The organism is uncultured Brevundimonas sp. (genome assembly GCF_947305955.1).
Lineage (GTDB): Bacteria > Pseudomonadota > Alphaproteobacteria > Caulobacterales > Caulobacteraceae > Brevundimonas.
Map to the genome: position 1 here is coordinate 1 of NZ_CAMZFB010000019.1, position 46,378 is coordinate 46,378.

Annotated in this window: 48 protein-coding genes; 32 read left to right on the forward strand and 16 right to left on the reverse strand. The window is 63.9% G+C overall.

Annotated elements, in window-relative coordinates:
• The 7 genes from Q0Y42_RS06595 to Q0Y42_RS06625 all read left to right on the forward strand — a co-directional run.
• Positions 1-847 (forward strand): DUF3829 domain-containing protein (locus Q0Y42_RS06595; RefSeq protein WP_297801509.1); only part of this gene is annotated, 847 nt, incomplete at its 5' end.
• Positions 848-1,016: 169 nt separating this feature from the next.
• Positions 1,017-2,789 carry a M14 family metallopeptidase gene (locus Q0Y42_RS06600; protein WP_297801627.1) on the forward strand — a complete coding sequence of 591 codons (1,773 nt, stop codon included), beginning with the start codon at positions 1,017-1,019 and terminating at the stop codon, positions 2,787-2,789.
• On the forward strand, positions 2,789-3,187 hold the full coding sequence (locus Q0Y42_RS06605; RefSeq protein WP_297801511.1) for an MAPEG family protein: 399 nt from the start codon (positions 2,789-2,791) through the stop codon (positions 3,185-3,187). The genes Q0Y42_RS06600 and Q0Y42_RS06605 overlap by 1 nt, the downstream gene beginning before the upstream one ends.
• Positions 3,188-3,258: 71 nt before the next feature.
• The gene (locus Q0Y42_RS06610) at positions 3,259-4,617 is read left to right on the forward strand and encodes a metallopeptidase TldD-related protein (RefSeq protein ID WP_297801514.1); all 1,359 of its coding nucleotides are present in this window, start codon (positions 3,259-3,261) and stop codon (positions 4,615-4,617) included.
• Complete coding sequence (locus Q0Y42_RS06615) at positions 4,614-5,408, forward strand: 3'(2'),5'-bisphosphate nucleotidase CysQ (RefSeq protein ID WP_297801516.1); 795 nt, start codon at positions 4,614-4,616, stop codon at positions 5,406-5,408. The genes Q0Y42_RS06610 and Q0Y42_RS06615 overlap by 4 nt, the downstream gene beginning before the upstream one ends.
• A gap of 29 nt (positions 5,409-5,437) precedes the next feature.
• A complete protein-coding gene (locus Q0Y42_RS06620) occupies positions 5,438-5,674 on the forward strand; it encodes a DUF4170 domain-containing protein (RefSeq protein WP_297801519.1) in 237 nt (78 codons plus the stop codon).
• Between the two features lie 96 nt (positions 5,675-5,770).
• Positions 5,771-5,989: a hypothetical protein gene (locus Q0Y42_RS06625; protein WP_297801521.1), complete on the forward strand. Its 219-nt coding sequence runs from the start codon at positions 5,771-5,773 to the stop codon at positions 5,987-5,989.
• 3 nt (positions 5,990-5,992) lie between these two features.
• Here the strand turns inward: Q0Y42_RS06625 and Q0Y42_RS06630 are convergent, their stop codons facing one another.
• Positions 5,993-6,658 carry a sulfur transferase domain-containing protein gene (locus Q0Y42_RS06630; RefSeq protein WP_297801523.1) on the reverse strand — a complete coding sequence of 222 codons (666 nt, stop codon included), beginning with the start codon at positions 6,656-6,658 and terminating at the stop codon, positions 5,993-5,995.
• Between the two features lie 104 nt (positions 6,659-6,762).
• Here Q0Y42_RS06630 and Q0Y42_RS06635 point away from each other — a divergent pair, with 104 nt between their 5' ends.
• The 7 genes from Q0Y42_RS06635 (at position 6,763) to Q0Y42_RS06665 (ending at position 16,225) form a co-directional block, all read left to right on the forward strand.
• Complete coding sequence (locus Q0Y42_RS06635; protein ID WP_297801525.1) at positions 6,763-8,625, forward strand: ABC transporter ATP-binding protein; 1,863 nt, start codon at positions 6,763-6,765, stop codon at positions 8,623-8,625.
• Positions 8,622-9,311 carry a lysophospholipid acyltransferase family protein gene (locus Q0Y42_RS06640; RefSeq protein ID WP_297801527.1) on the forward strand — a complete coding sequence of 230 codons (690 nt, stop codon included), beginning with the start codon at positions 8,622-8,624 and terminating at the stop codon, positions 9,309-9,311. Before Q0Y42_RS06635 ends, Q0Y42_RS06640 begins: the two co-directional genes overlap by 4 nt.
• Positions 9,312-10,622, forward strand: coding sequence for a 3-deoxy-D-manno-octulosonic acid transferase (locus tag Q0Y42_RS06645; RefSeq protein ID WP_297801529.1), 1,311 nt, complete (start codon positions 9,312-9,314; stop codon positions 10,620-10,622).
• Positions 10,619-11,638 (forward strand): tetraacyldisaccharide 4'-kinase, encoded by a 1,020-nt coding sequence (lpxK, locus tag Q0Y42_RS06650; RefSeq protein ID WP_297801531.1) that lies wholly within the window; start codon positions 10,619-10,621, stop codon positions 11,636-11,638. The genes Q0Y42_RS06645 and lpxK overlap by 4 nt, the downstream gene beginning before the upstream one ends.
• Positions 11,639-11,726: 88 nt before the next feature.
• Positions 11,727-12,482: a response regulator transcription factor gene (locus Q0Y42_RS06655; protein ID WP_297801533.1), complete on the forward strand. Its 756-nt coding sequence runs from the start codon at positions 11,727-11,729 to the stop codon at positions 12,480-12,482.
• 11 nt (positions 12,483-12,493) lie between these two features.
• Entirely contained in the window at positions 12,494-13,903 is a 1,410-nt protein-coding gene (locus tag Q0Y42_RS06660; RefSeq protein ID WP_297801536.1) for a FecR domain-containing protein, read from the forward strand.
• Between the two features lie 12 nt (positions 13,904-13,915).
• Positions 13,916-16,225 (forward strand): CHASE2 and HATPase_c domain-containing protein, encoded by a 2,310-nt coding sequence (locus tag Q0Y42_RS06665; protein WP_297801539.1) that lies wholly within the window; start codon positions 13,916-13,918, stop codon positions 16,223-16,225.
• Here Q0Y42_RS06665 and Q0Y42_RS06670 read toward each other — a convergent pair whose 3' ends face one another.
• A complete protein-coding gene (locus Q0Y42_RS06670) occupies positions 16,226-16,600 on the reverse strand; it encodes a hypothetical protein (protein WP_297801542.1) in 375 nt (124 codons plus the stop codon).
• A 476-nt stretch (positions 16,601-17,076) separates the two neighbouring features.
• Here Q0Y42_RS06670 and Q0Y42_RS06675 point away from each other — a divergent pair, with 476 nt between their 5' ends.
• Entirely contained in the window at positions 17,077-17,775 is a 699-nt protein-coding gene (locus Q0Y42_RS06675; protein WP_297801545.1) for a murein L,D-transpeptidase catalytic domain-containing protein, read from the forward strand.
• Positions 17,776-17,811: 36 nt separating this feature from the next.
• On the opposite strand, the gene purD is transcribed toward Q0Y42_RS06675, so the two are convergent.
• The gene (purD, locus tag Q0Y42_RS06680; protein WP_297801548.1) at positions 17,812-19,089 is read right to left on the reverse strand and encodes a phosphoribosylamine--glycine ligase; all 1,278 of its coding nucleotides are present in this window, start codon (positions 19,087-19,089) and stop codon (positions 17,812-17,814) included.
• A gap of 37 nt (positions 19,090-19,126) precedes the next feature.
• The gene (locus Q0Y42_RS06685; RefSeq protein WP_297801549.1) at positions 19,127-19,552 is read right to left on the reverse strand and encodes a hypothetical protein; all 426 of its coding nucleotides are present in this window, start codon (positions 19,550-19,552) and stop codon (positions 19,127-19,129) included.
• 97 nt (positions 19,553-19,649) lie between these two features.
• Between Q0Y42_RS06685 and xseA the strand changes: the two genes are divergently transcribed.
• Entirely contained in the window at positions 19,650-21,146 is a 1,497-nt protein-coding gene (gene xseA / locus Q0Y42_RS06690; protein WP_297801553.1) for an exodeoxyribonuclease VII large subunit, read from the forward strand.
• Between the two features lie 28 nt (positions 21,147-21,174).
• Here xseA and Q0Y42_RS06695 read toward each other — a convergent pair whose 3' ends face one another.
• Entirely contained in the window at positions 21,175-22,317 is a 1,143-nt protein-coding gene (locus Q0Y42_RS06695) for a P1 family peptidase (RefSeq protein WP_297801556.1), read from the reverse strand.
• A gap of 100 nt (positions 22,318-22,417) precedes the next feature.
• Between Q0Y42_RS06695 and Q0Y42_RS06700 the strand changes: the two genes are divergently transcribed.
• Together Q0Y42_RS06700 and Q0Y42_RS06705 are read left to right on the forward strand one after the other, a co-directional pair.
• Entirely contained in the window at positions 22,418-22,627 is a 210-nt protein-coding gene (locus tag Q0Y42_RS06700; RefSeq protein ID WP_297801559.1) for a DUF2093 domain-containing protein, read from the forward strand.
• A complete protein-coding gene (locus Q0Y42_RS06705; RefSeq protein WP_297801562.1) occupies positions 22,627-23,127 on the forward strand; it encodes a response regulator in 501 nt (166 codons plus the stop codon). The genes Q0Y42_RS06700 and Q0Y42_RS06705 overlap by 1 nt, the downstream gene beginning before the upstream one ends.
• Here Q0Y42_RS06705 and Q0Y42_RS06710 read toward each other — a convergent pair.
• The gene (locus Q0Y42_RS06710) at positions 23,124-24,026 is read right to left on the reverse strand and encodes a lipid A biosynthesis acyltransferase (RefSeq protein WP_366108135.1); all 903 of its coding nucleotides are present in this window, start codon (positions 24,024-24,026) and stop codon (positions 23,124-23,126) included. The two genes, Q0Y42_RS06705 and Q0Y42_RS06710, sit on opposite strands and share 4 nt — an antisense overlap.
• Positions 24,027-24,039: 13 nt before the next feature.
• Entirely contained in the window at positions 24,040-24,810 is a 771-nt protein-coding gene (locus Q0Y42_RS06715) for an SDR family oxidoreductase (RefSeq protein ID WP_297801568.1), read from the reverse strand.
• A 117-nt stretch (positions 24,811-24,927) separates the two neighbouring features.
• Between Q0Y42_RS06715 and Q0Y42_RS06720 the strand changes: the two genes are divergently transcribed.
• From Q0Y42_RS06720 to Q0Y42_RS06735, 4 genes are read left to right on the forward strand one after another with little or no spacing between them, the layout of a single operon-like run.
• Positions 24,928-26,214, forward strand: coding sequence for an EAL domain-containing protein (locus Q0Y42_RS06720; RefSeq protein WP_297801571.1), 1,287 nt, complete (start codon positions 24,928-24,930; stop codon positions 26,212-26,214).
• Between the two features lie 54 nt (positions 26,215-26,268).
• Positions 26,269-27,138, forward strand: coding sequence for a TIGR01459 family HAD-type hydrolase (locus tag Q0Y42_RS06725; protein ID WP_297801628.1), 870 nt, complete (start codon positions 26,269-26,271; stop codon positions 27,136-27,138).
• Between the two features lie 51 nt (positions 27,139-27,189).
• Complete coding sequence (locus Q0Y42_RS06730) at positions 27,190-27,651, forward strand: MaoC family dehydratase (protein ID WP_297801573.1); 462 nt, start codon at positions 27,190-27,192, stop codon at positions 27,649-27,651.
• Between the two features lie 20 nt (positions 27,652-27,671).
• Positions 27,672-28,604 (forward strand): bifunctional riboflavin kinase/FAD synthetase, encoded by a 933-nt coding sequence (locus Q0Y42_RS06735; RefSeq protein WP_297801576.1) that lies wholly within the window; start codon positions 27,672-27,674, stop codon positions 28,602-28,604.
• 7 nt (positions 28,605-28,611) lie between these two features.
• Here Q0Y42_RS06735 and Q0Y42_RS06740 read toward each other — a convergent pair whose 3' ends face one another.
• Positions 28,612-29,046: a SufE family protein gene (locus Q0Y42_RS06740; RefSeq protein ID WP_297801579.1), complete on the reverse strand. Its 435-nt coding sequence runs from the start codon at positions 29,044-29,046 to the stop codon at positions 28,612-28,614.
• 171 nt (positions 29,047-29,217) lie between these two features.
• Here Q0Y42_RS06740 and Q0Y42_RS06745 point away from each other — a divergent pair, with 171 nt between their 5' ends.
• Positions 29,218-30,870: a HAMP domain-containing sensor histidine kinase gene (locus Q0Y42_RS06745; RefSeq protein ID WP_297801581.1), complete on the forward strand. Its 1,653-nt coding sequence runs from the start codon at positions 29,218-29,220 to the stop codon at positions 30,868-30,870.
• A gap of 3 nt (positions 30,871-30,873) precedes the next feature.
• On the opposite strand, the gene Q0Y42_RS06750 is transcribed toward Q0Y42_RS06745, so the two are convergent.
• Together Q0Y42_RS06750 and Q0Y42_RS06755 are read right to left on the reverse strand one after the other, a co-directional pair.
• Positions 30,874-31,623, reverse strand: coding sequence for an SDR family NAD(P)-dependent oxidoreductase (locus tag Q0Y42_RS06750; RefSeq protein WP_297801584.1), 750 nt, complete (start codon positions 31,621-31,623; stop codon positions 30,874-30,876).
• A complete protein-coding gene (locus Q0Y42_RS06755; protein ID WP_297801587.1) occupies positions 31,620-32,660 on the reverse strand; it encodes a rhodanese-related sulfurtransferase in 1,041 nt (346 codons plus the stop codon). Before Q0Y42_RS06755 ends, Q0Y42_RS06750 begins: the two co-directional genes overlap by 4 nt.
• 146 nt (positions 32,661-32,806) lie before the next feature.
• On the opposite strand from Q0Y42_RS06755, the gene Q0Y42_RS06760 reads away from it, so the two are divergent.
• Positions 32,807-34,453, forward strand: a complete 1,647-nt coding sequence (locus Q0Y42_RS06760) for an MFS transporter (protein WP_297801590.1) — start codon at positions 32,807-32,809, stop codon at positions 34,451-34,453.
• A gap of 81 nt (positions 34,454-34,534) precedes the next feature.
• On the opposite strand, the gene Q0Y42_RS06765 is transcribed toward Q0Y42_RS06760, so the two are convergent.
• A complete protein-coding gene (locus tag Q0Y42_RS06765; RefSeq protein ID WP_297801592.1) occupies positions 34,535-34,690 on the reverse strand; it encodes a hypothetical protein in 156 nt (51 codons plus the stop codon).
• Between the two features lie 158 nt (positions 34,691-34,848).
• Here Q0Y42_RS06765 and Q0Y42_RS06770 point away from each other — a divergent pair, with 158 nt between their 5' ends.
• From Q0Y42_RS06770 to Q0Y42_RS06780, 3 genes are all read left to right on the forward strand, one after another.
• Positions 34,849-36,480, forward strand: coding sequence for a peptide chain release factor 3 (locus Q0Y42_RS06770; RefSeq protein ID WP_297801595.1), 1,632 nt, complete (start codon positions 34,849-34,851; stop codon positions 36,478-36,480).
• A 111-nt stretch (positions 36,481-36,591) separates the two neighbouring features.
• Complete coding sequence (locus tag Q0Y42_RS06775) at positions 36,592-38,040, forward strand: hypothetical protein (RefSeq protein WP_297801598.1); 1,449 nt, start codon at positions 36,592-36,594, stop codon at positions 38,038-38,040.
• A gap of 49 nt (positions 38,041-38,089) precedes the next feature.
• The gene (locus Q0Y42_RS06780) at positions 38,090-39,151 is read left to right on the forward strand and encodes a trifunctional transcriptional activator/DNA repair protein Ada/methylated-DNA--[protein]-cysteine S-methyltransferase (RefSeq protein ID WP_297801601.1); all 1,062 of its coding nucleotides are present in this window, start codon (positions 38,090-38,092) and stop codon (positions 39,149-39,151) included.
• Here Q0Y42_RS06780 and Q0Y42_RS06785 read toward each other — a convergent pair.
• On the reverse strand, positions 39,148-39,705 hold the full coding sequence (locus Q0Y42_RS06785; RefSeq protein ID WP_297801603.1) for a hypothetical protein: 558 nt from the start codon (positions 39,703-39,705) through the stop codon (positions 39,148-39,150). The genes Q0Y42_RS06780 and Q0Y42_RS06785 overlap by 4 nt on opposite strands.
• A gap of 37 nt (positions 39,706-39,742) precedes the next feature.
• Positions 39,743-40,921 (reverse strand): MFS transporter, encoded by a 1,179-nt coding sequence (locus Q0Y42_RS06790; RefSeq protein ID WP_297801605.1) that lies wholly within the window; start codon positions 40,919-40,921, stop codon positions 39,743-39,745.
• A 57-nt stretch (positions 40,922-40,978) separates the two neighbouring features.
• Between Q0Y42_RS06790 and Q0Y42_RS06795 the strand changes: the two genes are divergently transcribed.
• The 5 genes from Q0Y42_RS06795 (at position 40,979) to Q0Y42_RS06815 (ending at position 44,562) form a co-directional block, all read left to right on the forward strand.
• Positions 40,979-41,896, forward strand: coding sequence for a LysR family transcriptional regulator (locus tag Q0Y42_RS06795; protein ID WP_297801607.1), 918 nt, complete (start codon positions 40,979-40,981; stop codon positions 41,894-41,896).
• Positions 41,897-41,972: 76 nt separating this feature from the next.
• A complete protein-coding gene (locus Q0Y42_RS06800) occupies positions 41,973-42,329 on the forward strand; it encodes a hypothetical protein (RefSeq protein ID WP_297801610.1) in 357 nt (118 codons plus the stop codon).
• Positions 42,330-42,516: 187 nt separating this feature from the next.
• Positions 42,517-43,683 (forward strand): hypothetical protein, encoded by a 1,167-nt coding sequence (locus tag Q0Y42_RS06805; protein ID WP_297801613.1) that lies wholly within the window; start codon positions 42,517-42,519, stop codon positions 43,681-43,683.
• Positions 43,684-43,767: 84 nt separating this feature from the next.
• Entirely contained in the window at positions 43,768-44,115 is a 348-nt protein-coding gene (grxD, locus tag Q0Y42_RS06810; protein WP_297801615.1) for a Grx4 family monothiol glutaredoxin, read from the forward strand.
• A gap of 21 nt (positions 44,116-44,136) precedes the next feature.
• Positions 44,137-44,562: an acyl-CoA thioesterase gene (locus Q0Y42_RS06815; RefSeq protein ID WP_297801618.1), complete on the forward strand. Its 426-nt coding sequence runs from the start codon at positions 44,137-44,139 to the stop codon at positions 44,560-44,562.
• Positions 44,563-44,576: 14 nt separating this feature from the next.
• Here Q0Y42_RS06815 and Q0Y42_RS06820 read toward each other — a convergent pair whose 3' ends face one another.
• The 3 genes from Q0Y42_RS06820 to Q0Y42_RS06830 form a co-directional block, all read right to left on the reverse strand.
• A complete protein-coding gene (locus tag Q0Y42_RS06820; protein ID WP_297801620.1) occupies positions 44,577-44,978 on the reverse strand; it encodes a hypothetical protein in 402 nt (133 codons plus the stop codon).
• Positions 44,979-45,140: 162 nt separating this feature from the next.
• Positions 45,141-45,758: a 30S ribosomal protein S4 gene (gene rpsD / locus Q0Y42_RS06825; protein WP_297801623.1), complete on the reverse strand. Its 618-nt coding sequence runs from the start codon at positions 45,756-45,758 to the stop codon at positions 45,141-45,143.
• Between the two features lie 193 nt (positions 45,759-45,951).
• The coding region (locus tag Q0Y42_RS06830) for a DUF2239 family protein (RefSeq protein WP_297801625.1) at positions 45,952-46,378 on the reverse strand (427 nt) is incomplete at its 5' end.

Consider the following 46,378-nt stretch of genomic DNA (forward strand, 5'->3'; position numbering starts at 1 on the left):
CAAGGCCAAGGGCAACCCGCTGGAAAACATCGCTGATGCTGCCAAGGGCGCTGATCCTGCGGTGAAGTTCAACGGTTACATCGACGGCTACAACAAGCTGATCGAAGAAAACTGGGGCGTTTACAAGAATTTCGAACGTTACAAAGAACTGCACATCCCGTCGGCAAATATTTCCGAGACCATCAGTTTTCCGGAGAACATCTCTACGCTCGAACAGGCGCTGACCAAGATCAAGGAAGCCCGCGCCTTGGGTGGCAACAGCACCACCGCCGCAGCTGACGCGGCCGCCGACAAGGTGATCGCTTCGGCCGAAGCCCTACTGGCGCAGTGGAAGGAACTGGCCCCCTATTATTCGTCGCGCGCCTACCGTGACGACAGTCTGGCCAAGGGCAAGGCCGCCCATGACAGCCTGATGGCGAACTACACGGCCACCCTCGCCGCGATCGACGAGCTTGACGCCGCCATCGCCCAATTCCAGCGGGACGTCGCACAAAAGCGCATCGCCGATTACCGCAAGTCTGGCCACAACACCGAAGCCGACGTCGTTGAAGCTATGCACCTGGCCGATCTGTTCACTACGGCGGTGATTGATGAAAAGACTGCCGATGCCGATGCCCAGCTGCCGAAATTCCAGGCCGCTGTGACCAAGCTTCGCCAGACCGAAGCCGCAATGGCCGCAGATGCTGCCAACAAGGCGCGCATCGGCAGGCTGGTTGATAAGCTAGAGCAGTTGATCGGCAACTGGCGCGACTACAAGCAGAGCGGCAGTGACTTCAACCGTGAGCGGGTGGTCGCCTACTACAACTACGCGATCCGCGAGATGAACGACATCGAACTGCCGGACTGATAAAGCTCCGCTTCATCAAACCCCCGATGCCGCTCGCATCGGGGGTTTTTTGATGGGCTACTGGCATCATCGGCAAACAGGCCTAAAAGAGGTGGTCGCTTGTTGGAGGGGTCCTATGCGACGGGTAACCCTTGCGGCCGTGCTGGCCGCCCTGATGTCGAGTCCTGCCATGTCCGATACGCCGATCACCAATCACGCCCCTTGGGATCAGGATTTCCTGCCGCCCGCGCCGCAGTGGAACGGTGCCTCGCGCGCCCTGCTGCGTCCGGCCAGCGATCCGTGGGCCTCGGGCTTTGAACAGGACGCCGAGCTGAACTTCAGCCCGAACTACGTCGACACCCGCGCATGGTTCGACCGTCTGGACGCCGCCTCCGACCTGATCCGCATCGAGAGCTTCGGCACCTCGCCGGAAGGCCGCGATATCTACGCCGTCATCGCCTCCAAGGACGGCGCGCCGTTCGATCCGGCCAAGCCCACCGTCCTCATTCAGGCGGGCATCCACCCCGGCGAGATCGACGGCAAGGACGCGGGCATGATGCTGCTGCGCGACATCGCCTTCTACGGCAAGGACCACCTGCTGGACGGTGCCAACCTGATCCTGGTCCCGATCCTCAGCGTGGACGGCCACGAGCGCGCCTCGGCCTATTCGCGCCCGAACCAGCGCGGCCCGCGCATTCAGGGCTGGCGCAACACCGGCACCAACCAGAACCTGAACCGTGACTATCTCAAGCTGGACCAGCCCGAGATGCGCGCCGCCCGCGGCCTGATCCTCAAATACAACCCCGACATCTACGTCGACGTCCACGTCACCGACGGCATGGACTATCAGTACGATGTCACCTTCGGCTTCACCGGCGAGGACGACACCTTCACCCGCTCGCCCGCCATTGCGAAATGGCTGAACGACAGCTTCAAGCCGCCGCTTTACAAGGCGCTGGAAGACAACGGCCACATCCCCGGCGAGCTGGTCTTCGGCATCGACGACGATGACCCCCGCGCAGGTCTGAACGATGGCGGTCTGGGCGAGCGTTTCTCCAACGGCTGGGGCGACGCCGCCCACATCCCGACCATCCTGATCGAGAACCACAGCCTGAAGCCGCACGACCAGCGCGTGCTGGGCACCTATGTGTTCATCGAGGAAACCCTGAAGGTCATGGCCGAAAAGGTCGCCGAGGTGCGCGCCGCCATCGCCGCCGACCGCGCCCTGCGCCCCGAGGTCGTGCCCGCCAATTTCGTACAGGTCGAAGAGCCGACCGAATATGTCCCGTTCAAGGGCATCAAATACGAGATGTATGAAAGCGCCGCCTCGGGCCGCAAGGAAATCCGCTGGCTGGGCGAGCCCGATCCGGAACTGTGGTCGATGCCGTGGTACGGCTCGCGCCCGACGCTGCAACTGAAGCGCCCGAAAGCCTACTGGGTGCCTGCCTATCGCACCGACATCATCGAGCGCCTACAAGCCTCGGGTGTCGAGATGACCCGCGTGGATGAAACGACCGCCGTCGATGTCACCATGCTGCGCGTCCAGAACCCGCGCCTAACCACCCATCCGAACGAAGGCCACGTCGAGGTCGCCATCGACAGCGTCACCGAGGAAGCCACCCGCTGGACCTTCGCACCCGGTTCGGTCCGCGTCTCTACCGACCAGCCGCTGGGCGATCTGGTCATGCTGGCGCTCGAGCCCCAGTCCCGCGAAAGCTATTTCGCATGGGGCATGTTCCTCGAGGTCCTCAGTCGCGTTGAATATATCGAACCCTATGCCATCGCGCCTCTGGCCGACCGCATGCTGGCTGCCGATCCGGCCCTGAAGGCCGCGTTCGAGGCCAAGCTGGCCGCCGAGCCGGACTTTGCCGCCGATGCGCACGCACGACTGGCGTGGTTCTATGAACGCACGCCCTTCTACGACCAGCGCTACCTGCTCTACCCCGTGGCCCGCGAGAACTGATGATCGGATCGACCATTCAGGCTGCGGCCCTTTGGGGCGGAATACTGATCCTGCTGCTGTTTGTCCTGTCGGGCATGGCAGCGGGACGGCGCCGCCAACTGCGTATCCCCTATGGCGACGGCGGACAGAGCGATCTGTCCGTCGCCGTCCGCGCCTTCGGCAATGCGACCGAATATATTCCGGCGGGCCTGTGCGGCCTGATCCTTCTGGCCTTCCTCGACACCCCGCCCGCCCTGATCCATCTGGTCGGTGCCCTGATGTTCGCAGGCCGCGTCATCCACGCGCTGGCCGTCCTCTACCTGCCGGGCCTGTCCCTCGCCCGCGCCGCCGGCATGACCCTGACATGGCTCTCCATGCTCATCGCCGGCATCAGCCTGATCGCGTGGTCGGTGCTCTGACAACCCACGCTCCTCACCGCTAACCCTCTTGCACTGTTGCGGAGAACGGGCGTGTCGGCCATATCCGGTGCATGTCCGCATCGACGCCCTCCGCCTCGCCCGATCCTTCCATGCTGCATGATCTGGTCACCGCCGCCCTCAAGGCCGGTGCCGACGCAGCCGAAGCCGCCACCGCCCGCCGCGCCTCTCTGGCCGTCGGCGTCCGCAATGGCGCGCTGGAAGATGTCGAGCGCGAGGAATCCACCGACTTGGGTCTGCGCGTTTTCGTGGGCAAGCGTCAGGCGACGGTGTCGTCCTCCGACCTGTCCGAGCCGACCCGTGGCCGCCTTGTCGAGCGGGCCATCGCCATGGCCCGTCTGGCCCCCGAAGACCCCTATGCTTCGCTGGCTCCGGAAGAGCTTCTGGCACGCGGCCCGCATCCCGAACTGGACCTGTTCGACGCCAGCGAACGCTCCGCCGAACAGCTTGAAGCCGCCGCCGTCGCCGCCGAACAGGCCGCCATGGCCGTTGAAGGCGTATCGCGTTCCGAAGGCGGCGATTCCTCGTGGTCTTCGACCGAATGGCACCTCGTCACCTCGCACGGCTTTGTCGGCCAGTATCGCGGCAGCATGTTCTCGCTGGGTGCGGGCGTGATCGCTGAAAAGGACGGCGCGATGGAACGCGGCGGTGAAAGCCGATCCCTGCGCCACTTCGCCGACCTGCCCTCCGCCGAAGAGATCGGCCAAAAGGCGGGCGAGCGCGCCGTCGCCCGCGTCGGGGCCCGAAAGATCGCCTCGACCACCGCCCCCGTCATTTTCGAGAACCGCATCGCCACCCAGGTCCTGTCGCCCCTGCTGGGTGCCATTGCCGGTACCGCCATCGCCCGTGGCTCGTCCTTCCTGAAGGACAAGCTGGGCGAGATGGTCCTGCCGTCGGGCGTCGATCTGGTGGATGACCCACACATCGTGCGCGGCCTCGGCTCCACCCCGTTCGATGACGAAGGCGTGCGCGTTGAAAAGCGCAATCTGGTCGAGGATGGCCGCCTGACGACGTGGCTGCTGAACACGGCATCGGCGGCGCAACTGGGCCTGACGTCTACAGGTCACGCCTCGCGCGGTCTGGTCGGCCCGTCGGGCGTGTCGGCCCACAACGTCCACCTGACGCCGGGCGAAGGCTCGCTGGACGACCTGATGGCATCGGCAGGCACCGGCTTGCTGATCACCTCCATGTTCGGCCCGTCCCTGAACGGCAACACGGGCGACTGGTCCGCCGGGGTTTCGGGCTTCTGGTTCGAGAACGGCCAGCGCGCCTATCCGGTCAGCGAAGTGACCGTGGCGGGCAATCTGGTCGATCTCTACGCCCGCCTGCAGCGCGCGGGCGACATCGAATGGCGCAGCGCCTTCAACAGCCCGTCGCTGCTGTTCGACAAGGTGGCGATTGCCGGTAAATGACGTCTCTTGACCAAGACCTTGCCCTGATCCGTCAGGCCGCCTTCGACGCAGGCCAGATGGCGCTCGACTACCGCGATGGAGGGCTGAAGGTCTGGTCCAAGGAAAACGCTTCGCCGGTCACCGACGCCGATCTGGCGGTCGATAGTTTCCTGAAAGAACGCCTGCTTTCGGCAAGACCGGACTATGGCTGGCTGTCGGAGGAAACCGCCGACAGCACCGACCGCCTGTCCAAGAAGCGCATCTTCGTGGTCGATCCCATCGACGGCACCTCGGCCTTCATGCGTAACAAGCCGTGGTGGTGCACCCCCATCGCCGTGGTCGAGGACGGCGAACCCGTCGCCGCCGCCATCTATGCCCCCGCTCTGGGCGAGATGTTCGAGGCAACGCTGGGCGGCGGGGCCCGCCTTCAAGGCCGCCCCATCACCGCCTCCGACACCCGCGAGCTGGAAGAGGCCGAGCTTTTGGCCGACGCCCGTCTGATGGAAGCACGCGAGTGGGACGAGCCATGGCCCCACATGAACTTTTCCAAGCGCAACGCCCGGGCCTATCGGATGGCCTTGGTGGCGGCGGGGGCCTTCGATGCCGCCATCGCCATCAGCCCAAAGTGGGACTGGGATGTTTGCGCAGGATCGCTTATCGCACAGGAGGCTGGCGCGGTCGTCAGTGACCATAAAGGACAGAAATGGCGATTTAATCGCCACGATCCGCGACAAACGAGCATGATTTGCGCTGCACCGGCATTGCACCCGTTGATAATCCGGCGGACTGCGCCTATCCCGCTCACCTTCTGACCCCTCACCTGTGCAATGGGCCCCACTCCATGGCTGACAAGCTCGAACCTCAACTGCTTCACCTCGTCATCGGTGGCGAAATGCGTCACCCGTCGGAGCCGACCTTCCGCGATCTGAAGGAAGTCGAATTCGTCGGCGCTTTCGGCTCGTACGAAGAAGCCAAGGCCGCCTGGAAAGCTCGCGCCCAGGCTACCGTCGACAACGCCCACATGCGTTTCTTCATCCTGCACGCGCACAAGCTGATCGACCCGCGCGGCGACGCATAAGCGTTCACAACTCGATTGTGATTCCTTCAAGGGCGGCCGGAACTAGGGTTTCGGCCGCCCTTGGCGTATCATGGCCCTCCGCGCGGAGAGACCGTCATGAACGTCATGTCTGAATCGACCCAAACCATCCTCAGCATCGTGTCGATGGTCGCGATATTGCTGCTGTGGGTGGTCATCCTGCTCAACAAGCGCCGCAACGATGACTGGATCACCCGTCGCCTGATTGAACGGCAGGAAGAGATCGAGCGGCAGGCGGGCATGAACAACGCCCCGCCCGAAAAGCCCGAGCGCGAACCGACCGGCCCGTGGGGCTGATCCCTATTCCCGACGCAGGCAGCGTTCGAAAAACAGGTGGCCCCACCATTTGGCGCGATAGTCGCGCGTGATCCGGCACGGATCATAGTCAGGGCCTGACATCCATTCGATCAGACCAACGCCCTTTGGCTCGTACCGGTCGGCATAGGTTTCCAGCACCTCGTCCAGAACCCCCGTCTTGCCCTCGCGGTTGTGCAGGGTACGACGACCCAATTCCGACTTGGCCTTGGCCATCGGCTCGCCCTTGGCCAGATGGCGATACAGCGCCGCCATCAGCCCCGCACGGTCGGCCCCCGACTTGCAGTGGATCAACACCGGATATTCGATAGTCCGGAACAGATGCTCTGCATTGCGCACCCGTTCCACATCCGGCGCCTCGCGCGAATCCAGCGGCGCATTGATCATCACCAGTCCCAACCGCTGACACGCCTCGCGCTCCAGCCAGTAAAACGGCTCATCCCGCGCCCCGCGCAGATTGATGACGGTGCGGATGCCCTGACGTTTCCACCACGCCAGCTGGCGCGGCGAGGGCTGGTTGCTGCGAACGAAATGCTCATCCAGCCAATGGGCATTGGTGAAACTCAGACGGATAAAGCCGTGATCGCCCCAGAAATATGACCAGTGTGCCTTGAAACGGGCAAAGGACGAAGACAGATCAGGGCCAGACATAAGCGTCAGAATACCTGTGGAAACGATTTGATCCATCTGTTTGAGACGGCTTCGTTTCTGCCAAGACGCTTGACTTGAAGGCCCAGCCGTTCGACCGAGATAATATGACAAGTCCCGCCCCTGCATCCGAGCCGGATACCCCGCTCGTACAGCTTTTGAAGCGTCTGTGGCGCGACTACCTGTCCCAGCACAAGGTGGCCTTCTTCGCGTCCCTGCTGCTCGCTGTGCTGTCGGGTGCCCTGACGGCGGGGCTGCTGCGCTTTCTGGAGCCGTCCATCGACCTGCTGTTCAAGCCGCACACGGGTCCGGTCCGCTTCCTCGGCCTGTTCGACGTCCAGCCGCAATGGCTGATCGCCCTGATTCCGGCTGTCATCATCGCCCTGTCGATCATGCGTTCTTTGGCCATGGCCGGTCAGGCCGCCGTGGTGAACCGCCTTGGTCACGGCATCGTCGGTGATATCCAGAAGCAGCTGTTCTCGCGCATGATCAATGCCGACCTGTCGCGGCTGCGCAACCAGCATTCGGGCACCTTCGTCTCGTCGGTCCTGTTCGACGCCAACCTCGTGCGCGAAGCCTTCACCAACGGCATCGTCAACTATACCCAGAACGTGCTGATCATCGTCGGCGTCATGGTGGCCATGGGCTTTATCGACCTGCCCCTGACCCTGATCGTCCTGCTGGGCGTCCCCGCCGTCAGCCTTGTCATGCGCAAATTCGGCAAGAAGTCGCGCAAGGCCGCCAAGGGCGCCATGGTCGAGACCGAGGTCCTGTCCTCGGCCCTGATGGAAAACCTCGACGGCGTGCGCGTCATCAAGATCGAAAACCGCGAGAAAGCCGAAGAGGCCAACATCGCCGACGTCATCGACCGCCGCCAGCGCCACGTTATCAAGGGGGCCGACAGCCGCGCCTTTGCGGGTCCCGCCTCCGACATCATCGCCTATTCCATCGTCGCCGCCGTTATCGGCTATGCCGGCTGGAGCGCCAGCAAGGGCCAGATGTCGGTCGGTGGCTTTGCCGCCTTTATCGGCATGCTGATGCTGGCGGGCCAGTCCCTGCGTCAGCTTTCCAACCTGACCACCGTCATGTCCGAAGGCATGACCGCGGCGCGCCGCCTGTTCCAAGCCCTCGATATCCAGCCGGAAATCCGCGAACAGTCCAATCCGGCCACCCTCGCCCCCGGTCCGGTCGAGATCGTTTTCGAGGACGTCTCCTTTGCCTATCGCACCGCCACGGGCGATGTGCCGACCCTTCGCGGCGTGAACCTTCAGGTTTCGCCGGGCGAGACCATCGCCCTTGTCGGCCCGTCAGGTGGTGGCAAGTCCACCATCCTCAGCCTGCTGCCGCGGTTCTATGACGTCACGGGCGGGCGCATCACGGCCAATGGCGTCGACCTGCGCGATCTCAGCCTGTCGTCCCTGCGCGACCATATCGCTCTGGTGACGCAGGAACCCTTCCTGTTCGACGACACCATCGCCGCCAACATCGCCTATGGCCGCGAGAACGCCACCGAAGAACAGATCATCGAGGCTGCCCGCGCCGCCGCCGCGCATGATTTCATCAGCGCCCTGCCCAATGGCTACCAGACCCGCGTGGGCGAGGCCGGTGCCCGCCTATCCGGTGGCCAGCGCCAGCGTATCGCCATCGCCCGTGCCTTCCTGAAGAACGCGCCCATCCTGCTGCTGGACGAAGCGACCAGCGCGCTGGACACCGAAAGCGAAGCCCTCGTCCAACAGGCGCTGGATCGCCTGATGGAAGGCCGCGCCACCCTTATGATCGCCCACCGCCTGTCTACCGTTCGCAACGCCGACCGCATCTATGTGGTCGAGGCAGGCCGGATCATAGAACAGGGCCAGCACAATGAACTGGTGGCAGCGGGCGGTCTCTATGCCCGCCTCGCCCGCCAGCAGTCGCTGGACGCGCCGATCGGCGTCACCTTCTCCCAACTCCCTGACGAAACCGGCGCATGAGACCCCTGCGTAACCCCCTGATCCAACGCACCGCCGCCTTTCTGCTCTCGGAGTGGTTCCGCTTTTGCTACGCCACCATCCGATGGGAGCACGAGAACAGCCACCTTGCCGAAGAGATTTGGGACAAGGGCGGCGGTGTTCTGATCGCCTTCTGGCACTCTCGCCTCGGCCTTGCGGTCGCCTCATGGCCGCAGGACCGCGCCCAGCCCGCACGGGGCATGGTGTCGCTGTCGGCGGATGGCGAGTTCATTGCCAAGGCCATGGCCCGTCTAGGCATCCCCGCCGTGCGCGGTTCCTCGTCCAACAAGGACAAGAAGGAAGCGGCCAAGGGCGGGACACAGGCGCTGCGCGACGGTCTGAAATATCTGAAGTCGGGCGGCGGGCTGGCGCTGACCCCCGATGGCCCGCGCGGTCCGGCCCGCTCCATGGCAGAGGGCCTTCCGGTACTGGCCCGCATGTCGGGCGCGCCGGTCCTGATGCTGGGCCTGTCCTGCAAGCCTGCAATCCGTCTGAACAGTTGGGACCGCGCCCTGCTGCCCCTGCCGTTCAGCAAGGGCGCTATCGTCTGGGACCGTGTCGACTTCCCCGAAGGCGGCGATGTCCATGAGGTGGCCGCGCAATGGCGCGAACGCCTGACCGCTGTCGAGGCCCGCGCCGACGAGATCACCGGACTGGAGCGCATCTGAATGAGCTTCAGTCCCGCCCTGCTGGCCTATCGTCTGGGCACACGTCTGCTGGAGCCGCTGGCCCCGCGCCTGCTGGACAGCCGCGTCAAGAAAGGCAAGGAAAGCCCGACCCGCGTTGACGAGCGCCTTGGCTTGCCCGGCCTGTCGCGCCCGAACGGCCCCTTGATCTGGATCCATGGTGTCAGCGTCGGCGAGGCCCTGTCCATCCTGCCTCTGGCCGAACGTATCCGCAAAGATCGTCCCGACGTGACGGTTCTGGTCACCACCGGAACCCTGACCTCGGCCGAGGTCATCGCCCCGCGCCTGCCGCAGGGCGTGATCCACCAGTTCGCGCCGGTTGATGGCCCCAATGCTGTGGCCTGCTTCCTTGATCACTGGCGGCCCGATCTGGGCATCTTCGTCGAGAGCGAGCTGTGGCCGAACCTGATCATGGCCTCACGCCAGCGGAACATTCCGCTGGCGCTCGTCAGCGCCCGCATCACCACCCATACGCTTGAGGGCTGGCAAAAGGCCCCCGCCATGGCGCGGACCCTGATGTCGGCCTTTGCCCACGTCTGGCCTCAGGACGAGGAAGGGGCCGAACGTCTGGCCTCCATGGGCGCGCGCGTGGACGGGCGGGTGAACCTGAAGCTGTCGGGCGAGCCCCTGCCCTATGACAAGGCCGAGTTCTCGCGCCTGTCGGGCTTGATCGGTGATCGTCCGGTCGTCGTCATCGCCTCCACCCATGAAAACGAGGAGCGCGCCCTCGCCAAGGCGCTCAAGGGCCTCGCGCCTCGTCTGTTGCTGATTGTCGTGCCCCGTCACCCCGAACGTGCGACCGGCATCATCGACGAGCTGGAACAGGACAGCTGGAAGCTGACCCGCCGCAGCATGGGCGGTGACATCGAAAACGGTATCGACATCTATCTGGCCGATACGCTGGGCGAGCTGGGCCTGTTCATGCGTCTGGCCGATGTCGTGGTGCTGGGCGGCTCGTTCGCTCCGGCGCTTGGCGGTGGCAGCGTGGGCGGTCACAATCCGCTGGAGCCCGCCCGCCTCGGCAAGCCGACCTTCTGCGGCCCCGACGCCGCCAACTGGCAGCAGGTCAACCGTATGCTCAAGCACTCGGGTGGTCTGGTCAGCGTCCTGTCACCGGACGAGCTGCGCGATCTGATTGCGCCGCTGCTGGCCGATCCGGAAGCGGCCCGTGCCATGGGAGAGCGCGCCCGACGCGCCGCCAATGAAGCCTCTGCCGGTCTCGACCGCCTGTGGCAGGCCCTGCAAACCCATCTGCCGCCCGCCCCCAAGCCCGAGCGGAGACGCCCGAGATGAAGCTGAACACGCCGCGCTGGTGGTATTCGCGCAACCGCAACCACGCCCCCATCACCCGTATGGCCCTGAAACCGCTGTCATGGGTCTGGGCAGGCGTGACAGCGCGCAAGATCGCCCGCACCCAAGGCTATGAAGCCGATATTCCGGTCATCTCTGTCGGCAATCTGACGGTGGGCGGCTCGGGCAAGACCCCTATCGCCCGCGAAATCCTGCGGCTGCTGCGCGAGGAAGGCTATAGCCCCGCGGCTCTGTCGCGTGGCTATGGCGGCAAGCTGGAAGGTCCGGTCGTCGTCGATGCTTCCGTCCACTCGGCCGAGGACGTGGGCGACGAGCCGCTTATGCTGGCCCGCGACGGCCTTGCCCTGATCAGCCGCGACCGCGTCGAGGGAGCCAAGGCCGCCAAGGCCGCAGGGGCCAGCCATATCGTGCTGGATGATGGCCATCAGAATCCCTCCCTGATCAAAACCGTCAGCCTCATCATCGTCGATGGCGAGACCCGTAACGGGGAATGGCCCTTTGGCGACGGCTCGGTCTTTCCATCTGGCCCGATGCGTGAACCCTTGGCCAAGGGGCTGGCCCGCGCCGATGCGGTCATCATCCTTTTGCCGACCGATATGGAACAGGCCGACCCCGAACTGGTCGAGGTGTTCGGCGACCTGCCCGTCTTCACCGCCCGTCTCATGCCCGACCAGCCCCCGCCCCCAGGCCCTCAGGTCGGCTTTGCAGGCATTGCCAAGCCATGGAAGGTCGAGCGTTCGCTGGTGGCTGCGGGTTGTGACCTTCGTGATTTCATACCCTTAGCCGATCACGCCAAGCTGACACCGGCCCAGTACGACTTCATCCGTTCGCGTGCCGAGGTCTTCAACGCCGGCCTGGTCACGACCGAAAAGGACTGGGTCCGCCTCTCGCCGGAACAGCGCGCAAGTATTCAAGCTTGGCCGGTAAATGCCCGCTTCGATCACCCTCGCGCCTTTACCGATTGGCTCGCTGTCATGAATGTGATCGGGCAAACTTAAATTTACAATTTACCGTATCCGTTAGGCACTAATACGCTCTCATTTCGCTATATTGGGATACCCCCAAGCCATTCTGAGAGTTGACCTCATGAAAATCGCAGTGCTCGACGATGATCCGGTCCAACTGCAGACGATTTCTCAAATCATTGAGAAGGCAGGCTTTCGTCCGACGACCTTCTCGCGCGGCCATGCCCTGATCTCGGCCCTTCGTCGCGACACCTTCGATCTTCTCATTGTGGATTGGAATGTCCCCGACCGTTCAGGAATCGAGGTCGTGGGCTGGGTTCGCAGCAATCTGACGCCGCCCCCGCCCACCCTGCTGATCACCAGCCGAGTCGAGGATGCCGACATCGTCGCTGCCCTCAACGCGGGTGCTGACGACTATTTGGCCAAACCCATCTCCCCGACGGTTCTGGAAGCCCGCGTGCGCGCCCTGCTGCGCCGCGCCTATGAGCACCTCGGCGCTCCGGCAGAACGTGAAGTCATCGACGACTTCGTGTTCAACGCCAGCACCACCACCGTCGTGCGCAACGGCGAGTCCATCGCCATGACGCCCAAGGAGTTCGCGCTCGCCCGCCTCCTGTTCCGCAACCTGCATCGCGCCCTGTCTCGCACCTATCTGCTGGAAACGATCTGGGGCAACGAGCCGCACCTGAACAGCCGCTCGCTCGACATGCACATCTCGCGCGTCCGCTCCAAACTCAATCTACGCCCGCAGGCCGGCTATCGCCTGACGCCCGTCTATAGCTACGGCTATCGTCTCGAGCGCGCCAACACCGACGACACTGCGGCAGAGGGCACCGATGCGGCAGGCAACACCTTGCCGCCGGAAGAAGTCCACTGAAGGTGACTTAAGTGACCCAGAAGAATTCACGTCTCGCATTCACCGGCCTGACCGCCGCTCTCGGCCTGTCTGTCGGGCTGGCTCTGGTTGCTGACAGCGCCGGTGCCCAGTCGCGCCCCCGCGCCCTGCCGAACGTCAGCCAGCGACTGGCCGAGCCGCCGCTGGTGTACCGCGTGAACGAAGGCGACACCCTCATCGACGTCGCCCGCAAATATCTGCGTCACCCGCTCGATTACCGTTACCTGCAGCGTGACAACAATATCGCCAACCCCCGCGCCATCCCGATTGGCCGGATGATCAATATCGATACGGCCCTTCTGCGCACACGCGCCGATCCGGCCCGCCTCGACAGCTATCGCGGCGATGTTCAGGTGATCCGCAACGGGCAATCGGTTCCGCTGTCGGTTGGAATGGAGCTGCGCGAGAACGATTCCATCGCGACCGGCGGCAACTCCTTTGTGCGCATCACCTTCTCGGATGACAGCCGCTCGGTCATGCCGTCCAACAGCCGCCTGCGCCTGGAGCGCCTGCGCCGCTTCGTCATCAACAACCAGCCGGACCACCGCCTGGTCGTCGAGAACGGCCGCGTCGAAAACCGCGTCACCCCGCGTCAAAGCCCCGGTGCCTTCCGTGTCACCACGCCGACTGCCATTTCGGCCGTTCGCGGCACGGACTTCCGCGTGGCCTATGACGCCGCCTCGCGCATCAGCGCCACCTCAGTGCTTGAAGGGGCGGTGGCCGTGGCCCCCGATGCCGGTCGCGATGCCGATGCCGCCCTCGTGCGCGACGGTAGCGGTGTTAGCACCGCCGAGGGCCAGACCAGTCTGACCGCCAGCGCCCTACTTCCGGCACCGGCCTTGGTCAGCGAAGATTCCCTACAAACGGCTCAAACCCTGTCCTTCCGCACGACGACGCAAGGCAATGCCTCCATCGTGCGCGGCTGGATCGGACAGGACGCCGGTTTGACCGATCCGGTTGCCGAGCTTGAGGCTCCGGCTTCGGACGGCGTGCTGAGGCTCACGGACCTTCCCGAGGGACGCTGGTATCTGCGGCTGTCGGCGGTGGATACCAATCTGATCGAAGGTCGCACCCGCACCTATGATTTCATTCGTGCGCTCAACACCATCGAGGGTCTGGAAAGCAGCAGCGAACTGAAGGGCCGCGAGCGTATCTTCCGCTTCGGCTGGTCCGCTGCGGGCGAAGGCAATGCCCAGTTCCGCTTCCAGCTGTTCGCGACGGATGAGAACGGAACGCCTGTGGGCGAGCCGATGGTCGACACCCCGGGCCTGACGGAAAGCTTCTTCACCCTCAGCAACCTTCCCGCCGGCAACTATAGCTGGCGTGTGGAAAGCGCGCGTTATCGGTTCGGTCACCGTCTGTCGGCATGGTCAAAGCCTGAACTTCTGACCATCAGCCGCTAACAGGGCGAGGCTTTGAAGCCACCGACGACTGCCATATCGCGCGACTTCGCGGACAAGCGCCTTTCCCGAAAGGTGCTGGCCGAGTGGATGCTGACCTCCCTGGTCAGCATCGTGCTCGTCGTCTGGTTGGCTGTCGGTCAGACCGCCGAACGTGGCAACGACGTCTTTTACGACCGCGTGCAACAGCTCAACGCCGGCCCTGCCCATCCCGACATTGTCGTCGTCGGCATCGATGACCGCAGCCTGCGCGAGCTGGGCGCATGGCCGTGGCCCCGCGCGCGCCATGCCGAACTGATCGACCAACTGGCGCTGATGAATGTCCAGTTGATCGCCTACGACATGCTGTTCATCGAGCCGACACCGGACGACCAGATTCTGGCCGATGCCATCAGTCGGGCGGGCAATGTCTATCTGCCCGCCTCCGTCGACCAGCCGGGTCTGGATGGTGAGCCGTCCTCGGTCACCCTGCCGCCCGAGCCCCTAGCCCAAAGCGCCGCAGGGATCGGCCACCCTGTCCTGACACCCGACAAGGACGGCACGGTCCGCCAGCTTCCCCTGTGGGTCTACGCGGGCCGACAGGAACTGCCGCATCTGGGCCTGATCGCCCTGTCGGAACGTCCCAACGCCCCCACGGTCCGAAGTGAAGGCGTACCGGCTAGCAGGATCGATACCGGCATCTATCCGATGGGCCAGCGCCTGATCCGCTTTCCGTCCGGTCACTCGCCCTACACCACCGTATCCTTCGTCGATGTCCTGCGCGGAGAGGTCCATCCCGACTTCCTACGCAACAAGATGGTCGTGGTCGGGGCCACAGCCCAAGGGATGGGCGACCGTTACGCCATCCCGTCGACGCCGGATGGCTCGCTCACCCCCGGTGTGAACATTGTCGCGGCCCTCATGCAGGATGTTCTGGCCGGACCGCCCGTGCACGAAATGGGACCTGCCCTACGCGGTGCCGTATCGATCATTCCCCTGATGATCCTGCTGGTTGGCTTCCTGCTTCTGACGCCATCGGCCAATACTGTATTGGGCCTTTTTCTGATTTTCGGTTCGCTGATCACCTCGGCGCTGCTGCTGCGCGCTGGTATCTGGTGGCCACCGGCTGCGGCCTGTATCGGCGTCATCTTCGCCTGGCCGTTGTGGAGTTGGCGTCGTCTGGCTGCCGCCTACCGCTATATGCGTGGCGAACTGTCCGACCTTCGGGCCGACGCCGCCACCCACACCCTGTCCGCCCTCGCCAGCGACAGCGACTGGCGCTCAGGCGATCAGGTGTCCCGTCAGGTGATGGCCCTCAGCTCGGCCCTCAAACAGTTCCGCAACTTCAACCGCTACATCACCCAGTCGGTCAGCAGCCTGCCCGATGCCGCGCTGGTGGCGGATTCCAGCGGTCAGGTCCTGATCGCCAACCGCCGCGCCGAGGCCCTGTTCCAGAACCGCCCTCTGGTTGGTGCATCGCTGGATGATCTGATGGTGTCACTGGGGGCCCGCGATTGGCGCAAGCTGATCGACGCCCCCGAAGGGCAGGAAAACGAAGTCCTTCTGCCCGATCAAAGAACGCTGGAGATCGCGGTCGCCGGTCTGATCGACAGCAACCAGCAGTCGGCGGGCCTGATCGTCCGTATTGCTGATGTCACCCGTCTGCATGCCGCCGAGCGCGAGCGCCAGATGACGCTGCAACTGCTCGGCCATGACATGCGTGCCCCGCAGGTCTCCATCCTAACCCTACTGTCGGGCAGCGAACGCCCTGCCAATGCGGACGAGCAGATCCGCCGCAACGCCCGCCAGACCCTCAGCCTCGCCGAGGGCTATGTCCAGCTATCGCGGGCCGAGAACCAGACTCTGGACTTCATGGTGGTCAATCTGGCCGATCTGGTGACCGAGGCCGCTGATACCCTGTGGCCCCAGTCTGCGGCCAAGGGCATCGAACTGATCACCCCTGTCGACGATACCGAATATCTGATCGAGGCCGATGCGGCGCTGATGCGGCGGGTAATCATCAATCTGATCGACAATGCCATCCGCCACACCCCGACCGGCGGGCTTGTGGCATGCCGCCTCAGCATCCATCAAGACCAGATCCTGCTGATCATCTGCGATCAGGGCGAAGGCATTGCCGAAGACATCAAGGCCCGCCTGTTCCAGCCCTTTGCCGGCGGCAATGTATCGGGTGCCGGTCTGGGGCTGGCCTTCGTGCACAAGGTGATCCAGCGCCACGGCGGTTCGATCACCATCACCCCGCCGCAGGGCATAGAAGAACCGACTTCTGGGACGTCCTTCTATATCACCCTGCCCATGGTTGCGGACGAGCCGGAAGTGGACTGATCAGTCCTCGCTGGGGGCGATATGGCCCTCAACGAGAGCCTTGGCCCCCGTATCCGCCAACATGCGAAGCAATGCATCCGGCGTCTGTTCTTCGTCCGCACGCGCCGAGACGATTACGACGCGCGGCTGGGCCTCATCGACCTTGAAGGCCGAAATCGACAGGACGTGCAGCCATTCGCCACGACGGGCACCCCGGATGCGGGGCGTCTCCAGCCATTCGCCGTCACGGGCCAGATTGTCGGTAGCCGTACCGATATCCACCGAGCGCACAGCCAGCGTCGCGGTCAGATGCCAGCCGTCGCCTTCCTGAATGCCATGATGGCGCTTGAGCGACTCCATGACCGCATCCGCCGCCTTGCCACCCGTTTCTGACACCACAGAGACGCTATCCAAGCGTGACGGTGTCGTCGGCGCTGTGTCCACCCTGAGCTCATAGCCCGCCGCACAGGAAGCCAGCGCAAGAGCTGACGAGGCGATGGCAAGCTTAACAGCAAAGGAGCGAGCGAAACGGGCGCGGGAATGCATCATGAAATCAGTATTTTTCCTTGTCGCCTTAGTGATCCAGGCTCGACAGTATGCGAAGCATAATTGTCACCAAACATAAAATCACGCAAATGCGATCTGCTCTGCGTGCGGCCTGCATCTTGTGGCGCGTCTTACTTGCCCATTCAGCGCAGCAATATCAAGCAGCAACCATGGGTTATATTTGAACAACCATATATCAACCCAGGGTATCTATGGTTAAGTTCAAACTCTCACCCCATTTCATAGGGTAAGATAGCCGAGAAGAAGGCGGGGTAGCGCGGCAACGGGTTCCTCCCCGCCTCATCTCGGTATCAAGGGATGGACGAATGCACTTATCCAGACGCGGTCTGATCATCGGTGGTTCCGCCGTTTTGGCTGGGTGTGCCACAGGTTCAGGGCCCGTCACACCACCGCCCGCGCCACGCTCGCCGCTGGCCACGCGTCCCTACTCCGCACCGTCTTATGCCGCAGCGACGCGCACCGCAGTTCCCGTTGCCGAGATCGATCCCTACAAACTGGTCCGTCCCGAACTGCTGGCGCGGGCAAGGGCGGCCATGGAGACGCACGGCCACCGCATCACCCAACGCGACCGGATGTATGTTGTCGATTTCCAGAAATTCTCCGGCACTGAACGCCTGTTCGAGATCGACCTGATGGGCGGCTGGGTCACCGCCTATCGCACCAGCCACGGTCGCGGTTCCGATCCGGCCCACACCGGCTATGCCGAACGCTTTTCCAACCAGCCCGACAGCCACATGTCATCGATCGGCAGCTATGTGACGGCAGGGCCGTCATGGGGCCCGCAACAGGGACCCAACGTCCTGCTGGACGGTCTGGAATATTCCAATAACCTCGCCCGCGAACGCGCCATCATCGTCCATGGCGCGGACTATGCCGATCCGGCCTTCCTGGCGCGCGAAGGCAAGCTTGGCCGCTCCTACGGCTGTTTCTCGTGCAGCCACGCCGACCTCGTCGCCTTGCGCGAGCGTATGGGCGATGGCCGTCTGCTTTTCGCGATGAACTAAAGAAAAAGGGGAAGGCCGAAACCTTCCCCTTCAATCTTATGCGCGGCCCAGTGCACGCCAGCCGATGTCGCTGCGATAGAAGCCGCCCGGCCAGTCGATTTTGGCGATGGCCTCATAGGCACGCTCGCGGGCCTCGGCCACGTCCTTGCCATAGGCGCAGACGTTCAGCACGCGACCGCCCGCCGCCACCAACTGGCCGTCATCGCGGCGCTTGGTGCCAGCGTGGAAAACCTGAACGTTCGGGCCGAAGTCCTGCTCGGCACCACGAATGATCGAACCTTCCAGCGGGCTGTCCGGATAGCCCTTGGCCGCCATCACCACGGTGATAACGACACCCGGCTTGAACTGCGGAGCCGGAGCCAGCGACAGATCGCCCTTGGCACAGGCCAGCAGCAGCGGAACGATGTCGCCGTCAAAGCGCATCATCAGCACCTGACATTCCGGATCACCGAAACGGGCGTTGAACTCGACGACCTTCGGGCCTTCGCTGGTCGCCATCAGACCGGCATAGAGGACGCCCTTATAGGGGGTGCCTTCATCGGCCATGCGCTGGATGGTCGGCTGGACGATGCGGTCATTGGCGTCGCGGACGAACTCGGGCGTAAAGACCGGCGCGGGCGAATAGGCCCCCATGCCGCCCGTGTTGGGACCGGCATCGCCGTCAAAGGCACGCTTGTGGTCCTGTGCACCGCCGAACAGCACGGCACGCTTGCCATCGGACAGGGCGAACAGGCTGCCCTCCTCGCCGTCCATGAACTCTTCGATCACCACGCGCGAGCCGGCGCTGCCGAAACGGCCGCCCAGCATGCGCTCGATCTCGACCTCGGCATCCTTGCGGTCGGGGCTGATGGCGACGCCCTTGCCCGCGGCCAGACCATCGGCCTTGATGACATAGGGGGCGCTATAGTTGGCCAGCGCCGCCTTGGCTTCCTCGACATCCTCATAAACGCCATAGCCAGCGGTCGGGATGTTGTGACGGGCCAGAAACGCCTTGGAAAAGGCCTTGGAGGTTTCCAGCTGCGCCGCCTTGGCCGACGGGCCAAAGCACGGAATTCCCAGACGCTCCAGCTGGTCTGCCAGACCTTCGGCCAGCGCGGCCTCCGGCCCCACGACCACCAGATCGGCCGAGATTTCCTGCGCCAGTGCCACCAGCGCGTTGACATCGGTCGCCTTTACATCGCCGCGCAGCTCGCCCAGCTGCGCCATGCCGGGGTTACCGGGCGCAATGACGAGCCGCGAAGCGCGCGGCGACTGGGCGATTTTCCAGGCCAGGGCGTGCTCGCGCCCTCCCGAACCGACGAGCAAGATATTCATAACGCCGCAATGATGGACCGATTGAGTCAGGTCAAGATTAACGTGCAGGAATATACTGCGGCAAAGCGGCCAGATCTTCCGCGCTTAGCTCGGTCACAAGGTTCTTGTGGCGACCCGCCTCATCGACCTTGACCTGACCGATGGGCAGCAGGACTTCCAGATTATCGGCATGGTCCAGCTCGACAACCAAATGGGTCACATTGCCCGCGGAGTCGGTCACCAGATGCTCGATATCGCCAAGGTCACGACCATCCAGCGCGACCAGATCGGCGTGTTCCAGCTGCCTGCGGGTCAGGCCCAGCGCAGTCGCCGCCTCGGTTTCGGCCACCTTGGCCTCGCTGCGCTTCACCTTTTCGGGAGGCAGGTCCGGTGCAGGCGAGCGCACCACGTCATCGGTCCGGCTATCACAGGCGACCAGCATCAAGCCCGCCGCCGCAATCGTCACAAAACCACCCAGCCTCATCGTCCTGCTCCTTCAAGGAAACGGCCCAGCTTCACAAAACAACGGAACCACAAACTGACCGTTCCCGACAGTTCGCGGAAAGGCTAGTGTCGTTCCTATGGATTCCGACGATTACGCCTTCGAAGGCGCGGCCCCCGAAGCCGCCCCCGTACGCGACAACAACCCGCCCCTGTCGATCTCGGAGCTGAGCTTCGCGCTCAAGCGCACGCTTGAGGACCGCTTTGGCCACGTCCGTATCCGGGGCGAGATTTCCAAGGTCACGCGCCACTCGTCGGGGCACTGCTATCTGACGCTGAAAGACGACAAGGCCGCCATCGACGGCGTGATCTGGAAGGGCGTTGTCCGTACGCTCGGTGCCCAGCCCGAAACGGGGCTTGAGGTTATCGTCACCGGCAAGATCACCTCCTATCCGGCTCGGTCGTCCTATCAGATCGTGATCGAAAGCATGGAGCCTGCGGGGGCCGGTGCGCTTCTGGCGCAGTTGGAACGCATCAAGGCCCGTCTGCGCGAAGAGGGGCTGTTCGAGCCGTCGCGCAAAAAGCCCCTGCCCGCCTTCCCCGCCACCATCGGCGTCATCACCAGCCCGACCGGCGCGGTCATCCGCGACATCCTGCACCGTATCAGCGACCGCTGGCCCTGCCGCGTCATCGTCTGGCCGGTCATCGTTCAGGGCGATGCCGCCGCCAAACAGGTGTCCAACGCCATCCGCGGCTTTGACGCCATGACGCCCGATGGCCCCATCCCGCGCCCCGACCTGCTGATCGTCGCGCGCGGCGGTGGCTCGGTCGAGGACCTGTGGGGCTTCAACGACGAACAGCTGGCCCGCACTGTGGCCGACGCTACCATTCCGATCATCTCGGCGGTCGGCCACGAGACCGACACCACCCTGATCGACTTCGTGTCCGACCGACGCGCGCCGACACCGACGGGGGCCGCCGAAATCGCCACGCCGGTTCTGGCCGAACTGCAGTGGGGCCTGTCGGATCTGGAGACCCGCCTTCGCCGCTCGGGCGCACGCCTGCTGGATGACCGCCGCACGCGCCTGATGGCCGTGGCGCGCGGCCTGCCCAGCCGCCCCGAAGACCTTCTGGCCCTGCCGCAACAGCGGCTTGATCTGGCGTCCAGCCGTCTGGGCTCGGCACTGCACCGCAACGCCAGTGTGCATGAGCAGCGCCTGACCCGCGTTTCGGCCCGCCTGTCTCCGGCCATCCTGCACCGCCCGATCGAACGCCGCAGCGACCGCCTGTCGGCGCTGGACACCCGCTTCCGGCCTGCCGTCGAGCGCCGTCTGCAACGCGACGGCGAACGTCTGGCCGCCCTGTCGCGGGCACTGAACAACCTCGACCCGTCGCGTCCGAAACCCGGCTTTGCCCGCGTCGAGGATGCCTCGGGCCAGTGGATCACCTCGGCGCACAAACTGTCCGAGGGCCAACAGGTCGCTCTGGTGTTCGGCGACGGCAGCCGCCCCGCCGTCATCGGCGAAGGGGGCAACACCGATACACCGCCTCCTGCACCTCAGGCCGCGCCCAAACCTGCGTCCAGACCCGCGCCCAAGCCCAAGACCCCGCCCGCCGACCAAGGAAGCCTGTTTTAGGGGCAGCCTGTTCTAGAGGCAGCCTGCTTTAAGGGCGGGCCTCCAGAGGCCGTGCGCGATCCAGTATCGACTTGATGCGATCGGTATCCACGGCCTCGATCACCACCTCGTGCCCGTCGACGACCGAGCGCACCGTCTCGGCCCTGAACAGCGAGTTAATGATTGCCTCCTCGGTCGCCTCGGCCACCGCCACGAACAGCGGCGACATGCGGTCATTTGGCCACTCCTCATAGGCGGCCTGCCCCTCGAGCCTCGCTGCCGTGCGGCGCACGCCCTCATGCGTCGAAAAGGCGATGGCATAGTCGCCCGAGCCGTTGGAATAGGCCGCGCCCGTCCGTGCCAGTCCGGCAAAGGCCCGCTCGGCCAGCCGTTCCAGATTGCGGTCCGACAGCGGGGCATCGGTCGCCACCACGATCATGATTGAGCCGTCCGGCTTTTCGGCCTCAACCGCATCCTTCAGATAATAGCGGCCGATCTCCTGCCCCACAGGCACGCCGTCGATGGTCAGCACCCCGCCATAGTTGGACTGCACCAGAACCCCCACGGTGAAGCCGCCGAGGCTTTGCGGCAGACGGCGCGATGAAGTGCCGATCCCGCCCTTGAAGCCAAAGGCTATGGTGCCTGTCCCTGCGCCCACCACGCCCTCGGCGACCGGACCGCTGGCGGCATTCTCGATAGCCTCGATCACATGTTCAGGCCGCACATGCAGGCCGCGAATGTCGTTCAGACCGCCGTCGTTGGTCTCCCCTACCACCGCATTGACCGAGCGGATGTCCTCATGCCCCGGCTGGGCCAGCGTCCAGCGCACCACGCCCTCCATGGCCGCACCGACCGACAGGGTATTGGTCAGGACAATGGGGCTTTCGATCTCGCCCAGTTCACGGATCTGCGTCGCCCCTGCCAGCTTGCCATAGCCATTGGCGACCTTGAGCCCCGCCGGAACCTTGTCCCTGAACAGGTCGCCACCGTGCGGCAGGATGGCGGTCACACCGGTGCGGACACTGTCGCCATGATTGAGCGTCACCTGCCCCACGCGCACGCCGTCTACATCGGTGATGGCATTTAGCGGGCCGGTCGGCAGCACCCCCGGTGCGCGGCCCCAATCACGGATAGAGGGCCCCCTGTCCTGAGCCGCCACGCCCGTCGCCGTGGCCAAAGATGCCACGGCCATTAATGTTGCCAGCTTCACAGTCCCCTCCACACAAGACACTCTGGATACAGTGCCGCTGATTCGGCGCGCGAACTATCACCTCAAGCCCCCACTGCCCCTCATGAGCCAAACCTCGCAGATCACCATCGCCACCCTTCACTATGGTGATGGCGAGTTCGCCGTTCTTAAAGCTGGCTCTCATGTACGGTGCGCGGTTTCGGGTGTGCCCATTCCCTTGCCTGCCTTGCGCTACTGGTCGGTAGAGCGGCAGGAGGCCTATGCCAGCCCCGTCGAGGTGCTGAAGGCCCAGTGCCCAGACAAGGCGGCCTAATGACGACGCCGCTCGGCACACTTCATATCCTGTTGGTGGATGACAACGCCAATATGCGCGCCATCACCACCGCCATGCTGCGGTCGTTGGGGGTAGGGCGCATCAGCGAGGCCGATGACGGCAGCCGCGCCGCGCAGATTCTTCACGAAAGCCAGATCGACATCGCCATCGTCGATTTCAAAATGCTGCCGGTCGACGGGATCGCCTTCACCCGTCTGGTTCGGGACGAGGCCAACAGCCCCAATCCCTATCTGCCGATCATCATGATGACCGGCCATTCCGACCAGTCGCGCGTGGTCGAGGCCCGCGACGCCGGCGTGAACGAGTTTGTCGCCAAGCCGGTGCAGATCAACGCCCTGATCAAGCGGATCGAGGCCATCATCCTGAAGCCTCGACCCTTTGTCCGTTCGGAAACCTTCTTCGGGCCGGACCGTCGCCGCACCGTGGTGCTGGAATATGCGGGCCCGTTCCGTCGCTCGACGGACCCGCGCGCAGCCTAGGCCGCCTTCAGCGCATCATAGACCTTCTGCGGCCAGCGTTTGTGGACCCAGAACCAGTCTTCCGGTTCTTCGCGGACACGGTCCTCGACAAAGCGGTTCACCGCCTGAATACCGGCAAGGGTATCAGCCTGTTTGTCGCCGGTATTGGGCACTTCGATCGGTTCATGCACGGTCACGCGGAACCGCGCCCCTTTCAGACGCACAACCGACAGCGGTACCATGACCGTTCCGAACTTGGCCGCCAGACGCGCCGCACCGGGCGAGGCGTTCACAGGCTGGCCAAAGAACTCGACCTCGGGGCCTTCGTTATATTTCTGGTCCACCAGCAGGGCGATGGAATCCCCGCGCTTCATGCCGGACACCAGCTCGCGCGTGCCGTCACCCTTGGGCGCGAACAGGCGAATGCCATAGCGCGCGCGGGCGTCACGGATTTGCTGATCGACATAGGGGTTGTTGGCCGCGCGATAGGTCACCTGACACGGCACGCCCGCATACATGATGACCGAAGCCATGACCTCGAAATTGGCGATATGGCCCGAGATGAAGACGACGGGCTTGCCGCTGTCGCGCACGGTATGAAGGCGCTCCAGGCCGACCACCTCGACCCGACCGCTTTCCGGCGTCAGGCGATCCATGACCGCCAGCTCGGCAAAGGTGCGGCCCGTCCGGTCCCACTGCTCGCGCGCCACGGCCTCGCGCCACGCATCCGATTGCTCCGGGAAGGCAATCTTCAGATTGCGCATCACCGTCTTCTGGGTCCCCGTCAGCGGCCCCAGCGTCCGCAGAACCGCCCCGCCAAAGGCCGAGGCGGCGTCTACGCCTACCAAACGCAATGCCCCGAACAGGCCTGAAAACGCCAGCGACTGCAGCCGCCACGTCAGGTCCTGTCCGAAGGACACCTTACTCTTGTTCTCACCAGGCAATCGTCAGTCCGCCGTCAACCACAAGCGTCTGTCCTGTGACATAGGACGACGCGGGGCTGCACAAATAGACTGCCGTGCCCGCGATTTCATCAGGCAATCCGATCCTTTTCATCGGAGCCGGTTCAGTGACGGTTTTCAGGATCTCGGGGGTTTCCCACAGATAGCGGGCGAAATCCGTTTTCACGAGACCCGGCGCGATGCAGTTCACGCGCACATTGCTGGGGCCATATTCGACGGCCAGATTGCGGACCAGCTGCATGTCGGCGGCCTTGGAGATGTTATAGGCACCGATCACCGCATTACCGCGCAGGCCGCCAATCGACGAGATCACCAGAATGGCCCCGTCGTTCCGCTCCAGCATTTCCGGCGCGACCATCTGGATCAGCCAGTGGTTGGACACGACGTTGTTCTGCAGGATCTTGCTGAACTGGTCGTCAGAAATACCTGCCATCGGCCCCGCATAGGGGTTGGTCGCCGCATTGCAGACCAGAATGTCGATCTTGCCCCACGTCGCGCGGGTGTCATCCACCAGCCGCTGCAGGTCGTCTTTCGAGGCAATGTTGGCCGGAATCGCGATGGCGCGGCCCTCGCCGTACTTCTGATTGATTGCCACAGCCACTTCCTCGCACGGCTCGGCCTTGCGCGAAGAGATCACCACCTTGGCCCCGTGTTCGGCCAGTCGTTCGGCAATCGCCTTGCCGATACCCTTGGACGAACCGGTTATGACGGCAACCTTGCCCGACAAATCAAACAGTTCCATTCAGTCTCTCTCCCCTTGCGGCTTCGCTTTTTTGGTTGGCACAATGCTAATTGCTAAGCCATACCTTGGTTACCGTGTAAGCTCGCCCATTCCACTAGGAAAGTCACCGCACCGTTTATGCAAAAGATCACCGGCGGACTGCTATTCTTTGGCTGTCTCTTCCTGTCGATGGCAGTGGGGGCGATGCTGTGGCGTGCCGGATTGGGTGCGGGCGCGGGCATTTCGGCAACATTAGCCACGCTGGCCCTTCTGGCGGCGACCTGCGCTCTGGCGTGGAACGTCAACAATACGCGAGCCCTGAAACAGGAACTGGCCAAGATCAAAAAGGCCCACCGCCTGCTGGCCGACGCCATGGAGTCGACGCAGGGCGCGATGACCCAGCTGGCACAGGCCATCGATGAAGGGCCCCTGTCGCGCACCGATGCGCTGACGGGCGAAGTCCGCATGCTGGAAGACATGGTCCAGCAGATGAACGCCTCGCTGGAAGAGCGCCTTTCTCAAGCAGCCACATCCGACCTGCGCCTTCATGTCGTCTCCAATGGCAACGGCAACGGCAATGGCCACGGTAACGGCATGCTGCGCACCGTCCACGATGCGCTCGCCGAGGGCCGCGTGGACCTTTATCTGCAGCCCATCGTCACCCTGCCCCAGCGCCGGACCGTCTTCTACGAAAGCTTCACCCGCCTGCGCGACGCCTCGGGCCGCATCCTGTCGCCTGCCGAATATATGTCGGTCGCCGAGGGCGAGGGTCTGGTCCCCGCCATCGACAACCTGCTGCTGTTCCGCTGCGCCCAGATCGTGCGCCGTCTGGCCCGTCAGGACCGCAAGGTCGGGGTGTTCTGCAACATTTCCCTGTCGTCGCTGGGTGACGAAACCTTCTTCCCCCAGTTCCTCGACTTCCTCAGCCAGAACGGCGACTTGAAGGACGCCCTGATCTTCGAACTGGGTCAGGCAGTGTTCGAGGCGCGCGGCGCCACCGAGGCCCGCAACATGGCCAAGCTGGCCGATCTGGGCTTCCGCTTCTCCATCGACAAGGTGCAGACGCTGGACCTCGATTTCGCCGACCTGCAACGCTCGGACGTGCGCTTCCTCAAAATTTCCGCCGACCTGCTGATTGAGCAGCTGCTGGAGATGGACGGTGCCGTCCCCCTGCCCAGCAAGCCCGACATTCAAGCCGCCGACTTCTCGCCGCTGGTGCGTCGCTATGGCCTCGAACTGATCGCAGAGAAGGTCGAGAGCGAGCGTCAGGTGGTTGATATCCTCGACCTCGATGTGCCGCTGGGCCAAGGCCACCTGTTTGGCGAGCCGCGCGCCATCAAGGAAGCCGTGCTGGCTGAAACCGACCCGCCGTCAGAGTTCGTCCGCTCGACCCTGCAATCCGCCGAGCGCCGCCTGCGCCACTAATCCATCCGGCTTTGCACCCTCGCCATCGGTCGCAGGGATTGCTACATGGCCCGCATGACTTCCCCGATCTCGCTGCCCCGCCTGTCGGCTGTTGCCGATGATTATGATGTCCTGCTCTGCGATGTGTGGGGCGTGATCCATAATGGCCGCGAAAGCTGGCCGGCCGCATGCGAGGCCCTGACCCGTTTCAACGAAAAGGGCGGGCATGTGGTGCTGATCTCTAACTCGCCCCGCCCGTCCAGCGATGTGATCTCGCAGCTGGACGGCCTGAACGTTCCGCGCAGCGCATGGAAGCGTTTCGTCACCTCCGGCGATGCCACCCGTGCAGAATTGGCCAAACGCGCGCCTCAGGCGGCGCTGGCCATTGGCCCTGACCGCGACGCCACCACCTATGAAGGCACCGGCCTGAAGCTGGTGGACAATGTGAACGCCGCGGATTTCATCTCGGTGACGGGTCTGGTCGATGACGCCACCGAAACGCCCGAGGATTACCGCGATGTTCTGACCGCCGGTGCCGCCAAGGGACTGGACCTGATCTGCGCCAATCCCGACCGCGTCGTCCAGAAGGGCGACAACCTGATCTATTGCGCCGGTGCACTGGCCGACCTTTACGAAGATCTGGGCGGCAAGGTCATCATGTCGGGCAAGCCCTTTGCCCCCATCTATGAGCTGGCCCTGATCGAGGCCGAATCCCTTCTGGGTCATCCGGTCGACCGTTCGCGCGTGCTGTGCATCGGCGACGGCGTGATCACGGATGTTTTAGGTGCCGAAAGCCAGAAGCTGGACTGTCTGTTTATTGCCCAAGGAATTCATGGCGATAAGGCCAAGGGCGATGATGGACAACTGGATGCGGGTCGCGCTGGCGATCTTCTGAAGGCGGAAAATACAACCGCCCGTTACGCCGCGCTCGACTTGGCGTGGTAACCCGTCGAACAAGTCTCGCCAAACAGGTTCACCTAACGTAAAGCAGCGCTCATGAGCAATCTGGTCCAAGGCCACCCGTCGGGCGGCTATATCCTCGAAGAGCTTCACGTCGGCATGGCCGCCGAAAAGCTCGTGCCGGTTACCGAAGAGCGCATCCAGCTGTTTGCTGACGCTTCTGACGACTATAATCCGGTCCACCTTGACGAGGCCTTTGCCTCGAAGACTGCCTATCGTGGCCGTATCGCCCACGGTCTGCTGAGCGCATCCTTCGGCTCGGCTGTGGTGGGTACGGTCCTGCCGGGTGCAGGTTCGATCTACATCTCGCAGTCGCTGGCCTTCCACTATCCGGTCCGCATCGGCGACATGGTCCGCATCCTGATCTCGGTCATTTCGGTTGATCCGGAATCGGCCCGTGTCGAGCTGAACTGCGAAGGCTTTGTCGGTGACAAGCTGATCATGGACGGCATCGCCACCGTGCGCGTGCCGCGCCGCCGCAAGCCCTCGGCCCGCTAAACACCGACAGGGCACAGGGTATGGGTATCGAAGTCATCCGCGACTGGCGCGGCCTGTCTGACGCCCAGAAGGGCGCAGCCGTTGCAGTGGGTGCATTTGACGGTGTGCATCGCGGCCATCAGGCGGTCATCGCCTCGGCCCGCGAGGCCGCAGCTCGCCTAGGCGTGCCGCTGGGCGTCGTCAGCTTCCATCCCCATCCCCGCCGCCTGTTCCAGCCGGACGTCGCCCCGTTTGGCCTGATGACACCGGACCAGATGGCCCGCGCCCTCGATGAACTGGGCGTGGACCGTCTGTACCTGCTGCCATTCGACCGCGAGATGGCCGGACTGTCGGACGAAGAGTTCGCCCTTCAGGTCCTGTCCGAGGGTCTGGGCATCAAACACGCTGCCGTCGGTTTCGACTTCACCTTCGGCAAGGGCCGCTCGGGCTCTCCCGACCTGCTGACGAAATACGGCCAGTCGCTGGGCTTCAGCGTCTCGGTGACCGAGCGCAAGGACGACGCTGACGGCCTGAAGCTGTCCTCGTCCGCCGTGCGAGAGGCTCTGAAAGCCGGTGACATGGATCGCGCCACCGCCATCCTTGGCCGTCCCTTTGCCATCGAGGGCGAGGTGATCCACGGTGACAAGCGCGGCCGCACCATCGGCGTGCCGACCGCCAATATCGCCATGCCGGGCTATATGCGCCCCGCCTACGGCGTCTATGCCACGCGTACCCGCCTGCCCGACGGGCGGGTGATCAAGGGCGTGGCCAATCTGGGCATCCGCCCGATGTACGAGATCGAAGACCCGCTGGTCGAAGTCTGGCTGTTCGACTTCAACGAGAGCCTCTACGGGCAGGTGGTCGAGACCGAACTGGTCGCCTTCCTGCGCGGCGAGATGAAGTTCGACAGCCTCGACGCCCTCAAGGTCCAGATCGAGGACGACGCCGCCAAGGCCCGCGCCATCCTCGGCTAAAGCGGCTTTAGCCCTGCGCTTGCAGCGCGGCCTGACGGATCAGACCCACCATATTGTTCAGGCCGTTGGCGCGTTGCACGGTCAGGGCCGACGGCAGGCCCAGCCGCTCCAGCGCGGCCTTGACGTCAAAGCCCAGAATCTCGTCCGGCGTGCGGCCCGAATACAGGCGCAGCAACAGGGCGATATTGCCCTTGGACAGGGCGCTGTCGGAATCGGCGTCAAAGAACAGGCGACCATCCTCGAGGCGGGTGTTCAGCCACACCTGCGCGGCACAGCCCGGTACCTTGTTGGCGTCGATCCGCGCCTCTTCCGGCAGGGGGGCCAGATCCTTGCCCAGATCGATCACATATTCGATCCGGCCTTCCCAATCGCCCAGCAGGTCGAACTCCTCGATCAGCTCATCAAGTACGGATTGGATGGATTCAGAAGTAGGAGTGGTCATGCCGCTGTCCTTACTCCCCCATCCACGGGCTCGACAACGGTCGATTTCAGTCGAACTTCTCCACATACGCGAGCGCATTTGGGTTCGTGCGGACCGACAGCTATCCTGTAGACTTGATTCTGCACCGCCCGCTGGTGTGACGTCGCCGCTTACAGGACAAGAAGCCCGATTTTGAACGTCCCGTTCACGCCAACCGCAGCCGCTACCCTTGTCCGGCCTGACCCCGCTCAGGCTCGGAACCGCGCTGTCTGGCACCTTCTTTGGGGGATCACAGCCGCAGCCCTGACGGCAGTGGCTTTGTTCTCGGGCGCGAACGTCACGGTCTTTCTGGCGCTGATCATCCTCGCCCTGCCCGCAGTTGGCCTGTTTGCCATTCAGGAAATCTCGCCCGCGCCGTCGCACTGGCCCCAGCCTGTGCCGCCGATGCCGCTGTGGACGCTGTTTCCGTGGTGCCTGTGCCCCATCATCGCCATGGCCCTGACCGGCGGGCTGACCGGACCGATAGGCCCCCTGACCTTTGCCCCTGTGGTGGGCGGTCTAGCCCTGCGGACACCGGGGGAAGAGCGCCCCCTCTTCTATGGCTTGGCGGCGTCGGCGGTGGCGGCCTTTATTGGCGGCGTGGCCCATGCGTGGCTGCCCCCGACGGCCAGCCTTCCGCTGCTGACCACCGGATCGGGCCTGATCGTCATTCTGTTCGGACTGGTCGCGGCGCTGAACACCCGTCCGTCCGGCACCGTCGTGCCCTTGGCCATGGCGCGGATGGAGTCCGCCCTTGCCGATCAGCCGGGCCTGACGCTGGTTCTGGCTCCGAACGGGCGGGCTATGGCGGCCTATGGCGCAGCCCCGCCCGCCATGGATGTGGACGCCCTGTTCGTCGAGCGTGACAGCGAAGGCGGCCTGATCGAAGCCGTCCACCCGCCGGACCGTCCCGCCGTCCGCGCCGCCTTGTCCCGCGCCCAAGCCGGACAGCCCGCTCAGGTCCGCTTTACCCCCCGCGCCGCATTGGACCGCCGCGTCCTTCTGGTGGTGCGCCGTATGCAGGGTGATAGCCGCCGCATCGCGGCCCTGATGCTGGACGCCACCTTGCAACACGCCCGCGAGAGCGAGCTGGACCAGGCCCGCGCCGAGGCCGAGGAACAGGTTCAGGCCCGCTCGCGCTTCATCGCCCACCTCAGCCACGAACTGCGGACCCCGCTGAATGCCGTGCTGGGCTTCTCGGACATGATGAAGCAGCAGCTGGTCGGCCCCCTGTCGGATCGCTATGTCGACTACGCCACCTCCATCCACACCGCGGGCAGCCACCTGCTGGATGTGATCGGCAATGTGCTGGACGTGTCGCGGATCGACGCCGACCGCTATGAGCTGAACTGCGAAGACCTCGACGCCCGCGATCTGGCCGATGCCTCCATGGCGCTGGTCCGTGTGCAGGCCGATGAAAAGGCCATCGAACTGTCCGCCGACTTGCCGGACGAGGCGCTGACGGTCCATGTCGACCGCCGCGCCTTCAAACAGATCCTCGTCAATCTGCTGAGCAATGCGGTGAAGTTCACGCCCGCCCACGGCCAGATCACCCTCAGCGCCCAGCGGGAACAGGATCAACTGGTGGTAAAGGTGACCGACACGGGCGTCGGCATCGCGCCCGAAGATCTCGCCCGCCTTGGCCGCCCGTTCGAGCAGGCCGGCGATGCCAAGCAAAAAGCCCAAGGCACGGGCCTTGGGCTCTCACTGGCGCGCTCGCTGGCAGAACTGCACGGCGGCACCCTGTCGCTGGAAAGCACGCTGGGCGAAGGCACGACCGCCACCCTGCGCCTTCCGGCCTTCTAGGGTTTAGTCGCGGGCGACCTGAAACCCGGCGAACGACTGTTTCACCGGCATCAGCTCAATAGAGTTGATGTTCAGGTGCGGCGGCAGATTGGCCACCCAGAACAGGGTCTCGGCGATATCCTCGCCCGTCATCGGATCGACACCGGCATAAAGGGTATCGGACGCAGCCTTGTCGCCACCGGTACGGACCAGGGTGAACTCCGTCTCGGCCATGCCCGGCTCGATCGAGGTCACGCGCACGCCTGTGCCATGAAGGTCCGAACGCAGGCCCAGCGAGAACTGGCGCACGAAAGCCTTGGTGCCGCCATAGGCATTGCCGCCACGGTACGGATAGGTCGCCGCCACCGACGAGATGTTGATGATCGCGCCCTTGCGCTCGATCAGGCGCGGCAGCATGCGGTGGGTGATGGTCATCAGGCCGGTGATGTTGGTGTCCACCATCTGCTGCCATTGGGCGAGGTCCGCTTCCTGTGCAGGTCCGGTGCCCAATGCCAGACCGGCATTGTTGATCAGCAGATCGATATCCCGGAAAGCTTCCGGCAGACCGGCCAGCGCCGCATCGATGGCCGCGGCATCACGGATATCGAAGGCGCAGGGATGAACGACATCCGCGCCCAGTTCCGATACCAGCGCCTCAAGGCGCTCCGCGCGGCGGCCGGTGGCGATCACCTTCCAGCCATCGGCGGCGAAGCGGCGGGCGGCGGCCAGTCCAAAGCCTGCGGTCGCGCCGGTAATCAGTACTGTACGGCTCATGCCGTTTCCCCTTCTTGCTTGGCTTTCAGTGCAGCCTGACGGGCCTTTTCACGCTCTTCGGCGGCGCGGATGCGGGCCTGTTCTGCGGCGCGCACGGCGTCGGTACCGATGTGGGCGCTGCCGCGTTGCTTGGCCAGTTCGATCTGGCGCTGGCGCTCGGCATAGGCGGCGCGGCGTTCCTCGTCGCGCTCGTCCCAGCAGTGGTCGCACGAGATACCCTCGACGAACTTGGGCGACTTCTTACCTTCCGGGCTGACCGGCATCCGGCAGGCGCGGCATAGGGTGTGCTCGCCCAACTTCAGCCCGTGACCGACCGAGACGCGCTCGTCAAAGACGAAGCATTCGCCCTTCCACAGGCTTTCCGGCTCGGGGATTTCCTCGAGGTATTTGAGGATACCGCCCTCGAGGTGGTGCACCTCGGGGATGCCTTCGGACCTCAGATAGGCGGTCGACTTCTCGCAACGGATACCGCCCGTGCAGAACATGGCCACCTTGGTCGGCTTGTCGCGCGTGACCAGGGCGCGGCCTTCGCGCTCGAACCATTCGGCGAACTCGCGGAAGGTCTTGGTGTTGGGCTGTATGGCGTTCTGGAAGGTGCCGATCTCGACCTCGTAGTCGTTACGGGTGTCGATCACGATGGTGTCGGGATCGGAGATCAGCGCATTCCAGTCCTGCGGCTTCACATAGGTGCCGACGCCGTTCACCGGATCGAGATTGGGCAGGCCCATGGTCACGATCTCGGCCTTGATGCGGACCTTCATGCGATAGAAGGGCATCTCCATCGCGCCGGAATATTTCAGCTCCAGCCGATCAAAACCCGGCTCGGCATGGATGCCGTCCACGACGCGCTTGATGGCGTCATGCGGTCCGGCGATGGTGCCGTTGATGCCTTCGTGCGCCACCAGAAGCGTGCCGCGCACCTCGTCGCCGCACAGGGCAATCAGGCGCTCGCGCAGGGCGGCAGTATCGGCCACCGGCGCGAAACGGTACAGCGCGGCAACCAGAACGGGATAATCTTGGAAGGAGGTATCTGTCACGCGGCCTCTATAAGCGTTTTGGGCACTAAAACCCATACTGTCTGACACCGAAGCTTGCCTTAGACGTTAGGCCAGTGTGGACTGTGTTTGCGTGCGTGCGCGGGGTCCGCGCAACGTCCCTTTCGATAGGTGCCTTCAAGTTGACAGTGGCCAAGTCGTCTCCCCTCGCCCCGCTCCGGCACCCGCTGTTTCGGGCCATCTGGATCACCAGCCTGATCACCAATTTCGGTGGGCTGATCCAGTCGGTGGGCGCGTCGTGGATGATGACCTCCATCTCCACCACCCAGATGACGGCTCTGGTCCAGGCCTCGGTCAGTCTGCCGATCATGCTGCTATCGCTGACGGCGGGGGCGCTGGCCGACACCATGGACCGCCGCAAGATCATGCTTGTGGCCCAGACCTTTATGGTGCTGATCTCGGCCTGTCTGGCGCTGCTGGCATGGCAGGGCCTGCTGACACCATGGATCTTGCTCAGCTTCACCTTCCTGATCGGTTGCGGCGTCGCCTTCAACGGACCTGCGTGGCAGGCGTCGGTGGGCGACATCGTCCCACGTGAAGATCTGGCCGCCGCCGTCACGCTGAACTCCATGGGCTTCAATCTGGCCCGAAGCCTTGGCCCCGCGCTGGGCGGTGTGGTCGTCGCCATCGGCAGTGCCGCCGCCGCTTTTGCCGTGAACGCCGTATCATATATCGGACTTCTGGTGGTGCTGTTCCGGTGGAAGCCCAACCGCCCCCAGCACACCCTTCCGCGCGAAGGCCTGCTGGCGGCCATGGGCGGTGGCCTGCGTTATGCCCTTCTGTCACCGCGCATCGTCGCAGTTCTGGTGCGCGCCATTATCTTCGGCATCGGGGCCAGCGGGCTTCAGGCCCTGATGCCTGTCATCGCCCGTCACGAGGTGGGCGGTGGGCCTCTGATCTATGGCGTGCTGCTGGGATCGTTCGGCGTGGGGGCCGTGGGGGGCGCACTGTTCATTTCCGAACTGCGTGCCCGCTTCAAAACCGAAACCATCGTCCGCACTTGGACGCTGATCTTTGCCGTGGCGTCCATCTGCGTGGGCTTCGCTCCGACAATCTATCTGACGGTTCCGGCGCTGATGCTGGGCGGTGCGGCATGGGTAACGGTGCTGTCGACCTTCAACGTCACCGTCCAGATGTCCGCCCCGCGCTGGGTCGTGGCCCGCGCTCTGGCGCTCTATCAGATGTGCGCGTTTGGTGGCATGGCCGCAGGGTCGTGGCTGTGGGGCAGTATCGCCCAGAACTACAGTATCACCGAGGCACTATGCATCTCGGCGGCGGTTCTGGTGGTCTGCACTGCCATTGGCCTTCGCGCCCCGCTGGCCAATGGCGAGGACCTGAACCTTGCACCGCTCGACCGCTGGCGCGAGCCGACTACGGAACTGCACATCGAACCGCGCAGTGGCCCCATCATCATCTCGATCACCTATCGCATCGATGATGCGGACGTGCCCGAGTTCCTGCGCCTGATGGAAGAGCGCCGCCGGACCCGCCGTCGTGACGGGGCCCACCAGTGGCGTCTGATGCGCGATCTGGCCGATCCCAACCAGTGGACCGAGAAATATCAGGTCGCGACATGGCTGGACTACATCCGCCACAACCAGCGCATGACACAGGAAGACTCGCACATCGGCGACGAAATCCGCGCCCTGCACAGAGGCGAGCACCCGCCCGCCGTCCACCGCATGATCCAGCGCGCCACCGGCAGCGTCTCGCCCCATCTGCATACAGAGCGCAATTTCGGCGAGCCTCTCACCGACCCGACACGGGCATCCTGATCACCGAAAAACAGAAAGGGTCGCCTCCGTCAGGATAGCGACCCTTTCCTTTATGCAGAGAGAGAATGCTTTGCGGGGGCGTCAAAGCAGGCTGAACAACATATGCACGCCGGTTGCCACGCCGACGAGAATGGCAAAGCCGAACAGCAATCCGATCGCCGGATGCATCGGTTTAGAAACTTGGGCCCCACGGTTAAAAGTAACCGCGCGTGGCCTACCCGGGTGTACCAGAGCCATGACGTTTCCTTTCCCTAGGCGGCGATGACCATCGTGGGACACCGTCTCGCTAGGAAAGCGTCTCCCAAAGACCATTCGTTGCATAGGGGCTTTCACACCATCGTGAACGGTGACTTTTCGGGGCTTTTCGGCTAACCCCGCCGGTCAAAGGATTTTCCATGTCAAAACTGACCATTGCCGACGAGGCTGGCCGCCGCCGGACCTTCGCCATCATCGCCCACCCGGACGCCGGTAAGACCACCCTGACCGAGCACATCCTGCTGGCCGGTGGCGCGCTGCGCGCCGCAGGGGCCGTGAAGGCGCGTGGTGAGAACCGCCGCGCCCGCTCGGACTGGATGAAGATCGAAAAGGAACGCGGCATCTCCGTCACCGCCTCGGTGATGACCTTCGAGCACGAAGGCAAGATGTTCAACCTGCTCGATACCCCGGGCCACGAAGACTTCTCCGAAGACACCTACCGCACCCTGACCGCCGCCGACTGCGCCATCATGGTGCTGGACGCCGCCAAGGGTATCGAGCCGCAGACGCTGAAGCTGTTCGAGGTCTGCCGCCTGCGCGACATTCCGATCATCACCTTCATCAACAAGCTGGACCGCGAAGCGCAGGACCCGATGGCCCTGCTGGACGAAATTGCCTCGCGCCTGCAACTGGACCCCGCCCCGATCTGGTGGCCCGCCGGTTCGGGCAACCGCCTGCGCGGTCTGGTCGAGGTCGGCACCGGCCGCTTCCAGCCCTATACCAAGAAGGCCGCAGGTTCGGATGAAGATCCCGAACATCCGCAAGCCATCCCGCTGTCCGACGCCACCCAGTATTTCGAACAGGGCGAGCAGGACGAGGTGACCGAAGCTCTGGAACTGGTCGAGGCCGGTTACCCGCAATTCGACCGCCAGTCTTTCCTCGAAGGCCACATGACCCCGATCCTGTGGGGCTCGGCGCTTCGTCACTTCGGCATCGAGGACCTGCTGCGCGCCATCGGTGAATGGGCCCCCGCGCCCAAGGTCATGAAGGCCCGCAAGGAAGCCCCGCCGGAAACCCGCAACGCCCCCGCCCCCGAAGCCATCGAAGTCGAGCCGGGCCAAAACGAAGTCACCGGCTTCGTCTTCAAGGTTCAGGCCAATATGGACCCGAACCACCGCGACCGTATCGCCATGTTCCGCATGGCATCGGGCACCTTCAAGCGCGGCATGAAGCTGAAGGTCCAGAACACGGGCAAGCAGTTGTCGGTCAACGCGCCGATGATGTTCTTCGCCTCGGACCGCGAACTGGCCGAGGAAGCCTATGCGGGCGACGTGATCGGCATCCCGAACCACGGTGTGCTGCGCGTGGGTGACAGCCTGTCGGAAAGCGGCCTCGTGCGCTTTGCGGGCCTGCCCAACTTCGCGCCGGAAATCCTGCAACGCGTACGCGTGAAAGACCCGCTGAAGGCCAAACACCTGAAGAAGGCGCTGGAAGGTCTGGCCGAGGAAGGCGTGACCCAGCTGTTCCGCCCCGACATCGGCGCTGACTTTATCGTCGGTGCCGTCGGCCAGCTTCAGTTCGAGGTCATGGCCGACCGTCTCGGTGCCGAATACAACCTCGACGTCATCTTCGAGCCGAGCCCTTACGCCGAGGCCCGCTGGGTCGTGGGTGATAAGGCCGACCTTGAGGACTTCGCCTCGAAATACCGCCCGCAGATGGCGACCGATATCGACCAGAATCCGGTCTTCCTGGCCAAGTCGTCGTGGGAAACCGGCTATGTCGGGGAGCGCTTCCCGAAGGTCACCTTCTCCAAGACGCTGGAACGCGGCTGATGATTTAGGGGAGGCTCCGGCCTCCCCTTTTCTATGGTTTACAACCGTAAAGCTTGTCGCCCGCGATACCCTATGCCCTCCTCCAAGGAACACCGATGTGGAGCCGCATAGATGAACCCGCTGCGACTGACCTACGCCCTCGTCATGGCAATGGTTTTAGGCCTTGTGGCCGCGTCGCAGGCGCTTGCAGACTGGCATCGCGTCGAAACGCCCAACTTCATCGTCTATGGCGAAGGCAATGCGCGTTCCATCGTGCGCGAGGCCGAGGAGCTGGAACGACTGGACCGGATGATGCGGCAGGTAATGAATGTCGCTCCCAGCTCCGATAATCCCAAGCTGTCGGTCTATATTCTGCCCGACCGAAAAGCATTCCAGGTCATATCCCCGGAAGCTGGCCGGAACACCGGAGGGGAATACGCCGCAACTGAATTTGGCATCACAGCCATCCTGTTGCGCGGCACGGACAACCACGTCCTATTCCATGAATATGCACACCATTTCATGCTGCATTATTTCCCGTCGCGCTATCCGGCATGGTTCATCGAAGGTTTTGCCGAGTATTTCGCGACAGCCGATGTGCGCGATGCCCAGAGCGTGAAGCTGGGCTATTACGCGCCGGGGCGTTTGGCCGCGCTGAACCACCAACGCTGGATCAGCATGGAGACCCTGCTGACGGCCACCCCGCGCGACCTCGGTGCCGACGACCGTGCCAACTATTACGCCCTGTCGTGGCTGCTGACCCATTATCTGGTGTCGGACCGCACCCGCCTGCAAAAGTTCGGAGCCTATCTGGACGGCATAAAACACGGCCAGAGTTGGGACAGCGCCCTTCGACAGCATCTGGACATGACGCCCGACGAGCTGAGGGCGGCCTTGCGTGGCTATCTCGGCGGGTCGATGCCCTATGGCCGCTATGACCTCGCCCGCACCACCGTTCCCTCACAGGTCACAACATTGTCGGCGTCGGCCAGCGACTTTCTGCTGATATCGGCGGCGCTACAGCGTGCCGTCAGTAACGCCCGCGCGCAGGCGCTTTTGACCGAGGCGCGGGACAAGGCACCGCTTCATCCGAACGATCCTCTGGCCCTCGCGACCCTGGGCAATCTGGAGCAGGTCTGGGGTGACGATGACCGCGCAGAGCAAGCCATCACGCGTCTGCTTCAGATCGACCCGAACCATGTCGATGGCCTGCGTTTCATGGCCCAGCTTCTTATCGACAGGGCGCGCGCTGCCTCTGTCCCCGCCGAGAAATCAGCCTTCCTCGCCCAAGCCCAGCGCCATCTGGTCAAGGCCATGGACGTCGATCCGACCGATTTTCGCATCTATCGCCAGCTTGCCATCATACGCAGTTTCGCCGCCGATTATCCGGCAGCCGGCGATGTCGATACGCTGGTCGTGGCCCTGTCCTATGCGCCGCAGGTGTCCGGGTTGCGGGTGCGGACGGCCCAAGCTATGCGCCGTCTGGGCATGAACGACGAGGCTGAAGTTGTCATGGGCGTGCTGCGGAACCATCCACACGGCGACGCTCCCGAACCGCCTTCCGAACCCGCGCCTCAATAAACGCCCGAAAATCGGCGGCAGTGCGCGGTGGATGGGGTACAACGACAGAATGTTGTTCGACCTGCCCAGTGATGATGTCCTGTACGACGCCCTTGTCGCGCGCGATGACCGCTATGACGGACGGGTGTTTGTCTGTGTGCATTCGACCGGCATCTTCTGTCGACTGACCTGTCCGGCGCGAAAGCCCCTGCGCGAAAACTGCACCTTCAGGGAAACCGTGGGCGAGTGCATCGAGGCGGGCTTCCGCGCCTGTAAACGCTGCCATCCGGTACAGGCGGCGGCGCAGAACGATCCCATCGTGACCGCCCTGTTGGCGCGGCTGGATGCCGAGCCACACCGCCGCTGGTCCGAACCCGATATCGCGCGCTTGGGTTATGATCTGTCGACTGTGCGCCGCGCTTTCAAACGGCATTTCGGCACGACATTTCTGGAGATGGCCCGTCAGCGCCGCCTGCGCGAAGGGTTCGAGACACTGGCCTTGGGAGGATCGGTTTTGACCGCGCAACTGGATGCCAGCTTTGAATCGCCGTCCGCCTTCCGCGCCGCCTTCGCCAAGCTGATGGGGTGTGCGCCTGCGGACCTCAAGACCGATGGCCACATGCGCGCGACGTGGATCCCCACGGCGCTGGGCGACATGATCGCGGTCAGCAGCGCCACCCATCTGCACCTGCTGGAATTCACCGACCGCAAGGGCCTGCCTGCCGAACTGAAGAAACTTCAGGCGGCCACGCCAGGCGGATTGGGCATTGGCCGCTTTGGCCCCGCCGAACAGGCCGAGGCGGAACTGGCCGACTATTTCGCCGCCCGCTCGGCACGGTTCGAGACGCCCTTGGCCATGCATGGCACCGACTTCTACAAACGGGTGTGGCAGGCGCTACAGACCATTCCGGCGGGAGAAACCCGATCCTATGGCGACATCGCCCGCCAGATCGGCCAGCCCACCGCCGTCCGCGCCGTGGCTCGCGCCAATGGGTCCAACCAGATCGCCCTGATGATCCCCTGCCACCGCGTCATCGGGGCGGATGGGTCGTTGACGGGCTATGCAGGCGGCCTGTGGCGCAAGCAACGGCTGATCGAGATCGAGCGAGCCTTGAAACAGAAGGCTGCCTAGGGCGCGGGTGCCTTTGGCTGGAAAAACGGCAGGAAGAACTGCACCAGCGGCCCGATACACAGGGCAAAGGCCACGGTCCCCACACCGACCACGCCGCCCAAAATCCAGCCAATCGCCAGCACGATCACCTCGACCAGCATCCGCGACACGCGAATGGACCAACCGAGCTTGCGGTTCAGTCCGACCATTAGCCCGTCACGCGGCCCCGTCCCCATGCCCGCGCCGATATAGGCCGCCGAGCCGATACCCGTCAGGACCAGCCCGCCCGCCAAGCCCGCCGCACGCAGGGGCCAGCCTTGGAACTCGGGCATCAGCCACAGGAACAGGTCCATGGTCAGGCCGATCACCAGAATATTCATAATGGTGCCGACACCGGGTTTCTGGCGCAGCGGAATCCACAGCAGCATCACCACCACACCCGACAGGATGCTGAGAATGCCGAGGCTCAAACCCGTGCGGCCCGCCAAACCCTGATGGAAGACATTCCATGGATCGAGGCCCAGATGGGCGCGCACCATCAGCGCGGCCCCGAGGCCAAAAACCGACAATCCCAAGATCAGCTGTATGAAGCGGCGTATCCACATACTGCCGTCATGCCCGATCCCCTGCCGCTATGCGAGCGCCAAACAGGGACTTTGCCTCCAGCCCGAAGGTCATGGCGAACATCAGCGCCGAGATGCTGCATGAAAGCATCAACGCCGCCCCCGCCGACCGATCCAACGCCAGACCGAAACTCATCGGCGCAATCGCCTGAACAAAGCGGGCGGGCAGCAGGACAGCGGCCTGCCTCTGCCCATAGTTGACCTTGCCGAACACGTGCAGTGGCAGGATGCCCGACGCCACCGACAACAGGCCATTGCCCGCCCCCTGCCCGATGGCAATCGCGATGCTGGCCGCCTTTCCGCCCACGAGCGCGATGATCACCCCCAACGGATAAAGCAGGGTCGCCATTCGCACGATCCGCACCGGCGAGGCCTTTGGCGGCGAGAACAAGGCCCCCACCCGCATGGCAATCGCGGACAGTGCCATGGTGCTGGCCGCCATTGCGGCTATCGCAGGCTCCAGCCCCAGTGCCATCAGAAGGCGCGGCAACTGGGCGGCGCAGGCGGTGGCGATCCACCACGCCCCCGCAAACAGTACCGCTAGCTGCCACATCCGGCGGTCCCACCGCACACGGTCAGCGGGCTTGTCCGAGCGTTCCCCCTTGCCGTCCGGCATCAGGGCATAGAGCGGGATACAGACCAGCAGATGCGTCGCCACCCAGAACCATAGCGCCCCGCGCCACCCCATCACTTCCATTAGAAACAGGCTCAGCGGCCAGCCGATGGCCCCACCGCATGCCCCGATCAGCGAGACCGCCGTAATGGCCCGCCGCGCCTCCAATCCATAAACCGCGACCAGCAGGGCATTGGCCGGGGCGTAAAAGCCGATCCCCATGCCGAAACCCAACATCACGACCCCTGCCAAGGCGCTCGCGGGTCCGGTGGCCGATGCCAGTAGCGCCAACGCCGCCGCCAGCATGAGCGAGGCACAGCCCAGAACCTCGCGCCCGCCCCGCCTGTCTATCCATCGACCCGCCGCCATGCTGGCAAAGGCCGCAATCAGGAAGGCCGCCGACAGGGCGCTGAACAATCCGGCGGTTGTCGCGCCCGTCGCGCTGGCGATCGGATCGGCCATCACCCCCAGCAGATAATAGGACGATGCGAATGAGATAATCATGCCCGCGCCCAGCGGCGCGATCAGGCGGATCGGAGACGGTACAGTATTCATGCCCGCGCTCCATGCCGCCGATTGCCAAGCCGGTGTTAGCGATCTATCGGTGCGTCTATGTTCCAAAACCTCACAGGCTCTACGACGCAGATATCGCTCACCGCGCTGCGTGCCTTTGAGGCCATGGCCCGCACGGGCAGCGCCACGGCGGCCGCCGCCGAACTGCATGTGACCCACAGCGCCATCAGCCGTCAGGTCAAATCACTGGAACAGCAGTTGGGCACGCGCCTGTTCGAGGGTCCCAAGCACGCCCTGCGCCTGACCCCGCGCGGGGCCAAGCTGGCCGCCGAACTGCATCCGGCCTTTGACCGCATCGCTGCCGCCGTCACCCACGCCAAAGGCCAAAGCGACGAACTGTCTGTGGCCGTCCACCCTAGCCTCGCGGTCAAATGGCTGATCCCGCGTTTGGGTGCATTCCATCAAGCGCATCCCGACATCCACATCCACCTGATCGAACTGCCGACACATGCCGAAACCCATCGCGGGGCCGATGTGGTGATCCGCCTGATGGACGACGACCGGATGGCGGCCAGCGGCGCGATCAAGCTGATGGACAATGCGACAGGTCCGGTGTTCAGCACCAGTTTGAAGCCCGCGGGCGAGCCGCTCGCGGAACTGCCGCGCCTTGCCGCCCGCACCCAGCCCGATGGTTGGGCACGCTGGAGCCGCAATAGCGGAATGGGCCTGCCCCCTTCTGGCCCACCACGCCTCTTGGCGCACCTGCACTTTGTTCTGGATGCGGCCCTTTCAGGATGGGGCTGTGCGGTCCTGCCATGGGTATTGGTGGCCGATGCTGTGCGAGACGGGCGGCTACAGGCACCCTATGGGTTCGCTCCCGATGGCGGCGGCGTCGCCATCATGCTGAGCGGCAGCGAGCCCAGCCGCGCCCAACGCGTTTTCCATCGAAGGTTGCAAGAGGAAGCCAGAGGTCTGCTTCCCGCGCCTGAAAACCTAGGCACTTCTACCCTGACTTGATCAGCTAAGCTCTTTCATCGGCAGTTCAGACATGGTTTGCTCCCCTGTGGTGGCACGCATGCGCCCGGGAGTGTCTATGTTGAGTTTGGCCCTATTCATGGCATTGGCCATTTCGGTGCCCCAGCAACGGGCCGAGCCGCCGAATCCCATTGTCATATCCTATCGCGAGGTGATCCTCTGCGCCGGACTGACCCAGGCCAAGTCCGAACTGGAAGGCGGCGAAACCACCGACGGACGTCGTCTGTACGATGCTGCGCTCTACTGGTCCCTGACCGCCATCCAGCTGGGCGGCGCGACCGGCAGACCCGCCGAAAGGACCGAGGCGGACATGACACAATCGCGAATTCACGCTGTCCGCCAGCTCAACAACCGTGACGCGAAGGCCCTGGCAGACCTCGATAAGTGTCTGAAATCCACACCCTCTCTAGGTTAACCAAGTATCAGTGATATTTTAGGTCGAACCTTCATCTTGGCGCTGCGTTTGCTTGCATTGAAACGGGATCATTCCACGATCCCAATGCGGGACAACCGAGCCAATGTTCGAGTTTGGAAGAGATCTCAGACGCCTTTTTGAAAAGGCACGCGATAGCCAGGATTTGGGCTGGCTGGAACTTGTCGGGTTGAACCTCGTCGAGTCCGAAGCCCGCACCCAGTCCACCGACGCGGGTCGCGTTTCCTGTGCCCGACCCTATGAGGCGTGGATGCGCGCTGCCTCATTATGGCGCGAACATGCACGCCGTTCCGGCTCCCAGGACAGTCTCCAACGCGCCGAACAGGCAGGCCGCGATGCCAGCCGAGCCGCCCAGACCGATGATCAGGCCATGCGGGCCGCCATCGATGTCGGCAACACCTGTATGCTGGCCTTTGACCTCTACGGTGCGCCCTATCGTCTGAACGGCCTGCTGGAGAGCATGAAGCGGCTGCCGGAAGCCCGCAATCCGGAGACCCGTGCCGAGCTTCTGGCCTTGACCGCCCGCTTGAAAGCCCGTCAGGCCCGCATCGCCCAAGACGCGACGGCCATGACCGAGGCCGCCAATCTGTTGGCCGCGGCCATGCAGGACATCCGCCCCAGCGACAACCACATTGTCGAGGATCTAGCACTGGATCGCGCTGCCCTGTCGCTGGAAGCCGGTCTTCTGAGCCGTGATGCCCAACTGCTGGATCGTGCAGGCCGCGAACTGCGCGTGCTGGTCGAAGGGGCCTCGCCGGACGAACGCCCGGTCAGCCGCGCACGCGCACTGGCCCTGTGTGGCACCGGCATGTCCGCCCTTGCCGCCGTCGCCGTGAACGATGACGCTGGTGATCAGGCCAGCACCCTCTACGACGCCGCCGCCGATCAGTTCACCGCCGACCACAGCCCGCTGGACTGGGCGTCCATCGTCCTGCTGAAGGCCGAGAGCGGTCCGGTAAAGCTGTCCGTATTGGCACAGGCCCAGCGCCTGACGGATCGTCCGGGTCTTATTCTGGGCGCGATGATCCGCGAACGGCTGATGGCTCAATCCATCGCCGAGGCCGATGCCAATGAGGACATTCCGGCCCTGACCCGTCTGGAAAGCCAGTTGCGCAAACGCTTGTCCAGCCCGCCCGACGACGCCACCGCCGTCGAATGGGCCAGTGACCAGATTTCGCTGACCCGTCTGGTGATGGTGCTGTCCTCGCACCTGACCTATCCGACGGCGGACCTCGGCATGGCCTTGTTCGAGGCGGCTGACGCGGCCAATCTGGCGGGTGCTCCGGCACTGGCCAAGCGTGCCCGCGACCTGATGCTGGCCGCCAAAAGCCTTTAGAACTTACGGATAAATCCGGCCGCGCACCTTGACCACGCCACATTGGCCACCTAGCTGACCATCACGTCTTAAGGGTGCCTTCAAGTGACCGACCAATCTGCTGATCCCGTCCACGCCTTCATCGACAACGCCGTGAAGGATCACGACGTCGTCCTGTTCATGAAGGGCACGCCGGATTCGCCGCGCTGCGGCTTCTCGGGTCTGGCTGTCCAGATCCTCGACCACATTGGCGTTGCCTTCGTCGGTGTCGATGTGCTGCAGTCCGAACAACTGCGCGACGGTATCAAGGCCTATTCCGATTGGCCGACCATTCCCCAGCTCTACGTCAAGGGCGAGTTCGTGGGTGGTTCGGACATCATGCGCGAAATGTTCAACGCCGGTGAGCTTCAGGCTCTGATGGCCGAAAAGGGCATTGGCCCGGCAGAAGACTGATAAGGGCGGGGGGCCGATCTGATGGCAAGGGCAGTTCTGGAACCGCGTGAAGACCGCGAAATCTTCATCGTACCTCTGGAGATCAAGCCCGAGCACATCGACGAGAACGGCCACGTCAACAATGTCGTCTATGTGGGCTGGTTGCAGGATGTCGGCACCGCCCACTGGAACGCCCGCTTCGACGAGGCGACCCGCACCAAATACTCGTGGGTCGCCCTTCGTCACGAGATCGACTATTTCCGCGGGATCATGCCGGACGCCACCGGCGTAAAAGCCCGCACATGGGTCGGTGATCCCCAAGGCCCGCGCTTTGCCCGCTATGTCCGCATCGAGGACGCCGACGGCAAGGTCTATGCACAGGGCGTCTCCGAATGGTGTCTGGTTGAAGCCAGCACCCTGCGCCCCCAGCGCATCCCTGCCGACATGCTGGCCCCGTTCGCCGCCTAATCTAGATATTCAGATCAGCGTTGTCCGCCGATGACGGCGTCCTCGCGCACGCGCAGGGGGTTGGCGACCAGAAGCTGGCTGCCCGATGGCAGGCCCAGTTCGTTGAATGTCCATTGAACCAGCACACCTTCGTCCGAAGGCTGGGTACAGGTATCCTGATGGGTGCGGACCAGCGTCAGCACAGCACGGCCAGCGCCGCGGCTGATCCGCGGCTGGATGTCGTCTTTGTCGGTGCAGCCATTGCTCGCAACGCGGATAGCCGCAACATCGTCGGTCACCACCGCCGCATAGACCTGCTCGATCGCGCCTGAATCGACAGCCCCATAAATACCGTTGTCCAGCGGCGCGCACGCACCAGCGCCCGCCAGAACGAGAGCGGTCGTCAGAATGGCAAATCGGGATACTGGCTTACGCATGTCTCCCCCGAGCGCGTTGCTGGATTCGGCAGGAAGATGCCTCAAAGCCCGCCTAAAGTGAACAGCGTTCTCCATTAAACCTTGGCAATAAAAAAGGCCCCGCCGGAGCGAGGCCTTTTCCATTTCCGATCTCTGTCCACCAGGGCGGACAGCGGCCGAATATTACGAGGAGTAGTATTCGACGATCAGGTTCGGTTCCATCTTAACCGGGTACGGAACGTCAGCCAGTTCCGGGACGCGCACGTAGCGCACCGAGAAACCGCGATCGCCCAGTTCCAGGTAATCCGGAACGTCACGCTCGGCCGATTGCTGGGCTTCCAGCACCAGAGCCATGTTGCGCGACTTTTCTTTCACTTCGACGACGTCGCCGGCCTTCACACGGTACGAACCGATGTCGACCTTCTTGCCGTTGACGGTCACGTGACCGTGCGACACGAACTGGCGAGCAGCCCAAACGGTCGGAACGAATTTGGCGCGGTAGACGATGGCGTCCAGGCGCGATTCCAGCAGACCGATCAGGTTTTCCGAGGTGTTGCCCTTACGACGGTTGGCTTCAGCGTAGATCGCCGCGAATTGCTTCTCGGTGATGTTGCCGTAGTAACCCTTGAGCTTTTGCTTGGCCTTCAGCTGCAGACCGAAGTCCGAAACCTTCGACTTACGACGCTGGCCGTGTTGGCCCGGGCCGTACGAACGCTTGTTGACCGGCGACTTGGCGCGGCCCCACAGGTTTTCACCCATGGCGCGGTCGATTTTGTACTTGGCGCTATGACGCTTGGACATAGTGTCATCTTTCAACTGTGATGCGGCCCGGTCCCTCCCCTATTGGAGGGACGATCTCAACGGCGGTCCACGCATCGTCCGTGTTTAAACGCACCTCGGGCGCAAACCCGTGGTGTGAAGGGCGCGCTTATGGCCTTGATACCCGCCAGAGTCAATCTTTGCGGGCTTTTGCGCCCCCTCAGCCCTGCTTCCGTCAGCCCTGCTGAAGAGCCAGTGCATAGTCCACGACATCGGACGGCCAATCGGCCGTGTGCTGGCGAAACGCGACCTGGTCCGATGCGAACAGGGCGCGGACGGCTTCCTCATAGCCTGCAAAGTCACCAGCCACCGCCGTCAGGAAACGGTACACCCGTTCCTGCGCGGCCTTGGCGGCTGTGGCACCCGCATCATTTCGGCGCGCCTCTTCGACCAGACGTCGCAAGGCTGCCGATGCGCCCCCCGGCTGGGCCTGAAGCCAGTCCCAGTGGCGGGGCAGCAAGGTTACCTCGCGCGGCACGACGCCCAGCTTCGGGCGCCCCCGTCCCCGCGCCGCAGGTTCTTCTGGGGCATAGCGGGCGGCAATCTCCTCTTGAGTGCCGCGCAGGTCCAGATCGACCACCCGCCCCGTCCGGTCATCAAAC

What these genes read in the sequence shown, in the direction of transcription:
- Q0Y42_RS06600 (WP_297801627.1), top strand. Translation starts at nt 1,017, where the DNA reads ATGTCCGATACGCCGATCACCAATCACGCCCCTTGGGATCAGGATTTC.
- Q0Y42_RS06605 (WP_297801511.1), top strand. Translation starts at nt 2,789, where the DNA reads ATGATCGGATCGACCATTCAGGCTGCGGCCCTTTGGGGCGGAATACTG.
- Q0Y42_RS06610 (WP_297801514.1), top strand. Translation starts at nt 3,259, where the DNA reads ATGTCCGCATCGACGCCCTCCGCCTCGCCCGATCCTTCCATGCTGCAT.
- Q0Y42_RS06615 (WP_297801516.1), top strand. Translation starts at nt 4,614, where the DNA reads ATGACGTCTCTTGACCAAGACCTTGCCCTGATCCGTCAGGCCGCCTTC.
- Q0Y42_RS06620 (WP_297801519.1), top strand. Translation starts at nt 5,438, where the DNA reads ATGGCTGACAAGCTCGAACCTCAACTGCTTCACCTCGTCATCGGTGGC.
- Q0Y42_RS06625 (WP_297801521.1), top strand. Translation starts at nt 5,771, where the DNA reads ATGAACGTCATGTCTGAATCGACCCAAACCATCCTCAGCATCGTGTCG.
- Q0Y42_RS06630 (WP_297801523.1), bottom strand. Translation starts at nt 6,658, where the DNA reads ATGTCTGGCCCTGATCTGTCTTCGTCCTTTGCCCGTTTCAAGGCACAC.
- Q0Y42_RS06635 (WP_297801525.1), top strand. Translation starts at nt 6,763, where the DNA reads ATGACAAGTCCCGCCCCTGCATCCGAGCCGGATACCCCGCTCGTACAG.
- Q0Y42_RS06640 (WP_297801527.1), top strand. Translation starts at nt 8,622, where the DNA reads ATGAGACCCCTGCGTAACCCCCTGATCCAACGCACCGCCGCCTTTCTG.
- Q0Y42_RS06645 (WP_297801529.1), top strand. Translation starts at nt 9,312, where the DNA reads ATGAGCTTCAGTCCCGCCCTGCTGGCCTATCGTCTGGGCACACGTCTG.
- lpxK (WP_297801531.1), top strand. Translation starts at nt 10,619, where the DNA reads ATGAAGCTGAACACGCCGCGCTGGTGGTATTCGCGCAACCGCAACCAC.
- Q0Y42_RS06655 (WP_297801533.1), top strand. Translation starts at nt 11,727, where the DNA reads ATGAAAATCGCAGTGCTCGACGATGATCCGGTCCAACTGCAGACGATT.
- Q0Y42_RS06675 (WP_297801545.1), top strand. Translation starts at nt 17,077, where the DNA reads ATGCACTTATCCAGACGCGGTCTGATCATCGGTGGTTCCGCCGTTTTG.
- purD (WP_297801548.1), bottom strand. Translation starts at nt 19,089, where the DNA reads ATGAATATCTTGCTCGTCGGTTCGGGAGGGCGCGAGCACGCCCTGGCC.
- Q0Y42_RS06685 (WP_297801549.1), bottom strand. Translation starts at nt 19,552, where the DNA reads ATGAGGCTGGGTGGTTTTGTGACGATTGCGGCGGCGGGCTTGATGCTG.
- xseA (WP_297801553.1), top strand. Translation starts at nt 19,650, where the DNA reads ATGGATTCCGACGATTACGCCTTCGAAGGCGCGGCCCCCGAAGCCGCC.
- Q0Y42_RS06695 (WP_297801556.1), bottom strand. Translation starts at nt 22,317, where the DNA reads ATGGCCGTGGCATCTTTGGCCACGGCGACGGGCGTGGCGGCTCAGGAC.
- Q0Y42_RS06700 (WP_297801559.1), top strand. Translation starts at nt 22,418, where the DNA reads ATGAGCCAAACCTCGCAGATCACCATCGCCACCCTTCACTATGGTGAT.
- Q0Y42_RS06705 (WP_297801562.1), top strand. Translation starts at nt 22,627, where the DNA reads ATGACGACGCCGCTCGGCACACTTCATATCCTGTTGGTGGATGACAAC.
- Q0Y42_RS06715 (WP_297801568.1), bottom strand. Translation starts at nt 24,810, where the DNA reads ATGGAACTGTTTGATTTGTCGGGCAAGGTTGCCGTCATAACCGGTTCG.
- Q0Y42_RS06720 (WP_297801571.1), top strand. Translation starts at nt 24,928, where the DNA reads ATGCAAAAGATCACCGGCGGACTGCTATTCTTTGGCTGTCTCTTCCTG.
- Q0Y42_RS06725 (WP_297801628.1), top strand. Translation starts at nt 26,269, where the DNA reads ATGACTTCCCCGATCTCGCTGCCCCGCCTGTCGGCTGTTGCCGATGAT.
- Q0Y42_RS06730 (WP_297801573.1), top strand. Translation starts at nt 27,190, where the DNA reads ATGAGCAATCTGGTCCAAGGCCACCCGTCGGGCGGCTATATCCTCGAA.
- Q0Y42_RS06735 (WP_297801576.1), top strand. Translation starts at nt 27,672, where the DNA reads ATGGGTATCGAAGTCATCCGCGACTGGCGCGGCCTGTCTGACGCCCAG.
- Q0Y42_RS06740 (WP_297801579.1), bottom strand. Translation starts at nt 29,046, where the DNA reads ATGACCACTCCTACTTCTGAATCCATCCAATCCGTACTTGATGAGCTG.
- Q0Y42_RS06750 (WP_297801584.1), bottom strand. Translation starts at nt 31,623, where the DNA reads ATGAGCCGTACAGTACTGATTACCGGCGCGACCGCAGGCTTTGGACTG.
- Q0Y42_RS06765 (WP_297801592.1), bottom strand. Translation starts at nt 34,690, where the DNA reads ATGGCTCTGGTACACCCGGGTAGGCCACGCGCGGTTACTTTTAACCGT.
- Q0Y42_RS06770 (WP_297801595.1), top strand. Translation starts at nt 34,849, where the DNA reads ATGTCAAAACTGACCATTGCCGACGAGGCTGGCCGCCGCCGGACCTTC.
- Q0Y42_RS06775 (WP_297801598.1), top strand. Translation starts at nt 36,592, where the DNA reads ATGAACCCGCTGCGACTGACCTACGCCCTCGTCATGGCAATGGTTTTA.
- Q0Y42_RS06780 (WP_297801601.1), top strand. Translation starts at nt 38,090, where the DNA reads ATGTTGTTCGACCTGCCCAGTGATGATGTCCTGTACGACGCCCTTGTC.
- Q0Y42_RS06790 (WP_297801605.1), bottom strand. Translation starts at nt 40,921, where the DNA reads ATGAATACTGTACCGTCTCCGATCCGCCTGATCGCGCCGCTGGGCGCG.
- Q0Y42_RS06795 (WP_297801607.1), top strand. Translation starts at nt 40,979, where the DNA reads ATGTTCCAAAACCTCACAGGCTCTACGACGCAGATATCGCTCACCGCG.
- Q0Y42_RS06800 (WP_297801610.1), top strand. Translation starts at nt 41,973, where the DNA reads ATGTTGAGTTTGGCCCTATTCATGGCATTGGCCATTTCGGTGCCCCAG.
- Q0Y42_RS06815 (WP_297801618.1), top strand. Translation starts at nt 44,137, where the DNA reads ATGGCAAGGGCAGTTCTGGAACCGCGTGAAGACCGCGAAATCTTCATC.
- Q0Y42_RS06820 (WP_297801620.1), bottom strand. Translation starts at nt 44,978, where the DNA reads ATGCGTAAGCCAGTATCCCGATTTGCCATTCTGACGACCGCTCTCGTT.
- rpsD (WP_297801623.1), bottom strand. Translation starts at nt 45,758, where the DNA reads ATGTCCAAGCGTCATAGCGCCAAGTACAAAATCGACCGCGCCATGGGT.